This is a genomic window from Pantoea sp. UBA5923, assembly GCF_002431095.1.
Taxonomy (GTDB): domain Bacteria; phylum Pseudomonadota; class Gammaproteobacteria; order Enterobacterales; family Enterobacteriaceae; genus Pantoea; species Pantoea piersonii.
On sequence record NZ_DJDN01000004.1, the window covers coordinates 1 to 56,824 of the forward strand.

General features: G+C 58.7%; 51 protein-coding genes. 22 read left to right on the plus strand and 29 right to left on the minus strand.

All coding sequences use genetic code 11. The annotated features are described in order from the left end of the window. Together B3797_RS00125 and B3797_RS00130 are read right to left on the minus strand one after the other, a co-directional pair. The coding region (locus B3797_RS00125; protein WP_414693018.1) for a YncE family protein at positions 1-446 on the minus strand (446 nt) is incomplete at its 3' end. A 126-nt stretch (positions 447-572) separates the two neighbouring features. Further along, positions 573-1,490 (minus strand): LysR family transcriptional regulator, encoded by a 918-nt coding sequence (locus tag B3797_RS00130; RefSeq protein ID WP_311790036.1) that lies wholly within the window; start codon positions 1,488-1,490, stop codon positions 573-575. Between the two features lie 86 nt (positions 1,491-1,576). Here B3797_RS00130 and B3797_RS00135 point away from each other — a divergent pair, with 86 nt between their 5' ends. Beyond that, complete coding sequence (locus B3797_RS00135; RefSeq protein WP_311790037.1) at positions 1,577-2,653, plus strand: tartrate dehydrogenase; 1,077 nt, start codon at positions 1,577-1,579, stop codon at positions 2,651-2,653. Here B3797_RS00135 and B3797_RS00140 read toward each other — a convergent pair. From B3797_RS00140 to B3797_RS00150, 3 genes are all read right to left on the minus strand, one after another. After that, positions 2,650-3,978 (minus strand): glycoside hydrolase family 28 protein, encoded by a 1,329-nt coding sequence (locus tag B3797_RS00140; RefSeq protein ID WP_311790038.1) that lies wholly within the window; start codon positions 3,976-3,978, stop codon positions 2,650-2,652. The genes B3797_RS00135 and B3797_RS00140 overlap by 4 nt on opposite strands. A gap of 97 nt (positions 3,979-4,075) precedes the next feature. After that, complete coding sequence (locus B3797_RS00145) at positions 4,076-4,936, minus strand: BadF/BadG/BcrA/BcrD ATPase family protein (RefSeq protein ID WP_311790039.1); 861 nt, start codon at positions 4,934-4,936, stop codon at positions 4,076-4,078. 2 nt (positions 4,937-4,938) lie between these two features. Then, the gene (locus B3797_RS00150) at positions 4,939-6,192 is read right to left on the minus strand and encodes an MFS transporter (RefSeq protein ID WP_311790040.1); all 1,254 of its coding nucleotides are present in this window, start codon (positions 6,190-6,192) and stop codon (positions 4,939-4,941) included. 388 nt (positions 6,193-6,580) lie between these two features. Here B3797_RS00150 and B3797_RS00155 point away from each other — a divergent pair, with 388 nt between their 5' ends. After that, positions 6,581-7,171: a hypothetical protein gene (locus B3797_RS00155; protein WP_311790041.1), complete on the plus strand. Its 591-nt coding sequence runs from the start codon at positions 6,581-6,583 to the stop codon at positions 7,169-7,171. Positions 7,172-7,453: 282 nt separating this feature from the next. After that, positions 7,454-9,844 carry a glucose/quinate/shikimate family membrane-bound PQQ-dependent dehydrogenase gene (locus tag B3797_RS00160; RefSeq protein WP_311790042.1) on the plus strand — a complete coding sequence of 797 codons (2,391 nt, stop codon included), beginning with the start codon at positions 7,454-7,456 and terminating at the stop codon, positions 9,842-9,844. Positions 9,845-9,888: 44 nt separating this feature from the next. Here B3797_RS00160 and B3797_RS00165 read toward each other — a convergent pair whose 3' ends face one another. The 3 genes from B3797_RS00165 to B3797_RS00175 all read right to left on the minus strand — a co-directional run bounded on the left by B3797_RS00165 (position 9,889) and on the right by B3797_RS00175 (position 12,527). Further along, positions 9,889-11,091, minus strand: a complete 1,203-nt coding sequence (locus tag B3797_RS00165) for an MFS transporter (protein WP_311790043.1) — start codon at positions 11,089-11,091, stop codon at positions 9,889-9,891. A gap of 107 nt (positions 11,092-11,198) precedes the next feature. Further along, entirely contained in the window at positions 11,199-12,089 is an 891-nt protein-coding gene (locus B3797_RS00170) for a LysR family transcriptional regulator (protein WP_311790044.1), read from the minus strand. A gap of 69 nt (positions 12,090-12,158) precedes the next feature. Next, the gene (locus B3797_RS00175) at positions 12,159-12,527 is read right to left on the minus strand and encodes a helix-turn-helix domain-containing protein (protein WP_103793698.1); all 369 of its coding nucleotides are present in this window, start codon (positions 12,525-12,527) and stop codon (positions 12,159-12,161) included. Positions 12,528-12,713: 186 nt separating this feature from the next. Between B3797_RS00175 and B3797_RS00180 the strand changes: the two genes are divergently transcribed. From B3797_RS00180 to B3797_RS00190, 3 genes are all read left to right on the plus strand, one after another. Then, complete coding sequence (locus B3797_RS00180; protein WP_120455248.1) at positions 12,714-13,373, plus strand: response regulator; 660 nt, start codon at positions 12,714-12,716, stop codon at positions 13,371-13,373. Further along, on the plus strand, positions 13,370-14,725 hold the full coding sequence (locus B3797_RS00185; protein WP_311790045.1) for a sensor histidine kinase: 1,356 nt from the start codon (positions 13,370-13,372) through the stop codon (positions 14,723-14,725). Before B3797_RS00180 ends, B3797_RS00185 begins: the two co-directional genes overlap by 4 nt. Before the next feature lie 275 nt (positions 14,726-15,000). Then, complete coding sequence (locus tag B3797_RS00190) at positions 15,001-15,867, plus strand: nucleoside-specific channel-forming protein Tsx (RefSeq protein ID WP_311783290.1); 867 nt, start codon at positions 15,001-15,003, stop codon at positions 15,865-15,867. Positions 15,868-16,071: 204 nt separating this feature from the next. Here the strand turns inward: B3797_RS00190 and yjdN are convergent, their stop codons facing one another. Continuing rightward, positions 16,072-16,509, minus strand: coding sequence for a VOC family metalloprotein YjdN (yjdN, locus tag B3797_RS00195; protein WP_311783291.1), 438 nt, complete (start codon positions 16,507-16,509; stop codon positions 16,072-16,074). A 72-nt stretch (positions 16,510-16,581) separates the two neighbouring features. Continuing rightward, positions 16,582-17,478 (minus strand): LysR family transcriptional regulator, encoded by an 897-nt coding sequence (locus B3797_RS00200; protein ID WP_311783292.1) that lies wholly within the window; start codon positions 17,476-17,478, stop codon positions 16,582-16,584. A 104-nt stretch (positions 17,479-17,582) separates the two neighbouring features. Between B3797_RS00200 and B3797_RS00205 the strand changes: the two genes are divergently transcribed. The 4 genes from B3797_RS00205 (at position 17,583) to B3797_RS00220 (ending at position 23,536) form a co-directional block, all read left to right on the plus strand. Next, complete coding sequence (locus tag B3797_RS00205; RefSeq protein ID WP_311783293.1) at positions 17,583-18,896, plus strand: M20 family metallo-hydrolase; 1,314 nt, start codon at positions 17,583-17,585, stop codon at positions 18,894-18,896. Next, on the plus strand, positions 18,893-20,335 hold the full coding sequence (locus B3797_RS00210; RefSeq protein WP_311790046.1) for a M20 family metallopeptidase: 1,443 nt from the start codon (positions 18,893-18,895) through the stop codon (positions 20,333-20,335). Before B3797_RS00205 ends, B3797_RS00210 begins: the two co-directional genes overlap by 4 nt. A gap of 77 nt (positions 20,336-20,412) precedes the next feature. Beyond that, entirely contained in the window at positions 20,413-21,933 is a 1,521-nt protein-coding gene (abgT, locus tag B3797_RS00215; RefSeq protein WP_311783295.1) for a p-aminobenzoyl-glutamate transporter, read from the plus strand. Positions 21,934-22,120: 187 nt separating this feature from the next. Further along, positions 22,121-23,536, plus strand: coding sequence for an MFS transporter (locus tag B3797_RS00220; RefSeq protein ID WP_311790047.1), 1,416 nt, complete (start codon positions 22,121-22,123; stop codon positions 23,534-23,536). A 70-nt stretch (positions 23,537-23,606) separates the two neighbouring features. Here B3797_RS00220 and B3797_RS00225 read toward each other — a convergent pair whose 3' ends face one another. From B3797_RS00225 to B3797_RS00235, 3 genes are read right to left on the minus strand one after another with little or no spacing between them, the layout of a single operon-like run. Continuing rightward, positions 23,607-24,923 carry a cytochrome c gene (locus B3797_RS00225; protein ID WP_311790048.1) on the minus strand — a complete coding sequence of 439 codons (1,317 nt, stop codon included), beginning with the start codon at positions 24,921-24,923 and terminating at the stop codon, positions 23,607-23,609. Between the two features lie 10 nt (positions 24,924-24,933). After that, positions 24,934-26,718, minus strand: coding sequence for a GMC family oxidoreductase (locus tag B3797_RS00230; protein WP_311783298.1), 1,785 nt, complete (start codon positions 26,716-26,718; stop codon positions 24,934-24,936). A 2-nt stretch (positions 26,719-26,720) separates the two neighbouring features. Beyond that, positions 26,721-27,452, minus strand: coding sequence for a gluconate 2-dehydrogenase subunit 3 family protein (locus tag B3797_RS00235; protein WP_120455229.1), 732 nt, complete (start codon positions 27,450-27,452; stop codon positions 26,721-26,723). A gap of 297 nt (positions 27,453-27,749) precedes the next feature. On the opposite strand from B3797_RS00235, the gene sbmA reads away from it, so the two are divergent. Next, positions 27,750-28,991, plus strand: coding sequence for a peptide antibiotic transporter SbmA (sbmA, locus tag B3797_RS00240; RefSeq protein WP_311790049.1), 1,242 nt, complete (start codon positions 27,750-27,752; stop codon positions 28,989-28,991). Between the two features lie 61 nt (positions 28,992-29,052). Here the strand turns inward: sbmA and B3797_RS00245 are convergent, their stop codons facing one another. From B3797_RS00245 to B3797_RS00260, 4 genes are all read right to left on the minus strand, one after another. Further along, complete coding sequence (locus B3797_RS00245) at positions 29,053-30,690, minus strand: dihydroxyacetone kinase subunit DhaK (protein WP_311790050.1); 1,638 nt, start codon at positions 30,688-30,690, stop codon at positions 29,053-29,055. Between the two features lie 108 nt (positions 30,691-30,798). After that, the gene (locus B3797_RS00250; RefSeq protein WP_311790051.1) at positions 30,799-31,827 is read right to left on the minus strand and encodes a YncE family protein; all 1,029 of its coding nucleotides are present in this window, start codon (positions 31,825-31,827) and stop codon (positions 30,799-30,801) included. 209 nt (positions 31,828-32,036) lie between these two features. Continuing rightward, a complete protein-coding gene (locus B3797_RS00255; RefSeq protein ID WP_120455222.1) occupies positions 32,037-32,246 on the minus strand; it encodes a DUF1471 domain-containing protein in 210 nt (69 codons plus the stop codon). A 215-nt stretch (positions 32,247-32,461) separates the two neighbouring features. Beyond that, positions 32,462-33,649: an MFS transporter gene (locus B3797_RS00260; protein WP_311790052.1), complete on the minus strand. Its 1,188-nt coding sequence runs from the start codon at positions 33,647-33,649 to the stop codon at positions 32,462-32,464. Between the two features lie 105 nt (positions 33,650-33,754). On the opposite strand from B3797_RS00260, the gene B3797_RS00265 reads away from it, so the two are divergent. Beyond that, on the plus strand, positions 33,755-34,717 hold the full coding sequence (locus tag B3797_RS00265; RefSeq protein WP_311790053.1) for an AraC family transcriptional regulator: 963 nt from the start codon (positions 33,755-33,757) through the stop codon (positions 34,715-34,717). On the opposite strand, the gene B3797_RS00270 is transcribed toward B3797_RS00265, so the two are convergent. The 3 genes from B3797_RS00270 to gltP form a co-directional block, all read right to left on the minus strand. Continuing rightward, positions 34,714-36,258 (minus strand): methyl-accepting chemotaxis protein, encoded by a 1,545-nt coding sequence (locus B3797_RS00270; RefSeq protein WP_311790054.1) that lies wholly within the window; start codon positions 36,256-36,258, stop codon positions 34,714-34,716. The two genes, B3797_RS00265 and B3797_RS00270, sit on opposite strands and share 4 nt — an antisense overlap. 187 nt (positions 36,259-36,445) lie before the next feature. After that, on the minus strand, positions 36,446-37,345 hold the full coding sequence (gene murQ / locus B3797_RS00275) for an N-acetylmuramic acid 6-phosphate etherase (RefSeq protein WP_126689146.1): 900 nt from the start codon (positions 37,343-37,345) through the stop codon (positions 36,446-36,448). A 224-nt stretch (positions 37,346-37,569) separates the two neighbouring features. After that, on the minus strand, positions 37,570-38,871 hold the full coding sequence (gene gltP, locus B3797_RS00280) for a glutamate/aspartate:proton symporter GltP (protein ID WP_311790055.1): 1,302 nt from the start codon (positions 38,869-38,871) through the stop codon (positions 37,570-37,572). 549 nt (positions 38,872-39,420) lie between these two features. On the opposite strand from gltP, the gene acs reads away from it, so the two are divergent. The 5 genes from acs (at position 39,421) to B3797_RS00305 (ending at position 44,159) form a co-directional block, all read left to right on the plus strand. Beyond that, positions 39,421-41,376 (plus strand): acetate--CoA ligase, encoded by a 1,956-nt coding sequence (gene acs, locus B3797_RS00285; protein WP_311790056.1) that lies wholly within the window; start codon positions 39,421-39,423, stop codon positions 41,374-41,376. A gap of 148 nt (positions 41,377-41,524) precedes the next feature. Further along, entirely contained in the window at positions 41,525-41,854 is a 330-nt protein-coding gene (locus tag B3797_RS00290) for a DUF485 domain-containing protein (RefSeq protein ID WP_120455209.1), read from the plus strand. Then, complete coding sequence (gene actP, locus B3797_RS00295) at positions 41,851-43,500, plus strand: cation/acetate symporter ActP (RefSeq protein WP_311790057.1); 1,650 nt, start codon at positions 41,851-41,853, stop codon at positions 43,498-43,500. Before B3797_RS00290 ends, actP begins: the two co-directional genes overlap by 4 nt. A 102-nt stretch (positions 43,501-43,602) precedes the next feature. After that, complete coding sequence (locus B3797_RS00300; RefSeq protein WP_311783308.1) at positions 43,603-43,857, plus strand: type II toxin-antitoxin system Phd/YefM family antitoxin; 255 nt, start codon at positions 43,603-43,605, stop codon at positions 43,855-43,857. Then, on the plus strand, positions 43,857-44,159 hold the full coding sequence (locus B3797_RS00305) for a type II toxin-antitoxin system RelE/ParE family toxin (RefSeq protein WP_311783309.1): 303 nt from the start codon (positions 43,857-43,859) through the stop codon (positions 44,157-44,159). Before B3797_RS00300 ends, B3797_RS00305 begins: the two co-directional genes overlap by 1 nt. Positions 44,160-44,228: 69 nt before the next feature. On the opposite strand, the gene B3797_RS00310 is transcribed toward B3797_RS00305, so the two are convergent. The 3 genes from B3797_RS00310 to B3797_RS00320 form a co-directional block, all read right to left on the minus strand. Further along, positions 44,229-44,774 (minus strand): YfaZ family outer membrane protein, encoded by a 546-nt coding sequence (locus B3797_RS00310; RefSeq protein WP_311783310.1) that lies wholly within the window; start codon positions 44,772-44,774, stop codon positions 44,229-44,231. 119 nt (positions 44,775-44,893) lie between these two features. Next, positions 44,894-45,589: an LrgB family protein gene (locus tag B3797_RS00315; protein ID WP_311790058.1), complete on the minus strand. Its 696-nt coding sequence runs from the start codon at positions 45,587-45,589 to the stop codon at positions 44,894-44,896. Then, positions 45,582-46,007, minus strand: a complete 426-nt coding sequence (locus B3797_RS00320; protein WP_120455201.1) for a CidA/LrgA family protein — start codon at positions 46,005-46,007, stop codon at positions 45,582-45,584. Before B3797_RS00320 ends, B3797_RS00315 begins: the two co-directional genes overlap by 8 nt. A 103-nt stretch (positions 46,008-46,110) precedes the next feature. On the opposite strand from B3797_RS00320, the gene B3797_RS00325 reads away from it, so the two are divergent. Next, complete coding sequence (locus B3797_RS00325) at positions 46,111-47,013, plus strand: LysR family transcriptional regulator (protein ID WP_311783312.1); 903 nt, start codon at positions 46,111-46,113, stop codon at positions 47,011-47,013. A 14-nt stretch (positions 47,014-47,027) separates the two neighbouring features. Here the strand turns inward: B3797_RS00325 and B3797_RS00330 are convergent, their stop codons facing one another. The 4 genes from B3797_RS00330 to soxR all read right to left on the minus strand — a co-directional run bounded on the left by B3797_RS00330 (position 47,028) and on the right by soxR (position 51,687). Next, positions 47,028-48,677, minus strand: a complete 1,650-nt coding sequence (locus tag B3797_RS00330; protein WP_311783313.1) for a Na+/H+ antiporter — start codon at positions 48,675-48,677, stop codon at positions 47,028-47,030. Between the two features lie 150 nt (positions 48,678-48,827). Next, a complete protein-coding gene (locus B3797_RS00335) occupies positions 48,828-50,177 on the minus strand; it encodes an NCS2 family permease (RefSeq protein WP_311783314.1) in 1,350 nt (449 codons plus the stop codon). 311 nt (positions 50,178-50,488) lie between these two features. Next, complete coding sequence (locus tag B3797_RS00340) at positions 50,489-51,154, minus strand: glutathione S-transferase (protein WP_311790059.1); 666 nt, start codon at positions 51,152-51,154, stop codon at positions 50,489-50,491. Positions 51,155-51,201: 47 nt separating this feature from the next. Beyond that, complete coding sequence (gene soxR, locus B3797_RS00345; RefSeq protein WP_311783316.1) at positions 51,202-51,687, minus strand: redox-sensitive transcriptional activator SoxR; 486 nt, start codon at positions 51,685-51,687, stop codon at positions 51,202-51,204. Between the two features lie 83 nt (positions 51,688-51,770). On the opposite strand from soxR, the gene soxS reads away from it, so the two are divergent. Both soxS and B3797_RS00355 read left to right on the plus strand, forming a co-directional pair. Next, a complete protein-coding gene (gene soxS, locus B3797_RS00350) occupies positions 51,771-52,193 on the plus strand; it encodes a superoxide response transcriptional regulator SoxS (protein ID WP_311783317.1) in 423 nt (140 codons plus the stop codon). 263 nt (positions 52,194-52,456) lie between these two features. Next, positions 52,457-52,738: a YjcB family protein gene (locus B3797_RS00355; protein WP_311783318.1), complete on the plus strand. Its 282-nt coding sequence runs from the start codon at positions 52,457-52,459 to the stop codon at positions 52,736-52,738. Positions 52,739-52,792: 54 nt separating this feature from the next. Here B3797_RS00355 and B3797_RS00360 read toward each other — a convergent pair whose 3' ends face one another. Continuing rightward, positions 52,793-53,743: an ATP-grasp fold amidoligase family protein gene (locus B3797_RS00360; protein ID WP_311783319.1), complete on the minus strand. Its 951-nt coding sequence runs from the start codon at positions 53,741-53,743 to the stop codon at positions 52,793-52,795. Between the two features lie 8 nt (positions 53,744-53,751). Continuing rightward, a complete protein-coding gene (locus B3797_RS00365; protein ID WP_120455184.1) occupies positions 53,752-55,008 on the minus strand; it encodes a polysaccharide biosynthesis C-terminal domain-containing protein in 1,257 nt (418 codons plus the stop codon). 525 nt (positions 55,009-55,533) lie between these two features. Between B3797_RS00365 and B3797_RS00370 the strand changes: the two genes are divergently transcribed. Continuing rightward, positions 55,534-55,929, plus strand: a complete 396-nt coding sequence (locus tag B3797_RS00370; RefSeq protein ID WP_033749162.1) for a transposase — start codon at positions 55,534-55,536, stop codon at positions 55,927-55,929. A 570-nt stretch (positions 55,930-56,499) separates the two neighbouring features. Beyond that, a complete protein-coding gene (locus B3797_RS00375; protein ID WP_311790060.1) occupies positions 56,500-56,748 on the plus strand; it encodes a hypothetical protein in 249 nt (82 codons plus the stop codon). Positions 56,749-56,824: the final 76 nt, after the last annotated feature.

Genomic DNA, 56,824 nt, shown 5'->3' on the forward strand with positions numbered 1-56,824 from the left:
GATCCCTTCTCGTTGCGCTCGCTGAACAGCGTGCGTGCCAGCACCTTGCCCTTCACCGGATCGATCTTCGAGACGCCACCATCCAGCGTGTTGGTCACGTAGAGCAGACTGCCGTCATCGTTCATGGTCATACCGAAGTTCTTCAGATCGGTATAGCCTTTGCCGGTGGTCTCCAGCGTGGCGGGATCGAGGCGATAGATGACGCCGCCGCTGACATCCTTAAAGGCGTCGGCGCTGGCGACGTAAAGCGCTTTAGCGCCTGGCGCGTAGGCCATCTCGTACAGACCAAAGGCGAGTTCGCGCTGTTTCACCTGTGAGGCGGCGGTCTGCGCGGCGGCGGTCGGGGCTTCGGCTTTTTTCGCCGGCGCCTGACAGGCTGTCAGGCCAAAAGCGGCGGCAATCGCCAGAGCAAGCGCGGCGTTGCGCGGACTGAACAGAGGTTTCATGCATGACTCCCTTAGCGAATGAGTCGCCTCCACCCGGTTAATCCGCAGCGGCCAGCGCTCAAAAAGAATGAGAATCATACTCATTAACAATCAATGTGTAAATATTAACCCGCCGCGACGACAGCGTTACGCCTCCTGCTGTAAACGCGCCTGTAAAAAATCGACGAAGGCGGTAATACGCGCCGGAAGCTGACGCTGCGCCTGCCATACCGCGAAAATATCACCGTCAGGCGCCTGCCATTCCGGCAGAACGTGCAGCAGCTCGCCCCGTTCAATGGCGTGCTGCGCATCCCACCACGAGCGCAGCAGGATGCCGTGACCGTCCAGCGCCATGCGCATCGCCACCTCGCCGTCATTAGTGAGCAGACTGCCACGCACCTTCTGGCTGCTGCTCTCACCCCCCTTAACAAAGCGCCACAGGGTAAAGTCCCCTTCATGCTGGCGCAGCAGAATGCAGTTGTGCTGCGCCAGCCCATGAATATCGGCGGGCAGTCCGCAGCGGGCCGCGTAAGCGGGTGAACAGCAAAGGATGCGCGGATTAGTGCGCAGCCGACGCGCCACCAACCTTGAATCGGGCGGTTCGCCGACGCGCACATCGATATCCACGTTAGCGTCGAGAAAATTGAGCGGCTGGCTGCTGAGCTGCAGCGAAAGCGACAGGTCGGGATGCAGAGCCGCGAATGCCGAGACGCAGGGAGCGACGTGGCGGCGTCCAAAGCCGAACGAGGCGTTGATATTCAGCGTGCCGCGCAGCGTCTGCGTCTGGCCGCTTACCGCCTCCTCCAGCGCCGCCAGCTGATCGAGCAGCGGACGCGCGCCGTCCAGATAGCGGCGTCCTTCTGCCGTCAGCTCCAGACGCCGCGTGGTGCGCCTGAGCAGCTGCACGCCGAGCCGTCGCTCAAGCTGGCTGAGGCGCTTGCTGACCGCCGCCAGCGATAAACCGAGATCGCGCGCCGCCGCCGTCAGGCTGCCAAGGGTAGCGATACGCACAAAGAAGGCGAGATCGTCGGTCGAAGTGCGGGATTCTTTACTTTGATTCAACATTGGCTTGCGTTTCAGGCTAATTATTTCCCGGTGATGCAAAGTTATACTGCGCAGACAATTCGAACATCAACCCTGTGAGGTGCCCTGTGACTGAAAAAATCCATCGTATTGCCGTGATCCCCGGCGACGGTATCGGTAAAGAGGTGATGCCGGAAGGCATCCGCGTGATGAATGCGGCGGCTGAAAAATTTGGTATCGCGCTGCGCTGGGAGTGGTTCGATTTCGCCAGCGCCGAATACTGGCAGCAACACGGCAAGATGCTGCCCGATGACTGGTTTGCGCAGCTGAAAACCTTCGATGCGATCTACTTCGGCGCGGTGGGATGGCCTGAGATCGTGCCGGATCACGTCTCGCTGTGGGGATCGCTGCTCCAGTTCCGCCGCGAGTTCGACCAGTACGTTAATTTACGACCGGTGCGCCTGATGCCCGGCGTTAAGGCACCGCTGGCGAACCGCAAACCGGGTGATATCGACTTTTACGTGGTGCGTGAAAATACCGAAGGCGAATACTCCAGCGTCGGCGGCACGATGTTCCCCGGCACCGAGCGTGAAGTGGTGATCCAGGAGACCGTGATGACGCGCACCGGCGTCGATCGCATCCTGAAATTTGCCTACGAGCTGGCAAACAGCCGCCCGAAAAAGCACCTGACCTCCGCCACGAAATCCAACGGCATCGCCATCACTATGCCCTACTGGGACAAGCGGGTTGAGGCGATGGGCGAGCACTATCCGCAGGTCAAAGTCGATAAGTATCATATCGATATTCTTACCGCCAATTTCGTGCTGCATCCTGACTGGTTCGACGTGGTGGTCGCCAGCAACCTGTTCGGCGATATCCTCTCCGATCTCGGCCCGGCCTGTACCGGCACCATCGGCATTGCGCCCTCCGCTAACATCAACCCTGACCGCACCTTCCCTAGCCTGTTCGAACCGGTACACGGCTCCGCGCCCGATATCGCCGGTAAAGGCGTGGCGAATCCCATCGGCCAGATCTGGTGCGGCGCGATGATGCTGGAACACCTGGGTTATAAAGAGGCGGGCGACGCGGTGCTTGACGCTATCGAACGCACGCTGGCGCAGGGCGAATGCCTGACGCGCGATCTTGGCGGCGACGCAGACACCGAAGCGCTTGGCGCAGCGATCGCCGCCGCGCTCAACGCTTAATCCACATCAAACAGCTCTGTATGCCAGCCTGGCGGTAGCGGCTCAGGCCGCTCAACCGCCAGGTGATGCCAGCGCAGGTTCTCAACGCCGCGTGCGAACAGCGCGGGCAGGCCGTCGGGATAACGCTCTACGCCGTACGCTTCGCCGGTTCTGGGGTCGAGCTTATAGGCATTATCCAGTCCCATGCCGGTTGGCGCGTCCGGGTTGCACGGCGGCCGAATATCATACTGTCCCTGCGCGCTATCATGGCTCAGCGTCTGGCGCAGCTGCACACTGGCGATCAGCACGTCGCGGATATCGCCCGGCCGCGCCGCATGCAGGTTGATCGCCCCTTCCGCCACGCCGACAACATTGCTGAACTGCACCTGCTCAACCCTGCCGGGCATAATGTCAGGACTGCGGCTGCGTACTGAAATAAACAGCGGGTCGGCCTTTCCCCAGTGGCAAGGCGGCGCATGATGACAGACAAAGGTCAGCTGGCTGAACAGCAAACGCCGCAGGGCGCCGCCGTCGCGAGACAGAATGCCTACGGCGCGATTGGAGTCAAATATGGTGCAGCCGGTGACCGTCACATCTTCCACATCATCCCAGGTTTCGGTGCCGATTTTAAAGGCGCAGCTGTAGCTGCGTAGCTGGCAGTTGCTAATCATAATCTGCCGCGCCGGACGCCGCAGAGCCGCTGGTTTGTGGGTGGTTTTAATGCAGATAGCGTCATCGGCAGCGCTGAGGTAGCAGTTACTGACAAACACCGCCTCGCAGCTGTCGATATCCAGCGCGTCGGTATTCGGCATGGTCATGGCGTTGTCGATGGTGAGATGGTCGATATGCACATGTCGGCAGCTTACCAGATGCACAGTCCACATCGGGGCCTGCACAATGGTAAAGTCCTCCAGCCGCACCTGTTCGCAATCTTCAAACACAATAATGCGTGGCCTGTCGGCGCGCGGCAGTCGGTAGCCCTGCTCGTCACGCCCGGTGGCGAACCAGGCTTCGCCGTCGCCGTCAATGCGGCCAGTGCCGCTGATGGTGAGATTGCGCTGACCAAGGGCGTAGAGCAGCACATTGTGCGACTTCTCGGCGCTGCTCAGCGCCTGGAACGGCTGGTAATCGGCCAGCCGCTGACTGGCGATCAGCACTGCGCCCGCTTCAAGGTGCAGTTCAAAATCTGAAGGCAGATTCAGGCAGCCGCTGCGGTAACGCCCGGCAGGCACCGTCAGGCGCCCGCCGCCCGCGGCAGCGATCTGATCGATGGCGTATTGCAGCACCGCCGTATCCAGGGTTTCGCCATCGGCGGCAGGATGAAAATCAGCAAGGGAAAGGTTCATAGTGCGGCTCCTGTTAAGAAAGAAGCCGCTATTTCAACGCGGAGAGCGTGAGGAAACCTTTCTCTGGCCGCCACCTCGCTGCTTTGTGAAATATCTCTCAAAAACAGGCGCGGCGGGCCAGCTCCAGTGCGCCGCTCAGCGCGTCGCCCTGCGGAGAGACCAGCAAGCGCCGCAGCGTTTCCGGCAGATAAGGTGCAATGGGTTGCGCCAGACCGCCCATCAGCGCCAGTTTACCGCTCTGGCGCGCCAGCAGAGGTTGTGTCATCAGAGCAATCTCCTCTGCGCTCTGCCGCACCAGTGTCAGGCCATGAATATCATCCTGCTGAGCGGCGGCGAAAATTTCCGGCACTACGCTACCCCAGTCGGCGGTCGTCGCCCGCTGCGACCAAAGCAGCAGTGTTTCAGCATCTTCCGCGAACCGGGACATCAGACACTGCGTCAGCGGCGAGGCGGGTACAACTCCTTCATGCGCCAGCAGCGCCAGCCGTAGCGCGCGCTGCCCCAACACCGCGCCGGAACCGAGATCGGAAAGCGCAAAACCCCATCCGCCGAGCAGCGTAAAGTTTTCGCCATCCCAGCAGGCCCCCTGGCTTCCTGTACCGACAATAAACACTGCGCCTGGCGCGCCACCATGCGCGCCAGTACAGGCGATTTCTACATCAGTGACTACGCGTAGCGAGGCGCAGAGCGGCCGCCAGTCAGCAAGACGCCGCTGGACAGAGGGCACGTTAGCCCCTGCCAGACCGGCAACGATATGAAACTGCGCGGCGGAGAGCTGCGCCTTATCGGCAACCTGAGCTATCAGCGCGTCAAGCTCGCCGATAGCGGCATTATAAGCGGAGAAGACATTCGCCGGGCCGCCTTCAGCCTGCGCCAGGATCTTACCGTGTTCATCAGTCAGTCGGGCGCGGCAGCGAGTACCGCCGCCATCAATGCCAAGATAGTAGTGAGAAACCATATTCAATTCCGCGTAGCTTCATGTTGAGGATCATTCTCCAGCTTCTGGCGCTTGCGTAAATGCGGAAACAGCGCCATCCACAGCCCCACCACCACCAGCGTGCCGATGCCGCCAATCGCCGCGGCGGGCACTGCGCCGAACCAGGCGGCCAGCATCCCCGACTCGAACTCGCCGAGCTGGTTCGAGGTATTGATAAAAATGGCATTAACCGCGTTAACGCGGCCGCGCATATCATCCGGCGTATCGAGCTGCACCAGCGCGCCGCGGATCACCATGCTCACCATATCGAATCCGCCGAGCGCGGCCAGCGCCAGCAGCGACAGCCAGAGCTGGGTGGAGAGCGCAAACACCAGCGTGGCGATGCCGAATCCTGCCACCGAGCCGAACATGATCATACCGACATGTTTCTCCAGCTTATTGCGGCTCAGCCACAATCCCACCAGCAGGGCGCCCACCGAAGGCGCGCCGCGCAGCAGACCAAGCCCCCAGGGGCCAGTGTGGAGAATATCCTGGGCAAATATCGGCAGCAGCGCCGTCGCGCCGCCGAGCAACACGGCGAAAAGATCCAGCGAAATCACGCCGAGCACATCTTTACGATCGCGGATAAAGCGCACGCCGGCAAAAAGGTTCGGCAGATTCATCGGCAGACGCGTCTGCGGTGGACGCTCATAGCGCAGGCGGGCCACCAGGAAAAGCGACAGCAGATAAAAGGCGGCAGAGACGCCATAAACCACGTCTGGTCCGGCGACATAGAGCAGACCGCCCAGCGTGGGGCCGACAATAACCGCCGCCTGGCTGCCAACCGACGTCGAGGCCATGGCGCGCGCAAGAATAGCGGGCGGCACCAGCGCAGGCAGCATCGAGGTAATTGCGGGCCACTCCAGCGCTTTCGCCACCGAGATAAGGAACACCAGCCCCCAGATTTCGATTTTGCCTGCCCACTGAAACAGGGTTAACAGCACCAGCGCCCCTAGCGCGACAAACTCTATCAGCTGGCCCAGCAGGACGATGCGGCGTCGGTCGAACTGATCGGCCAGATGACCGGCAGGCAGCGCCAGCAGCACCGACGGCAGAAACTGCATCAGGCCAATAATCCCCAGCGCCATAGCGCTGCCGGTAAGGGCGTAGATCTGCCAGCTAATGGCGACGGAGAACATCTGAAAGCCAAACGATGAGCAGGTGCGCGCCAGCCAGAAAGCGACGAACGCCCGGTGTTTTAACAGCGAATCATCCGCTGTCGATGCCATAGAATCCATAATATATCCCGTTGATCACTCTGCCGGCTCACGTCATAGCGTGAGCCTCTCTTTTTTATCCGCGCAGGCGAATGCGTAGCACAGCGTGCTTGATTTCACGCCCCCTGGCAATGTCGGGATGTGCTTTGTCAGGCGGGTAAAATGGCACGTCTGGCATTGGGTTAATTACTGACTATTATCAGACTATTTATTTCCAGAAACCCAAAATTAGTACCAGAAAATTATTAAAGGTTTCATTATAATGTCTGCTAATTGCCGCGCGGCAAGGCGCATAAAAAGGGTGACGCCTTTAATAATTCCGTTTTATATTGAGTCCAGCAGTAACCTGAGCGTTACCTTGAAAAACAATTTTCAATTTTGTCCGACTTTTTCTTTTAACCAGAGATGCATGGAAAATAGCTTGTACAATCCATATGTTACTGAAAATATTCTCTGCCCGGCAGGTACGCTGCTGGGTTTTTGTTATTCAAAACCTTACTTACTGGATGATGTTAAAGAAACCAATAATAATACCGACATAGTTGCGTGGACGAATCATTCTGCAAATGAAGCAGCCTTAATGATTATTCCCGTCGCGGTAAAGCAGCTTAAACAAATCATTGCCGCGCCGGAACAATATTGTAACTGGCAAAATTCACGGATCCGTCTTGCCATTAACTATGAGGCGCTGAAAGAGTGCCGCCTCGCTTTGCCTGAAATAACAAATATTTTTCACTTCTGGCTACTCGACTTTGCCCCGCCCGGCGCTGACTGGCGGCTGATAGAATCTTTTCCTTTTTCCGGCATCGTGTTAAGCGAAGATTTCTTTAACGCTAATTATCAAAAATTCACCTTTCCCTTTTTATTATCTTCATTTGCTGAAAGAGACATTAAGGTTATTGTCCGCAGCGCTCAGCCCGCGCCGCCCGCCGAGGTGATGAAGGCGTTGAATATATCTGGCTGGCAGCAGCAGCGACGCGCAGGCTCCCTGCTTAGCTGAATTACCGAGGAAAAACCCAACCGCTAGCGTTATGGGCGCAGGCTTCGCGCCATAACGCAGCGTAAAACCCCATAAAATGTCGTCCTAATTACGCGCTCAAGCGCAAAGCGCTAAAAAAATCAAACCTCTTAACGTTTTTGCTATAAAATTTAACTCACATGGATTGCGTTGCTCACGGAAAGAGCAGCATTGAACACCTGCTTTCTTACGTACTTTATGACGTGAAAACAGCCTAATGCGTTGTTTTCTGTGTTTTTATGGCAAAAAAACGAGGTCGACATTATGGGGAAAAGTTCCTCATCTTTTGGCGTAATTCGTTTCCTGACGGTACTGTTCGCATTCCTGACGGGCGCGTTTATGCTGATTGGCGGTGGTTGGTTAGCCGCTATCGGAGGTTCCTGGTATTACGTTATCGGCGGTGTGGTTATGCTTATCACCGCTTATCTGCTGTCACGTCGCAAAAGCACCGCGCTGGTTCTCTATGCGCTGCTGCTGATCGGCACCCTGATTTGGGGCGTGTGGGAAGTCGGTACTGACTTCTGGGCCCTGGCGCCGCGCACCGACGTGCTGGTGATCTTCGGCGTCTGGCTGATCCTGCCCTTTGTTTACCGTAGCGTAAACGCCGGCAGCAAAGCCGCGCTGGGCAGCATGGCTGTGGCGCTGATTGCCAGCGCTCTCGTGCTGGCCTATGCGGTGTTTAACGATCCGCAGACGGTGAACGGCAAGCTGCCGGAAACCGCGCAGAACGCCACGCCAGCACAGCCGCTGAGCAATATCGACGACGCCGACTGGCCCGCCTATGCGCGTGACCAGCAGGGCACCCGCTTCTCCCCGCTGAAGCAGATCAACGAAGGGAACGTGAAGAACCTGCAGGTTGCCTGGCAGTTCCAGACCGGCGATCTGAAAACCCCGAACGATCCGGGTGAAATCACCGACGAAGTGACGCCGATTAAGGTTCGCGACACCCTTTATCTCTGCTCGCCACACCAGATCCTGTTCGCGCTCGACGCGACCACCGGCAAGCAGAAGTGGAAATTCGATCCGGGCCTGAAACCGAACCCGACCTTCCAGCATGTCACCTGTCGCGGCGTCTCTTACCACGAAGTGCCTGCTGCGGCCGATGCTGCTAACAACCAGCCTGCGCTCTGCTCGCGCCGTATTTACCTGCCGGTAAACGATGGTCGCCTGTTCGCGCTGGATGCGGAAACTGGCGCGCGCTGCCCTGCCTTCGGCAACAACGGCGAGCTGGATCTGCAGCACAAGCAGCCGGTTACTACCTCCGGTCAGTATGAGCCGACCTCACCGCCGGTTATCACCGATACCACTATCGTGATTGCGGGCGCGGTAACCGATAACTACTCGACCCGCGAGCCGTCAGGCGTGATCCGCGGCTTCGACGTTAACACCGGCAAACTGCTGTGGGTCTTCGATCCGGGCGCGAAAGATCCTAACGCTATCCCGGCTGACGAACACACCTTCACCATGAACTCGCCGAACTCCTGGGCGCCGGCGGTTTACGATCCGAAACTGGATACCGTTTACCTGCCGATGGGCGTTTCTACCCCGGATATCTGGGGCGGCAACCGTACGCCGGAGCAGGAGCGTTATGCGAGCAGCGTGCTGGCGTTGAACGCCACCACCGGTAAGCTGGTATGGTCCTATCAGACCGTACACCACGACCTGTGGGACATGGACCTGCCGTCGCAGCCGACGCTGGCCGATATCACCGATAAAGACGGCAATACCGTTCCGGTGATCTACGCCCCGGCGAAAACCGGTAACATCTTTGTGCTGGATCGCCGTACCGGCAAGCCGGTTGTACCTGCGCCGGAAACCCCGGTTCCACAGGGTGCAGCGAAAGGTGACCACGTTTCGCCGACGCAGCCTTACTCCGAGCTTACCTTCCGTCCGAAGCAGAATCTGACGGACAAGGATATGTGGGGCGCAACCCTGTATGACCAGCTGGTGTGCCGCGTGATCTTCAAGCGTCTGCGCTACGAAGGTCCGTTCACTCCGCCGTCCGAGCAGGGCACGCTGGTGTTCCCGGGCAACCTGGGCATGTTCGAATGGGGCGGTATTGCGGTCGATCCGCATCGCCAGATCGCTATTGCCAACCCGATGGCGCTGCCGTTTGTTTCTAAACTGGTGCCGCGCGGTCCGGGCAACCCGATCGAGCCGCCAGAAGGCGCGAACGGTGGTTCAGGCACCGAAACCGGTATCCAGCCGCAGTACGGCGTGCCGTACGGCGTTGAGCTGAACCCGTTTCTGTCGCCGTTTGGTCTGCCGTGTAAACAGCCGGCCTGGGGCTACGTTTCTGCTGTCGACCTGAAAACCAATGAAGTCGTCTGGAAGAAACGTATCGGCACCACGCGCGACAGCGCGCCGGTTCCGCTGCCGTTCAAGATGGGTATGCCGATGCTGGGTGGCCCAATCGCCACTGCCGGTAAGGTGTTCTTTATCGGTGCGACCGCAGATAACTATCTGCGCGCTTTCAGCACCGAAACCGGTGAGCAGCTGTGGCAGGCGCGTCTGCCGGCTGGCGGCCAGGCGACCCCGATGACCTATGAAGCGAACGGCAAGCAGTACATTGTCATCGCAGCAGGCGGTCATGGCTCCTTCGGCACCAAGCTGGGCGACTATGTTATTGCCTATGCGCTGCCTGATGAGAAATAAGCCTCATTGAGGTGATTAAAAAAGCGGACTTCGGTCCGCTTTTTTTATTGCTGCTCCTTCTGGCTTTGCCACCAGTTTACCGCCCCGCACAGCACCATCACCGCCGCCGTCAGCAAAAATACCGGCCGCATACCGAACGCCCCGCCAATAAAGCCGCCGAACAGCGGGCCGCTTACCTGGCCGATATACTGCGCCGAGGTAGAGTAGCCAAGCATACGGCCGACCTGCCCTTCCGGCACGCTGTGCCGAATAATCGCCGTGATACAGGGCAACAGGCCGCCCAGCGCCATCCCCATTAAAAGGCGCAGTACCACCAGCTGCCACGCGGCGGTAATAAACGCCTGAGGAATAAGCAGCATCGCGCAGACCAGCAGCCCGGCGCTCAGCACGCGCCAGTGGCCGATACGGTCAGCCAGTTTGCCCAGCCGCGGCGCAGAAAGAATGCTGCCCAGCGCGGCTGCGGCCATCACCAGCCCGGCGGTAACGGTGACGGCGTGATCCCCCTGAACAAACTGCCCGACATAGAGGGTGATAATCGGCTCAATCGACATATTGGCGAAAATCAGCAGCATCCCCGACAGCCACATCAGCCTTACTACGCCGTGATTGAGGTGGCCGGACGCGCTGTCGGCGCGACGCGTCGCCGCAGGCTGGCGCGGCAGCTCTTTAAGCAGAAAAGTGGTCGCCAGAAAGGCGAGAAAGATCACGCCGCCGGTCAGCCAAAAGGTATGGCGAATGCCAATCAGCGGCGGCAGCACGCCGCCTAACAGCGGGCCGACGACATTGCCCGCCATAATCCCGGATGAGAGCACGCCGAGCGCCCAGCCCGTCTGCGCCTTCGGCGTCTGGGACGCCACCAGAATGGTTGAGCCGGAGGCGTAGCCGCCAAGCAGCCCCGCCAGCAGGCGCAGCGCCACCAGCTGCCAGGGCGCGCTTGCCATGCCGATCAGTGCCATCGCGATCGCCATGCCGAGGCTGGCGCGGATCAGCATCAGCTTGCGGCCATAGCGATCCGCCAGCCTGCCCCAGAGCGGCGCGGTCAGCGCGGCGCTGAAGAAGGTCGCGCCATAGGCCAGCCCGGACCAGCGCGCGATGGCCGCCGGTTCCGTCACGCCAAGCTGACGCACATAGAGCGGCAGAAACGGCAGCAGTAGCGTCATCGCCACGATAGTGCTGAACGAGCCCAGCACGCATACCCATAAGTTACGCTTCCAGATTTGCGCGTCTGGCGCGGCGATCGCTTCCATAAAGCCCTCCGTCTTATTTGACCTTCAGGCTAGCGATGTTGATGCGCGAACAACAGTCCCGCCGCGATAATTACTCAGCGCCGCCCGCTGTTGCCAGACAGCAACAATCAGCCGCTCAGCGCGGCGATAAGCGCGTCGCACAGCAGGCTGATCGGCGCGGCGGGCTGCGCCTCTTTCAGCAGCAGATAGCTCTGCAGGCGATCCATCTGCCACTCCGTCAGCAGCTGGGTGATTTCGCCGCGCGCCAGTGCCGCCTGCGCCATATAGGAAGGCAGATAGGCGATGCCGCTGCCCGCCTGCGCGGCGTTGAGCAACGCCATGCTGTTGTTGGCGCGAAAGCGGCTGCGCACGTCGATCGCCAGTCGTTGCTTATCGCGGCGAAAAGGGAGCGCGGCGGTATGCGCCGGGCCGTGAAACATCAGCAAATCGTGGCGCGGCAGCATATCGGGATGAGTAACGGGCGGGCGCTGCGCCAGATAGTCCGGCGCGGCGTAGAGTCCCCAGTCGATATTACCTAACACCCGAACGTGCGCCCCCTGCGGCGCGCGGGCGCGAATAACGATGGCGATATCGACCTGCTCTTCCAGCCGATCGCTGCCGCGATCGGTCAGGTCGAGATCGACGTTGATATGGATATGGCGACGCAGAAAAGGATTGAGCGCTGGTACCACGCACTGGCAGCCGTAGGTGACCGGCGCCTGCAGCCGCACGTTGCCTGCAACGTTCTGATGCAGCTGCTGGACAAAGGCGTCGGCGCGATGCATCTCCGCCAGCATGCGGGTGCAGAAAGGATAGTAAGCCTGGCCCAGCTCGGTCAGCGCCAGTTTGCGCGTGGTGCGCTGCAGCAGCTTAAATCCCAGCCGCACCTCAAGCCGGGCGATCTCCCGGCTGACGTGGGATTTCGACAGGCCGAGCGCGCGCGCGGCTTCGCTGAAGCTCCTGCACTCCACCACGCGGGCGAACATCATCATCGCCGTTAAGTTTTCGCTGTTATCCATGATTGTCTTTGTCCGCCGGAAAAAAGCAGACTAAACAATTCAGCGATCCGTTACACCTGTTTGCTGACCTTAGCTCGCCATCGCCAGCGGGAACAGCAGCCGGTCCGGCTCGACGCGCCGTTGGCGTCGCAGCTGCCCTGGAGTCACGCGGAAATAATTTTTAAAGGTGCGCGTATAGGCCTGCTGGGTATCGAAACCGTAGTTCATCGCCACCTGCAGAATCGCCTCGTTGCTGTTCAGCAGCAGCAGAGCGGATTCGGTCAGACGGCGCTGGCGAATATACTCCGCCAGCGAAAAGCCGGTATGCTGACGAAACAGACGCTGCAGGTGCCAGCGGGAATAGCCCGAGCGGCGCGAGACCTCATCCAGATGCAGATCCTGACCTAAGTTGTTTTCAATCCACTGCAGCAAACTACGAATAAATTCGCGCTGATTCATGAGTTCCTCCTGATACGGCATGATCTTCAGTGAACCCACTTTAACGCAGGAAATTTATCCCTTAATTAGCGGAAAATTAGCGCAGAATTAGCATCGCGCGCCGCAGGGCGCGCTGTGCGGCAGCTTTAATTCTGTGCTAATAATCCCGGCGTAAACTGCGGCTACTTATCAACGAGGAGATTTTTCATGCGCGTGCTACTGGTGGAGGATGATGAAATGATCGGCGCCAACCTGCAGCAGGCGCTGGAAGCCACAGGCTGGTCGGTTGACTGGGTGCGCGACGGCGTTTTCGCGCATCACGCCTGGAGCGAAGGTGACTATACCTGTGTGCTGCTCGATCTCGGCCTGCCGCGCGACGACGGCCTGCAGGTGCTGAAGCGCGCACGCGGACGCGGCGATACCACGCCGGTGCTGATTTTAACGGCGCGCGATACCGTGGCGCAGCGCGTGCAGGGACTCGACAGCGGCGCCGATGACTACCTTCTGAAGCCTTTCGATCTGCAAGAAGTGCTGGCGCGCATGCGCGCAATTACCCGGCGTCGCCACGGCGCGGCGGACTCGCTGCTCGGCAGCGGCGACGTACAGCTGGATATGATGACGCGCGAAGTGCTCTACAAGGGGCAGCGCGAGCAGCTTACCGCGCGCGAATATGCGCTGCTTTACGCTCTGCTGGAGCGTCCCGGCGCGATCCTGTCGCGGGAACAGCTGGAGAACCGCATCTACGGCTGGGGCGAAGAGGTAACCAGCAACGCGGTCGACGTGCTGATCCACGGCATGCGCCGCAAACTCGACAATGACGCCATCCGCAACGTGCGCGGACTCGGCTGGCGCGTGCCTGCATTATGAAACCTTTTACCTTTATGCGCTCCCTGCGTAATAAATTGCTGAGTACGCTGCTGATTATCCATCTGCTGATGATTGGCGGCGTAACCTGGTACTTCTTCAGCTGCTACGGCGAGATGATTGGCACCATGAAGGATGACCAGCTGTCGAAAATCGCCGACGCCTGGGCGACCAATAAAGAGATCCCGGCGCTGATGCCGCTGATGCTGCACGCCGACAAGGTCAAAAGCGCCTATGTGGTGCAGCTGTGGGACAGCAACGGCAAGCTGCGCGCCAGCTCCTGGCCGGAGCTGCATGCGCCGCTGCAGGCGGAAAAAGGGTGGCACGATATCGACGTCGGCGACTGCAACGAGTGCGCCTGGCGTATCTATACGCGCCCCGGCGAGCCGGGCAGCGAGATCAAGACCATTCAGGTTATGCATAACCTGAGCTATATGCGTTCCGTAATGGTACAGCGCGCGCTGTCGGCCATTATCCCTATGATTTTAATGATGCCGCTCTCGCTGCTGGTGATCTGGCTGGTGGTGCGCAAAATCACCCGCGATCTGCGCGTCGCGTCGCGTGAAATCGCGGCGCAGGAGACGCTGCATCCTCATCTCGTCTCGCCGGAAGGGCTGCCGGACGAGATCCTGCCGCTGGTGGAGGCGTACAACTCGCTGCTCAATAAGCTGCGCGCCGCCTGGTCGTCGCAGCGCCAGTTTCTTGAGGACGCCGCGCACGAACTGCGCACGCCGGTGACCGCGGTAACGCTGCAGCTGGAGAACCTGCGTCAGCATATTCAGCCCGGCGAAGCGAGCCGCCAGTTCGATCAGCTGGAGGCAGGCGTCACGCGCACGCGCCATCTGGTGACGCAGCTGCTTAATATCTCTCGCCAGGAGGATAAAACCGTCGTTGCCTCGGTTGAGCATATTGAGCTGGAAGATCTGCTGAAAGAGAGCATTGAGCAGCTGATGGTGGTGGCCGATAAGCGCGGCATCGATATCGGCTTTAACGGCTCGACCCACTATCGTCTGCAGGCGAGCCGCTCCGAGCTGCGCAGCCTGTTCGATAACCTGATCGGCAACGCCATGCTGCACACGCCGGAAGGCAGTCTGGTGGACGTGCTGCTGCACCGCGTTGGCGATCGTACCGTGGTCGATATCGTTGACAACGGGCTTGGCATGCCGGAAGCCTTTATCGATCGCGCCTTTGATCGCTTTACTCGTGCCCCCACGGTGAAGGCGCAGGGCAGCGGTTTAGGGTTATCAATAGTGCGCAGCGTGGCGCAGAAACACCATATCCAGGTTGCCCTCTCCAACTGTCTCAACCCACAAGGCGCTATCTGCGGTTTGCAGGTTCGCGTCACCCTGCCCTGAATTTCACGTTCGCGCGCGATGCCGACAACGTAAACGGTTGCGGCGTTCCGTTCGCTGCTGCTTATTTTCGTGATGCACTTCACAATTTCACGTAAATGCAATGCAACACATTTTGACAAACGTGAGCAAAATCTATTTTCTATCGCCCTGTAACGGTCAGGCTACGCAGGCTAGAAACCGGCAGTAAAAAACGGTTACATTTCCGCCGCCCTACTCTGGGATTGATTTCACCTTGACTGCGTTCAGGCGTGGTCGAAAGCATGTGGTTAATGAGAATGACATTTAAAACCTTGATAGCAGGAGCCTTGCTGGCGACTTCTCTGGCTGGCAGCGCGCACGCCGCCGAAAGCGATCCGCAATATCTTTCCGACTGGTGGCACCAGAGCGTTAACGTGGTAGGCAGCTATCACACCCGCTTCGGGCCGCAGTTCAATAATGATGTCTATCTGGAATATGAGGCTTTTGCCAAAAAAGACTGGTTCGATTTTTACGGCTACCTCGACCTGACCAACTTCTTCGGCATGGGCAACAGTAACGCCAACGGTATTTTCGACCACGGTTCGCCGATGTTCATGGAAATTGAGCCGCGTTTCTCTATTGATAAGCTGACCGGCACCAGCCTGGCTTTCGGTCCGTTCAAAGAGTGGTATTTCGCCAACAACTATATCTACGATATGGGCCGCAACAGCGATAACCGCCAGAACACCTGGTATATGGGTCTCGGCACCGATATCGATACGCACAGCGACGTTGGTCTGTCGCTTAACGTTTACGCCAAATACCAGTGGGAAAACTACGGCGCGGCGAATGAGAACAGCTGGGATGGCTATCGCTTCAAGGTGAAATATATGGTGCCGATCACCACGCTGTGGGGCGGCAACCTGAGCTATATCGGCTTTACCAACTTTGACTGGGGTTCTGACCTGCGCGACAAGTCAGACGCTTCGCGTACCAGCAACTCCATCGCCTCCAGCCATATTCTGTCGCTGGGTTACGATCACTGGCATATCTCTGCCGTGGCGCGTTATTTCCATAACGGCGGACAGTGGGCGGACGGTCAGGAGCTGAACTTTGGCCGCGGGCCGTTTGAAGTGAAATCGACCGGCTGGGGTTACTACCTGGTGGCGGGCTATAACTTCTGATAGACACGGGCGGCACAGAATGTCGCCGGTTGTGAAAGCGAGCGAGCGCGGGAGAGCTGGCCCGATCGCAAAGACGCAAAAAGCGGCATCCCTGCCAGCTCGGCCCGCCCCTTCCCTGGGGCGGGACGCTTTGCTCCTCGGTCCAGCTCTCCCGCCTGCAGACTTTGATCGCTCTCTGACAGAAACGACCGTACAAACGCCCGCTTAGTGCTGCGGCTTCACCACGTTAATACGCCACGGGATGCCGAATTTATCAATAAACATGGCGAATCCGTTTGACCAGAAGGTCTCCTGCCACGGCGTCGTCACTTTCCCGCCAGCCGACAGTTTCTCAAACCAGGCTTTGCCCTGCTCCACATCGGTAGTCGAAAGGCTTACTGCATAACCGGCATGCTCCGATGCCGGAGGCTGATCGGTATTGCCATCGCTCAGCATCAGCTCGCCCTGACCGATACGCAGATGGGCATGCATAATCTTCTCCGGCGGCAGCGGCGGCGCAGACTGATCGCCAACCTGTTCGCCCTGATCCGGCATATCGCCGAACGTCATTTTATAGAGCAGCTCTCCCTCGGTGGCCTTCAGGTAAAAGTCGATAGCCTCTTCACAACGGCCGTAGAGAAACAGATAAGGACTGACTTGCATCTTCACCTCCATTTGTCGGTTGGATTTTTACAGCACCTTAACAGTGTAGACGATAGAGTTTACCCTTTGTTTTTACTGACAATAACGGCGGAACAGCTGCGCCATGTAGGCGCTCATCGGCGTCAGCGCGGTATCCTTTCGCTGAATCAAATAGAAGGTCGCTTTCGGCAGCGGATCGTCCAGCTCCAGCGCCACCAGCTGATGGCCCAGCACCGGGTCGTTGATCACGTCCACCGACAAAATGCTGACGAAATCGCTCTGCGCCACCAGGCTGGTACAGGCCATAAACGTCTCGCAGGAGACCACGATTTTCGGTGCCATGCCGCGCTCGCTAAAGAGATCGTGCAGCAGGCGATAGTAGCTGCCTTTCGGCGTCGGCATGGTCCAGTTGCACTGCTGTAGCGCCGCCAGCGAACGCGCCTTCTCCATGGGATGCCCTTTACGCATCACCACCCGGTATTCGCGCTGCATCATTTTCTCAAAGCTCAGTTCCTGATCGAGATGGCTCTGATCGTAGGTGTTGATGGTGAAATCAAGCTCGCCCTGGCGCAGCTCTGGGATCATCGACACCAGCTGCCCCTCCACGATACGCACTTTAACCAGCGGGTATTCGCGGTGAAACTGGGTGATCACCTGCGGCATGATGGTGCGCGCCACGCTGCCGCCCACGCCGATATTGACCCGTCCACCCGCCAGCCCAAGCCGCTGCTGAATATCCTCCTGCGCCACACGTAATTCTTCTAAAACCAGGCTGGCATGGCGAAAAAAGTTATCACCCACGTCGGTCATCACCACGCCCTGCTGGCGGCGGATAAAGAGCCGCGCGCCTAAAACCTGCTCAAGTTCCTGAATCGATTTAGTCAATGCAGGCTGGGAAAGCCCGGAGAGACGGCTTGCGGCGCGGATGCTGCCCTGGCGCGCAACCTCAACGAAGGCGCGCAGCTGATGCAGCTTAAGCTGTGACGGCATGATAACCACTGTTTATCAGGAGAAAGATATTTGCATCTTATGCGGCCAGAGAGGCTTGTGTAAATTCGGGACTGTGCATAAAAAACCAACAATAAGGATTTCCTATGACAACCCTCTCTGAGCAGGTCCAGGCGCTGGCGCCGCAAATGCAAAACTGGCGGCGCGATCTTCATCAGTTCGCCGAATCCGGCTGGCTGGAATTCCGCACCGCAACGCGAGTAGCCGACGCGCTGCATACGCTGGGTTATCAGCTGCAGCTCGGCCGCGAGGTAATCAATGCCGAGGCGCGTATGGGGCTGCCCGACGCCGACACCCTCAAGCAGCAGGAGGCGCGCGCGCTGCAGCAGGGAGCGCTGGCGCAGTGGCTGCCCGCTTTCTCCGGCGGCTTTTGCGGCATTGTCGCCACGCTGGAGACCGGTCGACCCGGCCCGGTAATGGGTTTCCGCGTCGATATGGACGCGCTGGATCTCAATGAGAGCCAGGCGGCTGACCATCTGCCGCAACGCGAAGGCTTCGCCTCCTGCAACGCTGGCATGATGCACGCCTGCGGCCACGACGGCCATACCACCATCGGGCTCGGCCTTGCCAGCGTGCTGATGGCGATGAAGTCGCAGCTGAGCGGCACCATTAAGCTGATCTTTCAGCCTGCCGAAGAGGGCGTGCGCGGCGCGAAGGCGATGGTGGAAGCAGGCGTGGTGGACGATGTCGATCTCTTTACCGCCATCCATCTTGGCACCGGCGTGCCCGCCGGCGAGCTGGTGTGCGGCAGCGACAGCTTCCTCGCCACCACCAAGCTGGACGTGCATTTTACCGGCGTCGGCGCGCACGCGGGCGGCAAGCCTGAAGAAGGCCGCAACGCTTTACTGGCGGCGGCGCAGGCCACGCTGGGTCTGCATGGCCTGCCGCAGCACAGCGGTGGCGTAGCGCGCGTCAACGTCGGCGTACTGCAGGCGGGAACGGGCCGCAACGTGGTGGCCGATACGGCGCTGATGAAGGTGGAGACGCGCGGCGTCAGCAATGAGGTCAACGACGATATCTACCAGCAGGCGCTGCGTATTATCGCTGGCGCGGCGGCGATGTACGGCGTGGAGTATGAGGTCAAACTGATGGGCGCGGCGCGCAGCTGCACGCCAACGCAGCCCTGGGTCGATTTCCTTCATCAGCAGGCGGAGGCGCTGGGCATCTTCGACTCGGTGGTGGATAGTAAAGCGCAGGCCGCCGGATCGGAAGACGCCACCTATATGATGGAGCGGGTAAAACAGCGCGGTGGTCAGGCGACCTACGCGATTTTCGGCTGCGAGCTGGCGGCGGGCCACCATAACGCGAAGTTCGATTTTGACGAAAGCGTAATGGGTAAAGCGGTGCAGATGCTGGCGACGCTGGCACTCAATCAGTCGCAGTTTGGAGGCGGGCGATGAACGCTGATTTCCTCGGCGACTATATCGACGCTAACCAGGCGCGCTTTACCGCTCTCAGCGACGCTATCTGGGACACGCCGGAAACCCGCTTCGCCGAAACCCGCTCCAGCGCGCTGCTGGCCGATGCGCTGGAGCAGGAGGGCTTCGCCGTGACGCGCGGCGTCGGCAACATTGAAACCGCCTTTATCGCCAGCGTGGGCGAAGGCAAACCGGTTATCGCCATTCTTGGCGAGTTCGACGCGCTGGCGGGGCTGAGCCAGCGAGCGGGCTGCGCGCGGCCTGAACCGCTGGAGGAGAATGGCAACGGCCACGGCTGCGGCCATAACCTGCTCGGCACCGCAGGGCTGGCGGGGGCGTTCGCGCTTAAGGCGTGGAGGGAGCAACACGGCGGGCGCGGTACGATTCGCTTTTACGGCTGCCCCGGCGAAGAGGGCGGTTCCGGCAAAACCTTTATGGTGCGCGAGGGGCTGTTCGATGATGTCGACGCCGCCGTAACCTGGCATCCCGAAGGCTTCAGCGGCCTGTTTAACCTCAGCACGCTGGCGAATATCCAGGCGGCGTTTCACTTTAAAGGGGTGGCGGCGCACGCCGCTAATTCGCCGCACCTCGGACGCAGCGCGCTGGACGCCGTGACGCTGATGAACACCGGCGCGAACTTTCTGCGCGAGCATATCGTGCAGGAGGCGCGGCTGCACTATGCAGTCACCAACAGCGGCGGCGTCTCGCCTAACGTCGTGCAGGCTGATGCTGAGGTGCTTTACCTGATCCGCGCGCCGGAGCTGCCGCAGGCGCAGGAGATCTACCAGCGCGTTATCAATATCGCCCAGGGCGCGGCGCTGATGACCGACACGCACCTCACCGTTCGCTTCGACAAGGCGTGCTCCAACTACGTGCCGAATCGCGCGCTGGAGGCGGTAATGGAGCGTTATTTGCATCACTTCGGTCTGCCGCACTACAGCGACGAAGAGCGCGCCTTCGCCGCCGAGATCCGCGCCACGCTCAGCGAGGACGATCTGCGCAATGCCCGGCTCAATGCGGCGCGCACCGGCGGCGAGGCGGGCGCGGCCTGGATCGAGGCGAACGGCGACAAGCTGCTGATGGACGAGGTAGCGCCCTGCGCGGCGACGCGCGAGCTGCTCTACGGCTCTACCGACGTCGGCGATGTCAGCTGGGTCACGCCTGTCGCGCAGTGCTTCGCGCCCTGCTTTACCTTCGGCACCCCGCTGCATACATGGCAGCTGGTAGCGCAGGGACGCACCTCTATCGCGCATAAAGGCATGTTGCTGGCGGCCAAAGTGATGGCCGCCACCGTACTGGAGCTGCTGAACGATGACCAGGCGCTGGCGCGCTGTCGCGCCGAATTTGAGCGCGCGCGCCGCGCGCAGCCCTATCGCTGTCCGATACCTGAAGGCGTCACGCCTTCAAAACTGGCCAACTGAGCCACGGCCGCGCCTCAGGCGCGGACCGATAACACAATAAAAAAACGCAAACACGACCATACAAGACGAGGAATAACATGACCGTAATGTCGGAGAATCGCAGCCCTGGGAAAGTGTTCGGCTGGATTGAGCGGGTCGGTAATAAAGTCCCCAATCCCTTCCTGCTGTTTGTTTATCTGATCCTGGTGCTGATGGTGGCGACCGCCATTATCAGCAGCCTCGATCTGGCGGTAAAAAATCCTGTCAGCGGCGAGCTGGTGCGCGTCAATAATTTGCTGAGCGTCGCGGGCCTGCAGTGGATCCTGCCCAACATCATCAAAAATTTCAGCGGCTTTACGCCGCTCGGTTCGATTCTGGCGCTGGTGCTCGGCGCGGGCCTGGCGGAAAAGGTCGGCCTGCTGCAGTCGCTGATGGTGAAGATGGCGTCGCGCGTCAGCCGCCGCTACGCCAGCTATATGGTGCTGTTTATCGCCTTTTTCAGCCATATCTCCTCTGATGCCGCGCTGGTGGTGATGCCGCCGCTCGGCGCGCTGATTTTTCTCGCCGTGGGCCGCCATCCGGTCGCGGGCCTGCTGGCGGCGATTGCGGGCGTCGCGTCCGGCTTTACCGCCAACCTGCTGATTGTCACCACCGACGTGCTGCTTTCCGGCATCAGCACCGAGGCGGCGAAAGCGGTGAGCGATACGGTGCACGTGAGCGTGATCGACAACTGGTTCTTTATGGCCACCTCCGTGATCGTGCTGACCGTGGCGGGCGCCATTCTGACCGACAAGTTTATCGAGCCGCGCCTGCCGCAGTGGAAAGAAGGCAGCAGCGAGCGGCTGGCGGCCCTGACGCCGCTGGAGAATCGCGGCCTGCGCGCGGCAGGCATCGCGGCGCTGCTGTTTATCGGCGTGATGGCGCTGCTGGTCGTGCCGGAACACGCGCCGCTGCGCGATCCGAAAAGCGGCGGTATCGTGCCGTCGCCCTTTATCAAAGGCATCGTGCCGATCATCATCCTGTTCTTCTTTGTCGTGGCAATCGTCTATGGCGCGGTCACGAAGCAGATCCGCCGTCCGGATGATATTCCGCAGCTGCTGGTGGAGCCGATGAAAAGCATGGCGGGCTTTATTGTGATGGTGTTTCCGCTGTCGCAGTTCGTGGCTTTTTTTAACTGGAGCAATATGGGCAAATTTATGGCCATCGGTCTGACCGATGTGCTGGAGAGCGCGGGCATCAGCGGCGCGCCAGCCTTCCTCGGCCTGATGTTCCTGTCGGCGTTTCTCTGTATGTTTATCGCCAGCGGTTCGGCGATCTGGTCTATTCTTGCGCCGGTATTCGTGCCGATGTTTATGCTGCTCGGCTTCCATCCCGCCTTCGCCCAGATGATCTTCCGCATCGCCGATTCGGCAGTGCTGCCGCTGGCGCCGATGTCGCCCTTTCTGCCGCTGTTCCTCTCCTTCCTGCAGCGATACCAGAAAGATGCGCAGCTCGGCACCTATTACGTGCTGATTTTCCCCTATCCGGTGCTCTTCTTTATCACCTGGATTGCGCTGCTGCTCGCCTGGTATGCGCTGGGATTGCCTATCGGTCCAGGGGTCTATCCGCAGATGCCGTAACGGGCTTGCCAGGGACGGCTAAAACTGCAACGTACGTTGCTAAAAACTCACCAACAACCCTCTCGGCAAGGATCGCCGAATTGATTATTCTGCTATCTCTTCGCTTGCTAACGGTTAATTATTTTTACAACGTCGCCACGCCGTTAGCAGGACAGGCAAACACCGTCACACCGAGGTTCATAAAATAATGACAACAACCTGCCCTTCAGGGATAGCGCCGGCGTTCGCTGCGCCGACGCCGCATAACAGCAGCTTAGCGGGGCGCATCGACGCCCTGCCGTCATCGCGAGGCCTGTGGCGTTTTATTACGCTGCTCGCGCTCGGCGGCTTCTTTGAACTCTACGACCTGTTCGAGACCGGCTATATCAGCTCTGGTCTGCTGGCTGCTGGCGTTTTCCATACCGGTAGCGCAGGCGTGTTCGGCATCGCCGATCAGGCCGCCTTCGCTTCCGCGACCTTTCTCGGCTTGTTTGTTGGTGCCAGCCTGCTGGCACCCTATGCTGACCGCTTCGGCCGCCGCCTGACCTTTATGTGCGCGCTGGCGTGGTATGGCATTTTCTCCCTGCTGATGGCTTTTCAGCAGAGCGCGGAGATGATTATTCTGTTCCGTTTTCTGGTGGGCATCGGCCTCGGCATCGAACTGGTCACTATCGATACCTATCTCTCGGAATGGGTGCCGACGCATCTGCGCAGCCGAGCCTTCGCCTTCTCTTTCTTTGTGCAGTTCCTTTCTGTGCCTGCGGTGGCGCTGATGTCATGGTGGCTGGTGCCGCAAACAGTGCTGAGTCTTGAGGGCTGGCGCTGGGTGGTGATCGCGGGCGCGATCTGTTCGCTGGCGATCTGGTTTATCCGTAAGGATCTGCCGGAGTCGGCGCGCTGGCTGGCGCAGCAGGGACGCCATCAGGAGGCGCATCAGGTGTTGAGCGCCATGGAAAAACGCTGTGGCGTCGCTCCCGGCGCGGATTTCCCGCCGGATGACGCGGCGGCGCAGCTGCCAAAACGCGGCCGGTTCAGCGAAATCTGGGCGCCAGCTTACCGCAAGCGCACCCTGATGCTGGTGGTGATGAACCTCTTTCAGGCGATCGGCTTTTTCGGCTTTGGCAACTGGCTGCCAGCGCTGCTGTCGGGCAAAGGGGCCACCGTCACCCACAGCCTGCTCTACGCCTTTTTCATTACCCTTGCCTACCCGCTCGGCTCGCTGATCTCCAGCCGCTACGCTGATAAGCTGGAGAACAAATGGCAGATCGTTTTGTCCTGTCTGATGACCGTGGTGTTCGGCACGCTGTTCGCCTTTCAGACCAGCCCGGCGCTGCTGATTGTCTGCGGCTTCCTGATCACCTGGTCCAACGCCTGGCTGACCTTTAGCTATCACGCCTACCAGACAGAGATTTTCCCGACTCATATCCGCGCCCGCGCGGTCGGCTTTTGCTACTCCTTCAGCCGCCTCTCGACGGTGTTCAGCAGTATCCTGATCGGCCTGATCTTGCAGTATGCGGGCAGTCAGGGCGTTATCGCCTTTATTGTGGCAAGTATGCTGATTGTGATGCTCTCGGTAGGGATTTACGGGCCGAAGACGCGCGGCATCGATCTGGAAAATATTTAAGCGTCAGCGCGCGATGAAAGGCTAAAGAGGCGGGAAAAGGCACCCGGCGTCAGCCGGGTGCCTTTGAGCACTACGGGTTTTCGAGCTGATGAATATCCGCGCTCCCCTGATAAGGTTTTATCGTCTTATCTTCACGCAGCTTCGCCACATCCTTCGCCGTGACCTTCGACTGGCTGCCGTTGCCCCAGCTGGTACGGATAAAGTTCACCACGTCCGCGACCTGCTGATCGTTGAGCCGCCAGCCGAACGCCGGCATAGTGATGGTCGACGGCGCGCCTTTTACGCCAGGCAAGGTACCGCCCGCCAGCACGATATGGATCAGCGAGGTGGGATCGTCAGTCATCACCACCGGATTGCCGCGCAGCGCCGGGAAAAAGCGCTGATAGCCGCTGCCGTCGGTTTTATGGCAGGCCGCGCAGCTATCGACATAGACCGATGCGCCGGTCGCGCTGTCGTCGCCTTTCCATAACGCTTTCGCCGTGGCGTCGTCCTGGCTAAAGGCCGCCTGGCTCGGATCTTTCGCGCCGAGCGACTTCAGGTAGCGCGCAATCGCGGCGATATCCTCATCGCTGAGATGCTGCAGGCTATGCTCCACCACCTCGGTCATGCCGCCAAACGCGGCGGTATGATCGTTACGGCCATAGCGCAGGAACTGGCGCAAGTCGTTCTCGCTCCAGCGCCCCAGCCCGTCGCGGTTGTCGCCGCGCAGGTTGCTGGCGGTCCAGCCGTCAATCGGCGCGCTGCTGCCCGCCAGATAGTCGCTGCCTTCGCCGTTGTTCAGCGCTTTTTCCTGCATGGTAATGCTACGCGGCGTATGGCAGGCGCCGCAGTGGCCCAGCCCCTCTACCAGATAGCGACCGCGCGCCAGCTCAGGATCCTCCTGCGCCGCAGGCTGGAACGCTTTTACGTCCGGCGCGAACATTGAACGCCAGATCGCCAGCGGCCAGCGCATCGACAGCGGCCAGGGAATCGCGCTCTCTTTATTAGCCTGCTCAACGGGCGCGACGCCATGCATAAAGTAGGCGTAAAGCGCCTGCATATCGTCGTCGCTCACCACCGCATAGGAAGGGTAAGGCATCGCCGGATAGAGGGTATCGCCATTTTTCGCCACGCCGTGACGCACCGCCTTCTGGAAGTCGTCGTAGCTGTAGTCGCCAATGCCGGTCGCCTTATCGGGCGTGATATTGGTGGAGTAGATGGTGCCGATCGGCGTCGCCATCGGCAGGCCACCCGCAAAAGGTTTGCCATCCTTGCTGGTGTGACAGGCGACGCAATCGCCCGCGCGCGCCAGATACTCGCCGCGTTTTACCCGATCGCCGCCGTTATCGTCCGCCAGCGCGGCAAAGGTCATCGTGCCCAGAATCAGGGCCAGTAAGCCGTTTTTCATCGCCATTTCCTTATGCCTGCACCAGTGGACCCGGGTTTTTCAGATACTGCTCGCGGATCGCTTTCGCCGACCAGTAGGTCAGGGCCGCTACCATCCCCGTCGGGTTATAGCCGAGCCCCTGCGGGAACGCGGATGCGCCCGGCACAAAGACGTTTGGCACGTCCCAGCTTTGCAGATAACGGTTCACCGCGCTGGTGGCGGGATTGTCGCCCATAATGGCGCCGCCGCTGATATGCGTGGTCTGGTACACCGTGGTGTCGAAGTGGGTACCCGGCCCTTTCGCGCCGCCGATAATCATCTTCGGGCTCATCGCTTCGGCGATTTTGCGCATCTTGCCGACCATAAACTGCGCCATTTTGATGTCGTTATCCTGCCAGTCAAAGGTCATGCGCAGCAGCGGCTGGCCGTAGGCATCTTTGTAGTTAGGATCGAGGTCGAGATAGTTGACGCGGTAAGACTGATGCGCGCCGTGGGCGTCCATGGAGATATGGTGCGTATAGGTATCCGCGACCGCTGCTTTCCACTTGCTGCCCCAGTTCGGCGTGCCTGTCGGGGTCGGCAGGCCAGAGATGGGCTTGGTGCCCGCCTGGTTGACCCAGAACGGCGAACCGCCGACGAAGCCGTATGGCCCGTGGTCGAAGTTGTCGGCGTTGAAATCATCTACGCCAACGCCCGCGCCACCCGCGCCAATAAACGGGTTGGTGGTGGTGTTTTTGTCGAACAGCGCCTTCAGGGTCGAAATATTCTGGTAGGCGAAGTTGCGGCCGATGGTGCCTTCGTTGGTAATCGGGTTGTAAGGCTTGCCGATGCCGGAGAGCAGCATCAGGTGCACATTGTGGAACTGGAACGCTGAGAGGATCACCAGATCCGCCGGCTGCACCACTTCACGCCCCTGCGCATCGACGTAGGTCACGCCGGTGGCGCGCTTTTTATCCTCAGTCAGGTTAACGCGCAGCACATAGGCGTTGTTGCGCAGTTCGAACTTCGGCTCCTGGCGCAGCGCAGGCAGAATGTTTACGTTCGGCGACGCCTTCGAGTACATGTAGCAGGCGTAGCCGCTGCAGTAGCCGCAGAAGTTGCATGGCCCCATCTGCGCGCCGTAGGTGTTAGTGTACGGGCCGGAGGTGTTGGCCGATGGCAGATCGTAGGGGTGATAGCCCACCGATTTCGCCGCCTCGGCAAACAGCTGCGCCGACCAGGTGCGCTTCTGCGCAGGCAGCGGGAATTTATCAGAGCGATCCGGCGCGAACGGGTTGCCGCCGCTATCCTTGCCGATCACCTGACCTTTGATGCTCCAGGGGGTACCGGAGGTGCCGAAGACCTTCTCCGCCTTGTCGAAGAACGGCTCCAGTTCGTCATAGGTGACGCCGAAGTCCTGAATTGTCATCCCTTCCGGAATAAAGTTTTTGCCGTAGCGCTCTTCGTAATGGCTGCGCTGACGCAGCTCGGTGGGATCGACGCGGAAGTGTACGCCGGACCAGTGCAGGCCCGCGCCCCCGGTGCCGGTGCCCGGCAGAAACGCCGCCAGCTGACGATAAGGAACCGCCGTCTGTGAAGCGTCGTGACGGATAGTCACGGTGCTTTTCGACAGATCCTGGAACAGCTTTTTGCGGATGTTATAGGTCAGCTCGTCAATCGACTGCGGATAGGAACCGTCAGGATAGGTATCGCGATGCGGGCCGCGCTCCAGCGCCACCACGTTAAGTCCGGCTTCGGTCAGCTCTTTCGCCATGATCGCGCCGGCCCAGCCGAAACCTACGATCACCGCATCTGCTTTTTTCATTTCGTTTGCCATGGTTACGCGCGCTCCCCGCGAATAGAAACTGACGGGAAGGGATAACGCTCGCCGCGTTCAACCCAGTCCATAAAGTCGGCACGCGCGCCGGGGAAGCCGATCAGCTTCCAGCCCACCATATTCTGGTTGCCACCGTGAATCGGGTCGCTAAAGAAGCCTTCGCGGGTGTTCTGGATCAGAAAGGCGAAAAAGGTTTTCGCCGGCAGCTGGCGGAAATCGGCCTGGCCGCTCTCCATCGCCTGCAGCAGCGCATCCTGCTGCTCGCCGCTGAGATCGGCGAACACCTTGCCGTGTTGACGCTTGCTGTAGTCGTCGGCGTCTGCCAGGCCCAGACGGTAGATCTGCTGCGGCACCAGCGGCAGCTGATAGCCCAGCTCTTTAGGCAGATCCGGATTGAATGGCCCCTGCATATACCAGTTAGCGCCGGTAGCGTAAGGGGTATTCATCTGGCGGTCGATAAACTCCGGCACGCCCGCTTCCAGCGCGCCAGGGCCGCGCTCGTCGTTAGGGATCAGGCGTGCGACGGCTGCTTTGATAAAGGCGAACTCTTCTGCGGTAAACCAGCTCGGCTGATAGTCGCGCGCGGGTTGCGCAGCAGCGGGATCGGCAGCCTGCACAGCAGGCGCGACGCTGAAGCCGCCGACGACGGCGCTGCCCGCCGCCATAGCGGGTGCCAGCGCAATGGTTTTTAACAGAAAATCCCTGCGTGTCTGCCCACGTTTTTGTTCTGACATGACATTGCCTCAGTACCGCTTATAATGCGGCATGAAAGTTAAACAGTTGCGTTGTAATGATTTTTTTATGCGGATTAAGGGTTACAGCAGCACTGTTACCGGTAACAGCGGGCGCTAGTGTAACACCGTTGTGGCGAAACATTTAGTTCGTCAAAACAAATTCGCACAAATTCATTAACATCTCGTCGGAATGCTTTACCTGACGCGGGCGAAAGCTGTCACCTTCAGAAACAACACTCAACAGACAAATAACGCTAAAAAACGTTATAAAAGGGTGCATACAACAGCGGAGAGCCTATGTTTAAGTCCTTTTTCCCCCGGCCAGCGCTGTTTTTCAGCACGGCGGCGATCTGGAGTCTGATCGCGATTTTTGCCTGGTTCGGCTTTGCCGACGATCTGCCGTCACGCTGGTCAGCGCTACATGCCGCGATGCAGCAGGAGCTGCCGACTACAGCCGCGCGCTTTATCGCGCCCAGCCAGCTCTGGTTCTACAGCTATTACTGGATTGTCGTGGCGATATTCGCCCTGGCCTGGCGCGTTATTGATAATCATCCGTGGCAGCGCTGGTCGGTCTGGGGCTCGGCGCTGATTATTTTCGTCACCTGGTTCGGCGTGCAGGTCGGCGTTGCGATTAACGCCTGGTACGGCCCGTTCTACGATCTGATTCAGCAGGCGCTGACTAAAGCGGGCTCGGTGCAGATAAACCGTTTTTACGCCGAAGTGGTGGCCTTTCTTGGCATCGCGCTTATTGCCGTGGTCATTGGCGTGATGAACTCATTCTTTATCAGTCACTGGGTGTTCCGCTGGCGCACCGCGATGAACAACTACTACATGCATAACTGGCAGCGCCTGCGTCAGGTGGAAGGCGCGGCGCAGCGTGTGCAGGAAGACACCATGCGCTTCGCCAGTACGCTGGAGAGCTGGGGCGTGAGTTTTATTCAGGCAATTATGACGCTGGTGGCCTTTTTGCCGGTATTGATTGGCCTGTCGCACCACGTTAAAGACGTGCCGATTCTCGGCAATATTCCCTACGCGCTGGTGATTGCAGCGCTGCTCTGGTCGCTCTTCGGCACAGCGCTGCTGGCGCTGGTGGGCATTAAGCTGCCGGGCCTGGAGTTCCGCAATCAGCGGGTTGAGGCGGCCTACCGTAAAGAGCTGGTCTATGGCGAGGACGATCCCGAGCGCGCGACGCCGCCGACGGTGCAGGCGCTGTTTAGCCGCGTGCGGGTTAACTACTTCCGCCTCTACTTTCACTATCTCTACTTTAATATCACCCGCATTCTCTATCTGCAGGTCGATAACGTCTTCGGTCTGTTTGTGCTGTTTCCGTCAATCGTGGCGGGCACCATTACGCTCGGTTTGCTGAACCAGATCACTAACGTATTCGACCAGGTGCGCTCCTCGTTCCAGTATCTAATCACCTCCTGGTCGACGCTGGTGGAGCTGATGTCGATCTACAAACGTCTGCGCAGCTTTGAGCAAATCCTGCAGGATATTCCGCATGAGGAGATGATGCGCGAAGCGGCGGAAAACGAGTAGCGCGGCAGGATCCAGCAGTAAAAGGTCCCGCGCAGCCGGTGCGCGGGACAGCGATCAGATGTTAAACCAGCGCGGCGAAAACCCGCTCCACGGCGTACGCGCCGGGATCTTTCACCCCATCCAGCGTCTGCTGATTCAGGTAAGAGGAGCGCCCCGCTCTGGCGCTCTGCATCTGCGCCGTCGATTCAGCCCCCTGCGCCGCGGCCTCTGCCGCCTCCGCCAGAGTTTTACCCGCGACCAGCGCCTCCAGCGCCGGTTCCAGCGCATCGATCAGCGTACGATGGCCAATCTGCGCGCCGCCGTAGTGCTTCATCTGCGCCAGCCCCTGCTGTAACGCCTCTGGCAGCGTGCCGCCCTGCGCCAGCTGCTGGCCCGCCGCGGTAAAGAGGATCGACATCAGTACGCCGCTCGACCCGCCCATCACCGTCGCCAGCTGTTCGCCCACCAGCGCGAACAGCGACGGCAGATCCGCCAGCGGCAGCTGCTGCGCCTCCAGCGCGCTTTTCACCTTGCGCGCGCCCGCGGCAAAGGTCGAGCCGGTATCGCCATCGCCAACTTTAGCGTCCAGCGCGTTCAACTCGGCTTCAAGGTCAATCAGCGTCTGCGCAACGCGGCTCACCACCCGCGCCGTCTGCTCATCCTGCGAAGGCGTAAATTCCAGCTTGCTGACCACGCGCTGGCTGCTCAGCGTCGTCACCGGCTCTACCGCATGGATCGGCACCCAGCCCAGCACCTCGACCGGCGCCTTCAGCGCTTCAAGAAATGCCGCCTCGATCTGCAGCACCGTCAGCGAGAACCCTTTCATATCCAGCGCGCTCACCAGCGTCGCCGGGCCGATCAGATGGCTGATTTGCGCCGCCAGCGGGCTTTTCAGTACCTCGCGCGTTACCAGTGCCAGCTTCAGCATAGAGAAGCCGCCAAGATTGTTGACCAGCAGCACCGCTCTGGTGCCGGAAGAGAGGCTGTTAGCCAGTTTCTCCGTCATGATGCTGACCAGCTTTTCGCTGTTCTGCGTGTCCAGCGTAATAACGCCCGGCTCGCCGTGGATGCCCATGCCCAGCTCGCTCTCTCCCTCTTTAACGCGGTTGTCGCGCTTTTCGCCGGGAATATGACAGGTCGAAAAGGCGACGCCGATACTTGCCGTACCCTTGATGGCGCGCTGCGCCAGCGTTTTTACCTGCGCCAGCGACTGCCCCTGCTCTGCGGCATAACCGGCGATTTTATGGATCAGCGCGGTGCCTGCGATGCCGCGCGGCTGCGGGTTGTCCGGCAGGGCGATATCGTCCTGCACCATTACCATCTCGACCTTATAGCCTTGCGCCCGCGCCTTCTCCGCCGCCAGGCCGAAATTGAGCCGGTCACCGGTGTAGTTTTTCACGATAAGCAGGCAGCCCGCGTCGCCGGTGACGTTAATGATGGCGCTCAGCACCGCGTCAACGCTGGGGGAGGCGAAAATATCGCCGCAGACTGCGGCGGTCAGCATCCCTTTGCCGACGAAACCGGCATGGGCCGGTTCATGCCCTGAACCGCCGCCCGAAATCAGCGCCACCTTGCTTTTGTCCCAGTCGTTGCGCACCACGACCCGAATGTCGTCGCCTAAATCCAGGCGGCTGAGGTTGTGCCAGGGCGTGCTCAGCAGTACGCCCTCTATCGCTTCGTTGACCAGATTATTTTTTTCATTCATCAGGAACTGGCTCATTGCATCCTCTCCAATGGTGTTGATGCCGCCAGGCAGCGGCACGCTTTTAAAGGTAGCCGAAGAAATGCAAAGGGCGGCCCGCAGCCGCCCCTGAAACTAACAGTGAAATCAAAGCGCGATGCGCATCACGCTGTCTGGATCTTTCGGCGGCTCTTTGCGCGAGCCTGGCTGTTTGACGCTGACGAACAGCGTCCTGCCGTCGGCGGAAAGCGCCAGGCTGTTAGGCAGGCCTGGCGTTTTAACCCTGCGTTTTACCTTATAGCTGGCAGCGTCAATGATGCTTACTTCGCCCGCTTTGCGGTGCGTAACGTAAAGCTCATTACTGTGCGGATTAAACAGCACCGCCAGCGACTCTGGAACGGCGATCGACTGGATCACCTTTTGATCGCGCAGATCGATGACCAGCACCTGCGGCTGCTTCGAGTCGCTGAGGAAAGCGCGCTGGCCCTGGGTATCAAGCGCGATATTCAGGAAGAAATGCGCGTTATCGCCGTCGATTTTCTGGCGCTTTTCAATGGCGTTGGTGCGGGTGTTGATGGTGACCAGCTCGCCATCGCTGTTAGTGATGTAGAGTTTCTGCCGCTCGCTGTCGACCGCCAGGCCAGTGCCCATTTTGCCGGTATTCGGCACCACGCTAATCAGCCGCAGCGTTTTGCCATCCACCACCCAGACCACGCTCTGCGGGCCAAGCCCGGTAACGTACACGCGGTCGGTTTTCACGTCGACGGCGATCTCGCGCGGCTGCAGCGGACGCACGTTTTCGCTGCGCTTGCGGCCGTCCAGCACCAGCGTGTTGATAACCCTGCCGCTGGCGGCGTCAATGGCGGTGAGCGCGCCGTTCACGGTATTGCCGACGTAAAGCACGTTGGTTTGCGGATTAATGGCCGCGCCAAAGCTTTTCAGCTCGGTAGAAACGGTTTGCTTAACGGCCAGCGTCTGCGGATCGAGGCGGAACACCGCGCCGCCCGGCGCATCATTGCCCAGGGACGCGGCGAGGAACAGCGCATTGTCGCTGGGGCTGAAGGCGAGTTCATAAGCGCCCTTGCTGACGGGCTGGCTGAGTTCGTCTGCATGCGCCAGCATGCCGGAGGCGGAAAAGAGCGCGGTAGCGAGCAGCGCAAAGGATAAGGATTTCATGATCTCTCCATAGTAAAGATTCACCGCCGTCAGGCAGTGCTGGAAAGCTCACATTGCAAACCCTGCAAAAAGAGAAGCGGCCCTGAAGCCGTCAAAGATATGTTTTTTAGCAAATGATAAGGATTTAACGCCGAAAGGGAAGCGGTTTCCCGCGCTTACAACGCCGCCAGGACGCCCGAAGGCGTCCTGTCAGCAACAGCCGGTCAGACTTATTTCAGCAGTTCAGCGGTCATATGCACGCCGTTGTTGGTGTAGGCTTCGGTCACTTTATATGATGCACCCGCGTCTTTCGCCTGCGCCGCGATTTTTGCTTCCGCGCCGTCCAGCGTCGAGTCGGTAGCGGTTACGCTCTGCGCGAAGCTGGTCAGCGGAAGAACAGAGAGAGCGATAACAGCAGCAAAAGTTTTGATGGTTTTCATGGTCAATTCCTCGGTAGATGTTTAGTAATTTAAGGCGTGTCGCCTTGTTGATATGAATAATAGACCGAGGATGATGCAGCGGATAGCGGAGATAATTGCCGTTCTTTATCAAATTTACTGACGATGAAAGCGCACAATTGGTGTAGCCGCACCGCAAAAGGTTAACTCGCTGGAATAATAAAAAATGGCAGCATATTTCGCTGCCCTTAAGCTTTTTATCCGTGATGACGCACTCGGGTAAAGATGGTGATGGCTGCCAGCAGCATCAGTACGCCACTGGCGAGAAAGACGCCGCCTGCGCCCTGTAAGTCGAACATCCAGCCGCCCGCCGCCGCGCCTGCGGTAATCGCCAGCTGAATAGTCGCCACCAGCAGACCGCCGCCCGATTCGGCATCGTCCGGCACCGCGCGCGAGATCCAGGTGGACCAGCCGGTCGGCATCGAACCAAAAGCGAGTCCCCACAGCGCCACGCCCGCGGCGACCAGCCAGGAGACATCGGCGAAGCTCACCAGCAGCAGCGCGGTCGCGCTCATCACCAGCGCCATCACGCTCAGCGTCAGCGATACGCTGCGCGTCACCAGATAGCCCGCCAGCGAGGTGCCGAAAAAGTTAGCCACGCCAAACGCCAGCAGCACCAGCGACAGCTGATTCAGGCTCAGCTGCGCGCTGTTCTCCAGGAAGGGACGCAGATAGGTAAAGAAGGCGAAGTGGCCGGTAAACATCATAATTACCGCCAGCATGCCCCAGCGCATCAGGCCGCTGCGCAGCAGATCGAGTACGCCGCCGCTGCGCGCTTTATTCTCCGGCGGCATGGCAGGCAGCGTAAAGCATTGCCAGATCAGCGCCAGCACGCCCAGGCCTGCGGTGAGCATAAAGATATTGCGCCAGCCGATCAGGCTGCCGAGGTAGCTGCCGAGCGGCGCGGCGATGATGGTCGCCAGCGAAATGCCGCTGAAAACGATCGACAGCGCGCGCGGCACCTGAGCGCTCGGCACCAGACGCATGGTAATCGCGGTCGAGAGCGTCCAGAAACCGCCAATCGCCATACCGAGCAGCACGCGCGCCAGCAGGATCAACGTCAGGTTACTCGCCAGCGCCACCAGCAGCGCCGAGGCGACCAGCAGCAGCGTAAAGGCCAGCATCACTACCCGGCGATCCAGCCGCCGCGTTACGCTGCCCACCACCAGGCTGGTCAGCAGCGCCACCAGCGCAGTCACCGTCACCGTCTGGCCCGCCTGCCCTTCCGATACCTGCAGCGAAGCCGCGATCGGCGTCAGCAGGCTAACCGGCAGAAACTCGGCGGTGATCAACCCGAATACGCCAAACGCCATTGAAAATACCGCGCCCCAGGCGGGACGAACGGGTACGGAAACCTCATCAGCCACTTCTGTACTCAGACTCATGTAGCTTCTCCAGAGAAAAAATGATTAAGGCTGGAGCATAGAGAGTGCGGGCAAGACGATCTATGATGGCAACACCTTCATTATTGATAATTCGTCTGGAATGCCATGAGCCATTATGAAGATCTGACCAGCGAGCTGCTGATGGGAATGCGGCTTCACGGCGTGACCTATCAGCGTATTCAGCTCTCTGCGCCCTTCGGGCTGCGCTATGAGCAGGCGTCGGGCCGCGCGCAGTTTCACTTTGTCGGGCGCGGGCCGCTGCTGGTGCGTGGCGCGTCGGGTGCGATTTTCACCCTGAATACCGGCGACGCGCTGCTGATCCCGCATGGCAAACCGCACAGCCTGCTCTCGTCGCCTGACGCCGCCAGCGAAAACATCGCCGCCTTCGTCAGCAAGCCGATCTGCGACAGCGTGTGCGCCATCGGCGCGCCCGCCGACGCCTGCGACGATGAGGAGAGCGTGATTTTATTCAGCGCCTGTATGAAATTCGAGCTGGGCGGCATGCAGCCGTTGATCAACACCATGCCGGATATCATGCTGGTCAGTACGCTGCTGTCGAAGTACCCGGAGATCCAGCCCATTCTCGACGCGATGGAGCGCGAGTCACGCACGCGGCACGCCGGGTTCGCCGGTATCCTGTCGCGGCTGGCGGACGTGGTGGCGGCGCTGATCGTGCGCGGCTGGGTAGAGAACGGCTGCGGTCAGGGCAGCGGGCTGGTACAGGCGATGCGCGATCCGCGTCTGAGCAAAGCGATCGCCGCGATGCACCGTGAGCCGGGAGAGAGCTGGACGGTTGAAAGACTGGCGCGGGTGGCGGGCTGCTCGCGGTCGGTATTTGCCGAGCGCTTTCAGAACGCCACGACCATGACGCCGCTGCGCTACCTGACCGAACTGCGTATGCGGCTGGCGGTGCAGCGCATCGTCAATAACGGCGAGGCGGTGGAGGTGGTGGCGTTCCAGCTTGGCTACGGCTCGCTGGCGGCCTTTAGCCGCGCCTTTAAGCGTATTGTCGGTCAGCCGCCCGGCGCGCTGCGCGCCGGGCGGGATGAGAGCCGCATCGCCTCTTAGCGGAAGACGCTGATGGCTTCCACCAGTCGGTTAGCCTGATGCGTCATACGCCCCGACGCCTCCGCGCTCTCCTGCACGCGCGCCGCGTTGCGGTGGGTAATATCGTCGAGATCTTCTACCGCCGTAGAGATTTCACTCAGCGCGGTGGACTGCTCGGCGGTGGCGGCACTGATCTGCGCGATCAGTGAAGAGACGTTCTGCACCTGCGCGACAATATCCTGCATGGTGCGACCCGCCGCGTCGGCGTGATTGCTGCCAAGCTGGACGCGGCTGGCGCTGGTTTCCACCAGGCTTTTAATTTCGCTGGCGGCCTTCGCGCTGCGCTGCGCCAGGCTGCGCACTTCTCCCGCCACCACCGCAAAGCCTTTGCCCTGTTCGCCCGCGCGCGCCGCTTCCACCGCGGCATTAAGCGCGAGGATATTCGTCTGGAAGGCGATGCTGTCAATTACGCTGGTAATATTGGCGATGCGCTGCGAGCTTTCGGCGATTTCCGCCATCATGCTCACCATCTCCTGTATGACTTCACCGCCCTTGCTCGCCGCCTGGCTGGTGTGCGCCGAAAGCGTATTAACCTCGCCCGCCGTTTCGGTATTGCTCTTCACCGTGGCGGTCATTTCATTCATGGTGGCGGCGGTCTGCTGCACGTTGGCAGCCGCCTGCTCGGTACGACGGCTCAGCTCGTTGTTGCTGTTGGCGATAGAGTCGCTGGCGCTGAGGACGTTAATCGCCTGACCGCTAACGTCATCCACCAGCCAGCGAAACATCAGGCCGAGCTGGCCGACGGCGCGCAGCGTCATCCCGACCTCATCGACGCGCTCCATCTCTTCAACCTTATGGCTGGCGCCGGTCGCCACGCTCAACGCCTGCTGGCAAATACGTTCAACAGGCCGCGAGATTTGCTGTTCCATCCACAGGCTGGTCAGCAGCAGCAGGATCGCCATCCCGCCGGTAAAGCAACCGAGCGACGCGGGCGTCATCCCGAGCAGCGCAGCGCTGAGCGCCGCCAGCGGCAGCAGCGTCATCAGCGGCAGCCGGATACGCCAGCGCAGCGGCATTGTTTTCAGTAGCGAGCCGACGCGTCGCCAGCCGGTACGCACAATCAGCCCTTTATGGAAGCGGCGTCCCTTGGCTCGCCCTTCGCGGAAATCACGATAGAGCGCCTCGGTGGCGCGAATTTCCGCCGCGTCGGGCTTGGTGCGCACCGACATAAAACCCTGCACTTTGCCGTCGCGCACGACCGGCACCGCATTGGCGCGCACCCAGTAGTGATCGCCGTTTTTACGGCGGTTTTTGACCAGCGCGGACCAGGGCTCACCCTGCTTCAGCGTCGCCCACATATCGGCAAACGCCTCTGGCGGCATATCGGGGTGGCGCACCATATTGTGCGGCTGTCCGTTGACCTCTTCCGGCGTAAAACCGCTGACCTCAATAAAAGCGTCGTTGGCGTAGGTGATATAGCTGTTGATATCGGTGGTCGACATTAATGTCGCCTGGTCGTCAAACACGAATTCGCGCTGAGTGACTGGCTGGTTGTTACGCATGGTGGGTCCTTGAAAGAGCTGCTGAGAGTAAGGTGATTATCAGTTATGTTTTTTTATCTTTTCGGCAGCAAAAGACCCTGGCTTTAGTGGCGGCAATTAATTTTCCCCGCTAAAAAAGCGGACTGGCGAGCAATTAACCCGCCAGCAGCGCACATTTAATCGTTTAGCTCTTTTTAATAATCGATCCTCATCCCTGTAAGGCGCGACGGATAAAACCCTGGTGCCTGGCGAGCAGCGTGCGGGCTTCGGCGGCGTCGATACCGGCCAGCAACATCAGAATGGCGGTTTTGCAGTGGCCGCCGCAGGCCGCCAGCGCGTGACTGGCGCTCGCCTCGTCGCAGTCGGTGGCCTGCATAACGATATTGATCTGGCGCTGCACCAGCTTCTGGTTGGTGGCTTCCACGTCGACCATCAAGTTGCCGTAAACTTTGCCGCTGCGGATCATCGCGCCGGTAGTGAGCATATTGAGCACCAGCTTCTGGGCGGTGCCCGCTTTCATACGCGAGGAGCCGGTAACCACCTCCGGGCCGACCACCGGCGTGAGCGCGATCTCCGCCGCCTGCGCCATGGCGCTGTTGGGGTTGCAGGTCAGCGCCGCCGTGGTGGCGCCAAGCGAACGGGCATACTCCAGCGCGCCCAGCACATAGGGGGTGCGGCCGCTGGCGGCGATACCCACCAGCACATCTTTCGCGCTGAACTGGATGTCGCGCAGATCCTGCGCGCCCTGCTCGCGATTATCCTCTGCGTTTTCCACCGCCTGGAGTATCGCCTTGTGGCCGCCCGCGATCAATCCCACCACCTGGCCGCGCGGCGTGCCGAAGGTAGGCGGACATTCGCTGGCGTCGAGAATGCCAAGACGGCCAGAGGTGCCCGCCCCGCTGTAGATCAGCCGACCGCCCTGCGCGAAAGCGGCAACGATGGCGTCAACCGCCTGCGCAATCTGCGGCACTATCGCCTCGACCGCCAGCGCCACTTTTTTGTCTTCATTATTAATAACGCGCAGCATCGCGTCGGTAGAGAGTTCGTCGATGTTCTGACTGGCCGGGTTGCGGCCTTCGGTAATGAGCTGGCTGAGGTCGATAGTCATGGGGCATGCTCCGGGAAAGAGTTGATTCAGGCCCGTTTTTATCATACTTGCAGGATAAAAAAAGGGTTCAGACGTTGTCTGAACCCTACGTTTGTTAGCAAGGAGCCAACGCGAGAGAGAGGGGCCGATTGCAAAGACGCAAAAAGCGCCACCCCTGGCAGCTCGGCCCCTCTCTCCCGCTTGCCGGCATTAGATGCCGCCTGATGGTCAGGTCAAAAGAAGGGTTAGTTCACCGTTTGCGTACGCAGCGTCAGCTCGTACGCTTTCGCCTGCTCGGCGTCGAACTGATTCTCCCAGCGGGCGATAACCAGCACCGCCAGCGCATTGCCAATAACGTTGAGCGCGGTGCGCGCCATATCCATGATGCGGTCGACGCCCGCGATAAAGGCCAGCCCTTCCAGCGGAATGCCGACGCTGCCCAGCGTCGCCAGCAGCACCACAAAGGATACGCCCGGCACGCCTGCGATGCCTTTTGAGGTCACCATCAGCGTCAGTACCAGGATAATCTCATCGGTCAGCGACAGGTCTATGCCGTAAAGCTGCGCGATAAAGATGGCGGCGATACTCTGATAGAGCGTTGAACCATCCAGGTTAAACGAGTAGCCGGTCGGCACCACAAAGCTGGTGATCGCCTTCGGCGCGCCGTAGGCCTCCATCTTCTGCATAATGCGCGGCAGGACGGTTTCCGAACTGGAGGTCGAGTAGGAGAGGATCAGCTCATCTTTCAGAATGCGCATCAGGGTGGTGATGCGCAGCTTGCAGAAGCGCGCCACGCCGCCGAGAACCACAAAAGCGAAGAAGAGAATCGCGGCATACACCAGCAGCACCAGCTTCGCCAGCGGCCACAGCGAGGCGAAACCAAAGTTGGCGATAGTCACAGCGATCAGCGCAAAGACCCCTACCGGCGCGTAACGCATGATCATATGCGTCACCTTAAACATGGTTTCCGACACGCTGCGGAAAATGTTTACCAGCGGATCGCGCTGCTCCGACGGCAGCGCCGAGAGGCCCATGCCGAACAGCACCGAGAAGAAGATAATCGGCAGCATGTCGCCCTTCACCAGCGAGGCGAAAATATTCTGCGGGATCAGCGACAGAATAGTGGCGACCAGGCTGTGCGGCCCGTTCTGCACCGCTTCGGTCGTGGCTTCATACTTAGAGATGTCCACCGTTGCCAGCGTTGACATATCAATGCCGGTGCCGGGTTGAAACACGTTAGCCAGCGTAATGCCGACCACAATGGCAAGGGTGGTGATCACTTCAAAATAGACGATGGTTTTGACGCCAATACGTCCCAGTTTCTTCGCATCGCCTACGCCAGCGATGCCGACAATCAACGATGAGATCACGATAGGCACAACGATCATCTTGATCAGGTGAATAAAGATGTCGCCCGCCGGGCTGAGAATGTTGGTGATTAACCATTCACGATCGTCTGGCTGATTATGCAGCACTGAACCAGCAATGATGCCGAGCACCAGTGCAATCAGAATCTGCCAGGCCAGGCTTATTTTAAAACCTTTCATAACGCGTTATTTCCTCAGTCAAAACCCCTATTGCTACGCTGCGAAGGTGCAGAGAAGGATACACACAGGGAAGTGAGCAAAAGCCCGGTAAATTAGAGGGTTATTGAGGACAGCGTCCTCTACGAAAATGCGAAAATTCCCGTACTTTTTTCAGACGCCGTCTGGTTGAGTCCTGCTGAGCAGGGGCGAGATAAGTACCATTTTCACTGTGGTAAATGCAACCCCTGGCGTCTTCGGTTAAAGATTAGCCACTCTTATAGCATAAAATGCTGTTTAGTTATCAAAACCCTAACTTGCTGTTCTGAAAAGTAATAGTTCTTACACTGTGCGCATAGCTATGCAGCGTTGTGCAAAATAGCGGCGGGTTTGTTTGCTGTATTTTTAGCCAGCCGGAGGGGGCAGAACGGGGAATGTTCACGCGATTTTGCAAAGGATTACACGCTTGTGTCTGCTCTCGTGATCTGTGGCGCAAAAAAGAAACAAAGCGATGGCGTAGTCTTCACTTAACCTTTGATTGACATATTATTAACATCTTCAAGGAGATCCGCCATGAGCCAACAACATAAACACCCGATACCCGCCAGCATCGCTGCGAATGCGCTGATTACCGCCGAGCAGTATCAGACAATGTATCAGCAATCCGTCAGCGACCCGGATGCGTTCTGGGGCGAGCAGGGAAAAATTCTCGACTGGATCAAGCCCTACAGCAAAGTGAAAAACAGCTCCTTCGCGCCGGGCAATATTTCTATTCGCTGGTATGAAGACGGCACGCTTAATCTGGCGGCCAACTGCCTCGATCGTCATCTGGAAAAGCGCGGCGATCATCCCGCCATTATCTGGGAAGGTGACGACGCCAGCGAAAGCAAGACCCTGACCTTCCGCCAGCTGCATAACCAGGTGTGCCGTTTCGCCAACGTGCTGCTGTCGCTGGGGGTGAAAAAAGGCGACGTGGTGGCGATCTATATGCCGATGGTGCCGGAAGCGGCGGTCGCGATGCTGGCCTGCGCGCGTATTGGCGCGGTGCACTCGGTGATTTTTGGTGGCTTCTCGCCGGAAGCGGTCGCAGGACGCGTGGTGGACTCCAGCGCCAGGCTGGTGATTACCGCTGATGAAGGGGTACGCGCCGGACGCCCCATTCCGCTGAAGAAAAATGTCGATGAAGCGCTGAAAAACCCCAGCGTGAACAGCGTGAAAAACGTGGTGGTGCTGAAACGTACCGGCCAGCAGATCGACTGGCAGGATGGCCGCGATCTCTGGTGGGCTGACTTAATGGATAAAGCGAGCGAGCAGCACGCGCCCGCCGAGATGCAGGCTGAAGATCCGCTCTTTATCCTCTATACCTCCGGCTCGACCGGCAAACCGAAAGGGGTGCTGCACACCACCGGCGGCTATCTGGTTTATGCGGCGACCACTTTCAAATACGTTTTCGATTACCACCCGGAAGATGTCTACTGGTGTACCGCAGATGTCGGCTGGGTAACGGGCCACAGCTATCTGCTCTACGGGCCGCTGGCGTGCGGCGCGACGACGCTGATGTTTGAGGGCGTGCCGAACTGGCCGAAGCCGAGCCGCATGGCGGAAGTGGTGGACAAGCATAAGGTCACGCTGCTCTATACCGCGCCGACAGCGATCCGCGCTCTGATGGCGGAAGGCGATAAAGCGATTGCCGGCACCAGTCGTAAAAGTCTGCGCATTATGGGCTCAGTGGGCGAACCGATAAACCCGGAAGCCTGGGAGTGGTACTACAACAAGATTGGCGACGGCCGCTGTCCCATTGTCGATACCTGGTGGCAGACAGAAACCGGCGGCTTTATGATCACGCCGCTGCCGGGCGCTACCGAGCTAAAAGCGGGCTCTGCGACCAAACCTTTCTTCGGCGTACAGCCTGCGCTGATGGATAACGAAGGCAACCCTCAGGAGGGCGCGGCCGAGGGCAACCTGGTGATCACCGACTCCTGGCCGGGCCAGGCGCGTACCCTGTTCGGCGATCATGAGCGCTTTGAGCAGACCTATTTCTCTACCTTTAAAAACTGCTATTTCAGCGGCGACGGCGCGCGCCGCGACGAAGATGGCTACTACTGGATCACCGGCCGCGTCGATGACGTGCTTAACGTCTCCGGCCACCGCCTCGGCACCGCTGAGATCGAGTCCGCGCTGGTTTCCCATCCGAAAATCGCCGAAGCGGCGGTGGTGGGCATCCCGCACAGCATTAAAGGCCAGGCGATCTACGCCTATATCACGCTGAACCACGGCGAAGAACCCTCGCCGGAGCTCTACAGCGAGGTGCGCAGCTGGGTACGTAAAGAGATTGGGCCGATCGCTACGCCCGATATTCTGCACTGGACCGATTCGCTGCCGAAAACCCGCTCCGGCAAAATTATGCGCCGTATTCTGCGCAAGATCGCTGCGGGCGATACCAGCAATCTGGGCGATACCTCAACGCTGGCCGATCCGGGCGTAGTGGACAAACTGCTGGAGGAGAAGCAGTCGATTCGAATGCCTTAAATACCTTTACTTCCCGGCGGGAACTCTCTTCTTCCCGCCCCCCTTTCCTTACGCTGTGTGTTTCTGAAGTCACATAAAAATAATTGACCGGGCCTTTCTCGCGCATCGACGTGAGGCTGCCGCCTGCATAACCTCTGGAGAAACTGTGATGAACGACGCCCTTTCTACTCAGGAGGCGCTCAATCAAAGGATTGAACGTCATCCACGCTTTCAGGAGCTGGTACATAAACGCCAGCGGTTTGCCCTGATTCTGTCGCTAATTATGCTGGTGCTTTACGTCGGCTTTATTCTGCTGATCGCTTTTGCGCCCGGCTGGCTTGGCACGCCGCTGCACGCAGGCACCAGCGTCACGCGCGGCATTCCCATTGGCGTGGGACTGATTGTTATTTCCTTCGTGCTGACCGGCGTTTATGTCTGGCGCGCCAACGGCGAGTTCGATCGCCTGACGAAGCAGATCCTCAGCGAGGTGACCCCATGAAACGTCTTTCTCTCTGGCTGCTGGCATTGCTGCCCACCTCCGCGCTGGCGGATGCCCTGACCGGCGCGGTACAGAAGCAGCCTACTAACTATCAGGCGATTATCATGTTTGTGGTTTTCGTCGCCGCTACGCTGGGTATTACCTGGTGGGCATCGAAGCGCACCCGCTCGCGCAGCGACTACTATACGGCGGGCGGCAATATTACCGGCTTCCAGAACGGGCTGGCGATGGCGGGCGACTTTATGTCCGCCGCCTCCTTTTTGGGCATCTCCGCGCTGGTGTACACCTCCGGCTACGACGGCCTGATCTACTCGCTGGGCTTCCTGGTGGGCTGGCCGATGATCCTGTTTCTTATCGCCGAGCGCCTGCGCAACCTTGGCCGCTACACTTTCGCCGACGTCGCCTCCTACCGCCTTCAGCAGAAGCCGATCCGTACCCTCTCCGCCTGCGGCTCGCTGGTGGTGGTGGCGCTCTACCTGATTGCGCAGATGGTGGGCGCAGGCAAGCTGATCCAGCTGCTGTTCGGCCTCGACTATCATGTCGCTGTGGTGCTGGTCGGCATTCTGATGGTGCTCTACGTGCTGTTCGGCGGCATGCTGGCGACCACCTGGGTGCAGATCATCAAAGCGGTGCTGCTGCTGTTCGGCGCTACTTTTATGGCGGTTATGGTGATGAAGGCCGTCGGCTTTAGCTTCAATAACCTTTTTACTCAGGCGATGGCGGTTCATCCGAAAGGCGCAGCCATTATGCAGCCGGGCGGGCTGGTGAAGGACCCTGTTTCCGCGCTCTCGCTCGGGCTGGGGCTGATGTTCGGCACCGCCGGATTGCCGCATATTCTGATGCGCTTCTTTACCGTGGCGGATGCGCGCGAGGCGCGTAAAAGCGTCTTCTGGGCCACCGGCTTTATGGGCTACTTCTACTTCCTGACCTTTATTATCGGCTTCGGCGCGATTCTGCTGGTGGGCGCGAACCCTGCCTTTAAGGATGCCAGCGGCGCGCTGATCGGCGGCACCAATATGGCGGCGGTGCATCTGGCGAACGCGGTCGGCGGCAGCACCTTCCTCGGCTTTATCTCCGCCGTGGCCTTCGCCACTATCCTGGCGGTGGTGGCTGGTCTGACGCTGGCGGGCGCGTCGGCGGTGTCGCACGATCTCTACGCCAGCGTGATCCGCAAAGGCCAGGCGACCGAGCGCGAAGAGCTGCGCGTGTCGAAGATTACCGTACTGATATTAGGAGTAGTGGCGATTGCGCTGGGTATTCTGTTTGAGAAGCAGAATATCGCCTTTATGGTCGGCCTCGCCTTCTCTATCGCCGCCAGCTGTAACTTCCCGATTATCCTGCTGTCGATGTACTGGTCGAAGCTGACCACGCGCGGCGCAATGATCGGCGGCTGGCTCGGGCTGATCACCGCCGTGGTGCTGATGATCCTTGGCCCGACGGTCTGGGTACAGGTGCTGGGCCACGCGTCGCCGGTTTATCCTTATGAGTATCCGGCGCTTTTCTCAATGATCGTCGCCTTTGTCGGCACCTGGCTCTTCTCCGTGACTGACCATTCGCCGCAGGGCGCGCAGGAGCGCGGCCGCTTCCGGGCGCAGTTTATCCGCTCGCAGACCGGCATCGGGATTTCGCAGGGCAAATCGCACTGAGATGGACTGTTCCCCGCCAGCGTTAAAGGACGCTGGCGTTTTTCTCTGCGGGAAGGTTAAAATAAGTACGAATCGCACGATTCGCACGACTAAGGAATCACCATGCTGAGTTTTACCGCTAACCAGGCTAAAACGCGTTTTGGCGAACTCATGAACAAAGCGCAGCACGAGGCCGTTACCATCACTAAAAATGGCCGTACCGCCTTTGTCTGCCTGCCTGCTGAAGATTACGAAGCCTTTGAGCAATTCAAGCTGGAAAGCCTGCGGGCTAAACTGGCGCACGCTATCGCTCAGGCGGAAAAAGGTCAATTGCACGACGGAGAAAGTGCCTTTGATGAGCTGATGAAGGATTTGTAATGGGGCAGTTCAGGCTCACGGATGAAGCGAAAGAAGATTTAAAAGAGGTCAAAGCCCATTCATTAACGCAATGGGGGCCCGTCATCACTAAAGCGTATCTGCATGGCATGCGCATTGCGATGCAAATGCTGGCAAATCATCAGGTCGGCATAGACGTCAGCGATGAAACCTGGCCAGGCGTCTGTTACTGGCCCTACGAAAGTCATTATCTCTATTTTCTTCGCGTGCCTGAAGGTATTCAGGTTATCGCGGTTATTCACCAGTCGCGTCTGCCAAAAGCGGTGAAAAAGCGCCAACCCTGACCGCATCAGGAGGGCAAAAAAAACCGGTCGCACAGGCAACCGGCTTACACTTCTTTTTTCTGAACCCAATCAGAAGCGCAGTGAAGCGCCGACGTACGGGCCATCGACCAGCACGTTATCTTTACGGCCGCCTTTATTGTTCAGCTCGATATACTGATAACCCACGCGCAGGTTAACCAGGGAGATTGGGGTGAAGCTCAGGCCGCCAGCGGCTTCCTGATAGCTGTCGAGATGGTCGGTCAGACCTTCCGGCGCGTAGTAGTATTCGCCGTACAGGCCCCACATATTGTTGAAGCTGTACTGCGCGCCGCCGCCCAGCGCCACGGCAAAGCCATCTTTACCATCTTCCGGATGGGTGAAAATGGTCTTAGCGGTCGGTGCCAGACGCAGCCCGCCGATATCGACGTTGTAACCCAGTCCCAGACCGTAAGTGCTGCCGTCGTGATCGCTGCGCAGCCAGTTGCCTTTAAGGAACAGGCCCGGCGAAGTGGTGCCCAGACCAACGTTCAGATTAGTGTTGTGCTCGCCTACATCTACGCTGCCTTCGATAGCCTGCGCCGCGCCGCTCAGCAGCACCAGACCCAATGCGCTCCCGGTAACAAGTTGCTTAAACATGATTCCACTCCGTGAAAGGACAATAATTTCGGCGCAAAGGTTAACAGCCTGAAATCCTCTGACAACTCTATTTGGCAACCTTTACGTAAACAGACATGTCGTCAGCGCGCGATTGCTCTTCAGACTCCCCACATCAGCTGGCCGATAAGCGGTGCCAGCACCACCGTCACTACGCCGGAAAGCATCATTACCAGACTGGCGACGACGCCCTCCTGCTCGCCGAGCTGATAAGCGCGCGCCGTCCCCGCGCCGTGTGACGCCGCGCCGAGACCCGCCCCTTTCGCCACGCCCTGGCGGATGGCGATACGCAGGAACAGGACGTCTCCTACCGCCATGCCGAACACGCCGGTAATAACGACAAACAGCGCCACCAGATCCGGCTGGCCGCCGATGGGCTTCGCGGCCGCCAGCGCGAACGGCGTGGTAATGGAGCGCACTGCCAGGCTGCGCTGGATCGACTCAGGCAGCGTCAGCAGCCGCGCCAGCCATACCGAGCTGCACACCGCGACCAGCGTAGCGGTCAGCACTCCCGCGCTCAGCGAGAGCCAGTGGCGTCGAATAATTGCCATGTTTTCATACACCGGCACAGCAAAGGCCAGCGTCGCCGGGCCAAGCAGCCAGAGCAGCCAGTGGCTTTCGGCAATATAGTCCTGCCAGGAGACGTGCGTAATAAGCAGCAGCCCGACCAGCAGCAAGGGCGTCGCCACCAGCGGCATCAGCAGCAGCGTGCGCCAGCGGCGATAGAGGCGTTTATTGAGAAAGTAGATCAGCAGCGTGACCGCCAGGCAAAGCAGGCTGAGGATAACATCACGCATCGCGTTGCTGCCTGCGCGCCGCGCGCGCCACTTCATAGCGATAGAGACGATCGACCACCAGCGCGGTGGAAGCCAGCACCAGCAGAGTGCTCAGCGCAATTACCACGCAGATGCGCCAGCCATCGACGCGCAGCAGATCGCCGTAGTTCACTACCGCCACTACCGCCGGAATAAAAAACAGCAGCATCTCCGCCAGCAGCCAGCGCGAACCCGCTTTCACCCAGCGCAGCGGCAGCACGCGCGTGACGATCAGCGCCAGCAGCAGCAGCATGCCGACGATATTGGCGGGCAGCGGCAGGTGCAGCCAGCTCACCAGGCGATCGCAGGCGATAAACATGCCCACATACAGCAGCAGCTGTAGCGGCAACCAGAGTCGTTGCAGCCTGCCCGTTCTTTGCGGGCTGAGCGCTAACGCCATTTTCTTCTCTCCTCTAATGCAATCCGGCGCTTAGTATAAATCCGCAACAGAAGGTGAAAAAAATGAATTAAAATCATTCCAGCCATGCCAAAAGGGAATAGTTATGGACGTTCGCGCTTTACGCTACTTCACCGAGGTGGTGCGCCAGCAGAGCTTTACCCGCGCCGCCGAGAAGCTCTACGTTACGCAGCCCACCATCAGCAAAATGCTGCGCCAGCTGGAGGAGGAGCTGGGCTGCACGCTGCTGCTGCGCGACGGCCGCAAGCTGCACCTTACCGACAGCGGTCAGGCGGTCTACCAGCGCGGCCTGGCGATTTTGCAGGAGTTCCATCAGCTGGAGGCGGAGATCGGCGATATTAACCAGCTAAAAACCGGCGAGCTGCGCCTCGGCATTCCGCCGATGGTCGGTATGCAGATCGCCGGGTCGATCTCGGCGTTTCGCCGCCGCTATCCCGGCGTAGAGCTGAAAATTTCTGAGTTTGGTGGCCTGACGGTGCAGCAGGCGGTGCTGGCGGGCAGTCTGGATATCGCGCTTACCGCCCTGCCGGTCGATCCCGATTTGCCGCTTAATACGCTACCGCTGATGCATCATCCCCTCTGCGTGCTGGTGCCGCGCCAGCCCGCCTGGCTCAACCGCAGCCATATCGGGCTGGCGGAGCTGGCGGCGCATCCGCTGCTGATCTTCAACGAAGAGTTTTCCCTGAACCGTCAGCTGATGAAGGCGTTTCAGCGGCTGGGCGTCACGCCGCATATCGCGGTGCGCAGCGGACAGTGGGATTTTCTTGCGGCGATGGTGCAGGCGGAGATGGGACTGGCGATTCTGCCGGAGCCGATCTGTCAGCGGCTGGATAAGCAGTCGCTGCTGTGGCTGCCGCTGGAGTCGGATCTGAAGTGGAGTCTGGGATTGATCTGGCGGGAGGGAAGCTATTTGTCGCGCAGCGCGCAGGCCTGGATCGCCTGCTGTCGCGAACACTGGCCGGATGAAGCGCCGCGCCTGTCAGTTTAGGCGCGGCGCGCGGCTTACTCTTCTTTTTCGATCAGCAGCGCTTCCAGCAGGTCGAGATCGCGCAGCAGCCGCTGCATGCTCTCACTGGAAATCTGCTGCGTCGCGCGCAGATGATAGACCTCGGCGCGTTCGGCGCGCAGCGCGGTCAGACGGAAGCGACGCTCCAGATTTTCGGCGAACAGCGCCTGCTCCAGATCGCTCTTGCCGTCAGCGCGGCGGCGCAGGTTGCCGATCACGCGCAGGCTTACCTCTTTAAGCAGCTCGGGATCGATGTTCTCTTCGGTGTCGTTCTCCAGCCGCGCTTCCATTTTATGCAGGCTTTCGATCGCCACGCTCGCCATTACCGCGCGGGCGTTTTGCAGCTCGCGACGATGCCCGGATTTATCGATGCCGTCCACGCCGCGCAGCAGCAGCGGCAGCACCACCACGCCTACCAGCAGCGAGAACAGGATCACGCCGGTGGCGATAAACACCAGCTCATAGCGCGCCGGAAATGGCTGGCCGTTAGTGAGAAACAGCGGAATAGAGAGCACGCCCGCCAGCGTAATCGCGCCGCGCACGCCGGCGAAAGAGGCGATAAGCAGCTCGCGCAGCGAGTAGTTGGCGAACTCCATCGGCTTTTTCTTCAGCACGCGCTTGCTGAGACGCTGCATAATCCAGAGCCAGCCGAAACGCACCACCATCAGCGCGCCGTAGACCAGGATAATGTCGGTAAACAGCATCCAGAGTTCGACGTTGGGATCGGCGTTAGCAGCGTCAATAGAGGTGCCGATAATGTCCGGCAGCTGCAGGCCGAGCATCAGGAACACCATGCCGTTAAAGACGAACTCCAGCATCTGCCAGACGCTGTTGGCGCGCAGGCGCATCGCCAGCGGTGCCTGACGGATAATGCCGGAGCGGGTGATCGTCATGCCCGCCGCGACCGCCGCCAGAATGCCGGAGACGCCGAGGTGTTCGGCAATAAGATAAGAGGCGAACGGTAGCAGCAGCAGCAACACGGTTTGCGTCGCCGGATCGTCGCCGCTCCAGCGGCTCAGCAGACGTAGCGATTTCCCATAGAGCCAGCACACCGCAACGCCCGCAATCAGGCCGCCCACCGCCACCTTGAGAAACTCAATACTCGCGCCGCCCCAGGTAAACACCATGGTGCCCATCGCGACCGCAACGGCAAACTTCAGCGAAACCAGGCCGGAGGCGTCGTTCATCAGCGCTTCGCCCTGCACGATCGACATGATTTTTTTCGGGATGCGCCCCTCGCCGACAATGCCGGAGAGCGCCACGGCGTCTGTGGGTGACAGGACGGCTGCCAGCGCGAAGGCGGGGATCAGCGGGATACCCGGCACCGTCCAGTAGATCAGGTAGCCGATGCCGACCACGGTAATCAGCACCAGCACCAGCGCCAGACCGATAATTTCCCGGCCATGATGCAGAAATTCGCTGATCGGCGTCTTCCAGCCGTCGGCAAACAGCAGCGGCGGAATAAACAGCACAAGGAAAAGTTCAGGGTCGAAATCGACATGCAGGCCGAAGGTCGGCCAGGCAAGCAGTGCCCCGGCGAGAATTTGCACCAGCGGCAGCGGGATCTGGAACGGCAATATGCGCGCGGCCACCCCCGAAAGCGATACCACCAGCGTCATGATGAGAATAGTAAAAAAGATTTCCATGCTTTCCTTAGGCGAATCGTAAAGTCATAAAAAATGTTGTGAACGCTAAAGTGTAAAGCAAAGTGCGCAGAGAATAACAAGTCACGCGTGCGGCGCGGCAGAAATTCAGGAAAAAGTTCCGGACGAGACGGCGCTCGTCCGGTTTTACAGTCAGATCGCCCAGCCGCCAGCGTAAAAAATTACCAGCGCGGCGGCAATCACAACGGTGCCGAGGTTCAGCTTGCGCCACTCTCCGGCGAACAGACGGCCCACTACCAGCGTGGCGAAACCGAGCATGATGCCGGTGACGATATTGCAGGTCAGCACGATAAATACCGCGGTCAGCAGCCCGGCCATCGCATCAACGAAGTCGGCGAAGTCGATTTTCGCCACGTTGCTGAGCATCAGCAGGCCGACATACATCAGCGCAGGCGCGGTCGCATAGGCGGGTACCAGCCAGGCCAGCGGCGACATAAACAGAATCAGCAGAAACAGCAGACCCACCACAATCGCCGTCAGTCCGGTTTTGCCGCCTGCCGCGGTGCCGGCTGCGGATTCGATATAGACCGCCGCTGGCGATGCGCCGACCAGACCGGCAAAGAGGCTGCTGACAGAGTCTGTGGTCAGCGCGCGTCCGCCGTTAATGATCTGCCCCTTCTCATCCAGCAGGTTCGCCTGTCCGGCAACCGCGCGGATGGTGCCGGTGGCGTCAAACACCGCCGTCATAACCAGCGCCAGCACGCTCGGCAGCACCATTGGCTGTAGCGCGCCCATAATATCGAGGCTGAAGAGCAGCGACTGGCCCTGGCTGTCGCGCAGGCTGGGCAAGGCGAACAGACCCTGGAATTTTACCGCGGGATCGAAGATCAGGCCGAGAATCGAAATAGCGATAATGGTCAGCAGGATGCCACCCGGCACCCGACGCTTTTCTAGCCCGAAAATCGCCGCCAGACCCAGCAGTGACATCATCACCGGGAAGGAGGTGAAGTGGCCCAGCGCCACCGGCATGCCGGGCGCAGGATTCTTCACCACCAGCCCGATGCCGTCAGCGGCGATCAGCAGCAGAAACAGGCCGATCCCCACGCCGGTACCGTGGGCCACGCCCATCGGAAGATTACGCAGAATCCAGGCGCGGATGCCGGTTACAGAGATCAGGGTGAACAGCAGCCCCATCAGGAAGACCGCGCCGAGCGCCACCGGCACGCTGATGTGCTGGCCGAGCACCAGGCTGAATGCGGTAAAGGCGGTCAGCGAGATGGCGCAGCCAATCGCCAGTGGCAGGTTGGCCCACAGCCCCATGACGATAGAGCCGACGCTGGCGACCAGGCAGGTGGCGACAAAAACAGCGGTGGGTGAAAAGCCCGCCTTGCCCAGCATGCCCGGCACCACAATCACCGAGTAGACCATCGCCAGGAAGGTGGTGAGTCCCGCCAGGATTTCCTGCCGGATGCTGCTGCCGCGTGCAGAAACAGAGAACCAGGCGTCCAGCTTGCCAGCGGACGAGCGTGATTCGTATGACATAGTTGAGCCTCAAGAAATTTTTGGTGTGTAAAAAGCCCTGCGTCGTTGCCCGCAAAATCCCTGGTTGTCACCCTGGCGCAATAGCGTCAAAGGCGGCAGGCAAACGTTTACTTCGCGGCGAATAACTGTCCGCTATGCGGCCAGATAAAAAGGCAGGGGATTATCCGGCGTTTGGCAGCCGATTTTCAACCGCTTCCTTGTCTTAATTCAGGATAAAGCAGAGCGCTTGCGGCGGTTTCCGAAGGCGTGTGCGACAGCGGCATCCAGGCAGACGCCGCGCTACGTTTTGATATTTTGACGTTTTACACTGCTCAACTGCCTGGCAGCACCTCGCCGCCCTGCTGGATGGCGCGCTGCCAGGCGGCGCGCTGCTGAACGGTGGTCAGCCATGCTGCCGTGGCGGGCATATCGGCCAGGCCGCCGCGCGACTGCATCGCCAGCAGCGGAAAACTCATCTGGATATCAGCAATGCTGAAGCGCTTGCCGGCAAACCAGGGGTGAGCAGCCAGATGCTGCTCAATCATCTGGCGATGCGGCACCAGCTGCTTATCCAGCCAGGCTTTCTGCATGCCTTTGCCCAGCGCCGCGCCCGCCGGACGCAGCAGCCAGGGCACCGGCGCCTGCCCCAGGCGGCCGAATACCAGCTTCATCAGCAGCAGCGGCATCAGCGAGCCTTCGGCGTAGTGCAGCCAGTAGTTCGCCTGAAGACGCGCCGGCTCATCGGCGGGCGCCAGCCGCTGCTCGCTGTCATATTTGCCTTCCAGATAAGAGAGAATGGCGCCCGATTCGGCAATCACCTGATTACCGTCGGTAATCACCGGCGACTTGCCCAGCGGATGCACTTTTTTCAGGGCTTCCGGCGCCAGCATTGATGCCTCGCGCTGATAGCGTTTGATTTGGTAAGGCACTTCCAGCTCTTCCAGCAGCCACAGCACGCGGTGCGAGCGCGACCGCTCAAGATGATGGACGGTAATCATAGAGCACTCCTGTTATGCGTCTCAGGCAAGTATAGCTTCCCGCATCTTTAGCGCGGCGGCTCGCCTTTATCATCCTGTTCGGGGTCAAGCAGCACCGCGCCAGAGCCCTGCTGTGCCAGCCGGTCGCCGGGATTGCGAAGTGGGCAGTCGCGCATCGACAAACAGCCGCAACCGATACAGCCGTCGAGATCGTTGCGCAGGCGCGTCAGGGTTTCGATGCGCTTATCCAGCTCTTCACGCCAGTGCTGCGTCAGGGCGTCCCACTCCTGCGTCGACATACGCTTGTTGGCGGGAATATGCATCAGGCTGTCGCTGACCGTCGCGAGCGGTATGCCGATGCGTTGAGCAACCTTGATAATGGCGACGCGCCGCAGTACGTCACGGCTGTAACGCCGCTGGTTGCCGCCGTTGCGCGTGCTGGAAATCAGCCCTTTGCTCTCATAGAAATGCAGCGCGGAAACCGCCACGCCGCTACGGCGCGCGACTTCGCCCGGCGTTAAAACCGGTTTCGGGTAGTTGCGATCTTTTTTCATCTGGCTCTTTACCTCAAGTTAACTTGAGGAATTATACTCGCCTCCGTCAAATAACGAATCCCTCAGGACTAAAGGACGAGATTATGATGCAAGAAGAGATCATTCACTCCCTGACGCACTGGATCGATCAAAACCTGGATAAGACGCTGTCGATCGATGAAGTGGCGGCCAAATCAGGTTATTCAAAGTGGCACCTGCAGCGTATGTTCCGTACCGTGACGAAACAGACGCTGGGTGGCTACATCCGCGAACGTCGCCTGACGCTGGCGGCGGAAGCGCTGCGCCAGACGCAACGCCCGGTATTTGATATTGCGATGCAGTATGGCTATGACTCGCAGCAGACCTTTTCCCGCGTGTTCCGCCGTCAGTTTTCACAAACTCCGACCGCCTATCGCCACTTTATGCGTCGTCAGGCGCTCCAGCGTCCGCGCAGGTTGAGTTTTGACTGTAGCGAACCTGCAAGTTTTACCCAGCGCACCACCGGCGAATGCTGCCCGATTCGCTAAGTCACAGGCGCCCTTAACGGGCGCAACTTGCCGCTTTTCCCGCTTTACGCCCCCGGTTTTCTTTTCGACGTTTCGATAAAAAATTCTCTACCATACCAGGTACAAATTTTGTTCATAAATTCAAATGCAGTGGTATAATGTGACTCAGGTCACACATTACACTCTTTTTGACGACGGAAAGCCTTTCCCTGACCTCGCTTTTCGTCGCCGGTGATGTCCAGTAACTGTCAGGGATAATCACTTAGATTCAGAGGCTTAAGTCGATGGCGACGATAACCACCAGCTTGATTGTCATGCGTTGGGAACTGCTCAGCGCAGTTATGATGTTTTTTGCCAGCACCCTTAAAATCAAATTCCGCCAGAGCAGCCATCATGTGATGGCGTTTATGTGCGGCGGCATCGGTCTCGGTATGACCTGCTGGTTTGTTATGGGTCTGCTGGGCATCTCGCTGAGCATGGAAAACGTGCATCACATTATGCTGGTTACCAAAGACACCTTTATCCAGGTAATGAGCCAGACGCCGCCCGACTGGCCGATGCCTTAATGACCAGCCAATAAAAAACCCCGCGAAGCGGGGTTTTTTATTTTGCTGTGTGACTCAAACTTTCTTCAACAGCGCAGGAATATTAACGTCCTGCACCGAAACGCCCGGTCTCTGCGTGCCGCGGCGATCCTGAATCCACATATCTCCCATCATCTGATTAAGCCCGCGATCCAGCCCCGTCACCAGACCTGCGCCCGGCGTAAAGGTCAGTTCGCCGAAATAGATGCGGCCCTCATGGATATACCAGTCAACGCGCACATAGTCGAAATCGCTCGCCAGCTTCTTACTCAGATCGAGCGCGTGCTGCAGCGACTCGGCGATTTTCGTCACGTCGAGGCCGGTGTCGCGAATCTTGTGAAAGGCTTCGGTCAGATTGTTGACGTAGAAGTTCATCGACAGCTGCGGCTGGCAGCGGTTGTAGATTACCTGCAGCACATATTCAAAGCGGCCGTCGCGCTTGTTGAACATATGAAACTTGTAGTCGATAGGCGCCGTTTTGCCGTCGCCGATATACTGCTCGACCAGAATGCGCGGCTTGATATAGCGATAGTGGATCTCGCGCGCCTCGTTGGCGAAGTCGGTCTTCAGCCACTTATAGCAGCTGTTGATAATCTGCTGTTTGCGCAGCGCGTCTGGCTCTTCCAGCAGAATCTCTACCATGTTGGAGGCGTGATTCGGCTTGATCACCGTACCCTTCCAGCATTGCAGGCTATTCAGCGACGCCGGGTCAGTGGTCTCGTGCACCAGCGGAATCAGGTATTCGTTGCCAATCTTTTCGGCGATATAGTCGCGCACCGAATATTTGTCTGAGAGGCGGCCATAGATCTGATAGTCGCCGTAGACGAATTTGCGATACAGCACCTTTTCGTTAAAGACTTTGGGCTGGCGCAAATTAGGCAATTTTTTGAACTTATGGAAGTAGTAAATGCGGTCCTGGTAAGCCCAGGGCATCTTCTTAATGAAGTACTGCACACTTCTTCTGAGTTCATCTTTCAACTTAAACATATCTGACCTCATTTGTAGGTTTTGTAGTTGAGTGAGGAAACTTGAATTCTTTGAATGACGCCGTTTTTGAAGAAGTAATTCATTACGGTAAGGGACAAGAGTTCCGACACGAAGACGCTCCAGGCGGCGCCCATAATGCCGTAGCCCTGAATCAGCCACCACGAAAGCGGCAGGCTGATTACCATCAGGCAGATGATTTTCTTCAACAGATAGTTGAAACCACCCTCTTTCACCATGTAGCGATAGGCTACTGTGCCCATGGCGGAGAAGCAGGTCGCCATTGACAGCAACGTAATGAGACTTCCTGACTGTGTGTACTCTGAACCGTACAAAGCGATGATGATTTTTTCGCCGAACAGCGCGATAACCAGCAACATCATCAGTGAAACTCCCATGACATAGCCATTAAGCCGCGCTGCCAGCTTAATGGCCACTTCGCCGCGTTCCCTGAAAATTTCAGTGAAGCATGAAGTTATGAGCGCCACGGGGATAAAAATCCACGAAGCCGCGATAGTGTTGGCCGCCGCAAACAGCCCAAGATCGCTTGCCGAAGCGATGCCGGCTAAAAACATCTGCGCGGCTTTAACCTGTACTGAAATAAAAATGCTGGAGATCGCCAGCGGCAGACCGGCATACATCAGATAGCGCAAATAGGCGCTGCGTTTTTCCTGCGGCGGCGCGACATCCTGAGTTTCGCGGTAGAAGTTGTAGCGCTTGATAACGTAAGGCACCAGCGTTACGGCCACGATAGAGAGCGTCAGCCATGCCGGATTAAGGCGCAGCCAGGCGATAGTGAAGCTGATGCCGAAGCTCAACAGCATGCCGAGCGAGTTCGCCACGGTATTTAGTCGGGAAGCGAGACGCGCGTTGTTGTAAACGCTGAAGGTGTCCTGGGTAACGAATACGGAGGCGACGAACGACGCCAGCGTGAAAGCGAGGAAATTTTGCGGCATGGTGAACCACACCCAGGCCAGCACAGGTACTGCGGTGAGAAGCAGTAAAATCATGCGCAGAGTACGCGCCACGTTCATCAGACGCAGCCCTTTCGGCGCGCTTTTACTGATCCGCTTAAACAAGATAGTCTCGGTACCGAAGATGGCGACGGTCTGGACCATAGAAAATAAAGAGGTTGAAAACGCCATCTGGCCGAATACGGTTGGCCCGAATGATTTCGCCACGTAGGAGGTCACAAATATGACGCCAAAAACCGAGACGATCTTCTCAGACATCATCCAGGCGGCATTAGACATTACGCTTAATTTCATTGACTCATCCTTTGCATTACTTACTTCAACCGCTTCGGTACAACATCCCTGTAACGAATTAACAAGCGCTCAGTGGGCCTGGCGTTATTTAAAGATTTCAAACCAGGCTGGTCCGAAAAATGAGAATCAGAACACGATTCGGTGAATATTTTCAGGATAATTCTGATTAAATTTGGCTCAGAACGGTTAATCTGGAATCGATTTCACGCGGAAAACAGACCCCATTCTCAAGCCATTTCCCTGCGAATTTAGCAAGCACGTTATGCTAAATATCAAATGTACGTAGAAATTTTTCGTATTTGGGATGGGAAGAATCTATAACAAAAAACCCTGACCAGGAAGGTGCGCCCATCCGATAAGAATAAAATAAGATTTATCCCATGATGATATTTATTCTAAATATCTTAATTTAACCCACGCAATTCTAATCGCGCACTTTAATACTGCATTAATAGATTATTTACAGTGCCAGATATTAATACAGTACATCTCATCCATTAATCGATAAGAAAGGTAAGAGCATTTATGAGAAAGTCACGATATAGCGAAGAGCAAATCACAAATGCCATTAAAGCTTCTGAATCAGGGGTTAAAGTCAGGGAGATTTGTGACGAGCTGGGGATCTCTGAGGCCACCTTCTATAGCTGGAAAAAGAAATTTTCCGGCCTTTCCTCAGAGGAAGGAAGAAGAATCAAAGAGTTAGAAGACAAATTACAGACACTTACCCGTGAGCTGCAAACGCTCAACTCAGATAAGGAGATGCTGCAAAGCGTACTGAAGAACTTCTTTACCACTAATGAAAAGCGCCAGGCGGTCAACTTTTTGCAGAGCACTTTCGACATCGGCACGCGCCGCAGCTGCCGCCTGCTCGATATTAGCCGCAGCGTTTACCACTACCCGTCAGGATCGGAAAATCGATAAAACCAATAATACTGCCCTAAACTGACTTAGCGCTGAGATTGTTCTTACCAGAAGAGATGATGACACTTTAAGATACCATTCGTGGCTTTAATTTTCGTTCCATGCATTCCTGATGGGTTTGCCAACGGATCGATTTTCATTTTTTGCGGTAATATTGATAAGCACCAGCAAAAGTCTCGCGTTTCTCGCTACTTCTCCTCTCGCCCAATCTCATTTCGATGAGATTGGTGCTTCTCATTTTTCATCAGGCTCGTTAATGCCCGGCGCTAAAATTTTGTCGCTCCATTAAGCCGCGCTAAACAGCCCTACAAAATCACGCTTCGGTTACTACAAGAAATGGTGGCACTAAGTTTGCGTCCAGCGAAGAGTATGTTGTCATCCATAAATAAGCGAACCGGAAAAAAAGATGCCAGGAATTTTCCTGGCGGAATGGTTTATCAATGCTTATCGCTTTCCTTATTTCGGGTTAATCACATATAAGATAAATCACTTTAAAGATCGCCCCGGCTAAAGTTTCGTAATTTCCTTTACTGGGAATTATTCTTAATAGCCTGACCGTTTCTGGAAAAAATGGTGGTTTATCAGACGACATTCTCAGGGCCAAACGCCAATAAAAACGCAGCGGCAGGCAATAAATATGCAGTAAAGTGGCGAATTACTCGCCACTCACAATGCCTTAATGCTTCGTTAAGGTGGAATATAAGCCGTCAAAGAGAAGAATTGCCGCCGGGCAAAGCCGTTAAACGCTCACCTGCAGGCGAAAAAAATGAGATCTCGATCGCTTTTTATAGCGCTTCACCGTTCGGCTTTAGCCAATAAATAGCTAAAGAGCGGCAAAATTTGCCGCTCCGCTCTGCGCATTATTCCTAAAACTGTGTGAAATCAGCGGGTCAGC

What these genes read in the sequence shown, in the direction of transcription:
- B3797_RS00335 (WP_311783314.1), bottom strand. Translation starts at nt 50,177, where the DNA reads ATGTCATACGAATCACGCTCGTCCGCTGGCAAGCTGGACGCCTGGTTC.
- B3797_RS00270 (WP_311790054.1), bottom strand. Translation starts at nt 36,258, where the DNA reads ATGCGTAACAACCAGCCAGTCACTCAGCGCGAATTCGTGTTTGACGAC.
- B3797_RS00255 (WP_120455222.1), bottom strand. Translation starts at nt 32,246, where the DNA reads ATGAAAACCATCAAAACTTTTGCTGCTGTTATCGCTCTCTCTGTTCTT.
- B3797_RS00235 (WP_120455229.1), bottom strand. Translation starts at nt 27,452, where the DNA reads ATGTCAGAACAAAAACGTGGGCAGACACGCAGGGATTTTCTGTTAAAA.
- B3797_RS00320 (WP_120455201.1), bottom strand. Translation starts at nt 46,007, where the DNA reads ATGGCGTTAGCGCTCAGCCCGCAAAGAACGGGCAGGCTGCAACGACTC.
- soxR (WP_311783316.1), bottom strand. Translation starts at nt 51,687, where the DNA reads ATGAAAAAAGATCGCAACTACCCGAAACCGGTTTTAACGCCGGGCGAA.
- B3797_RS00210 (WP_311790046.1), top strand. Translation starts at nt 18,893, where the DNA reads ATGAACGCTGATTTCCTCGGCGACTATATCGACGCTAACCAGGCGCGC.
- B3797_RS00160 (WP_311790042.1), top strand. Translation starts at nt 7,454, where the DNA reads ATGGGGAAAAGTTCCTCATCTTTTGGCGTAATTCGTTTCCTGACGGTA.
- B3797_RS00310 (WP_311783310.1), bottom strand. Translation starts at nt 44,774, where the DNA reads ATGTTTAAGCAACTTGTTACCGGGAGCGCATTGGGTCTGGTGCTGCTG.
- B3797_RS00145 (WP_311790039.1), bottom strand. Translation starts at nt 4,936, where the DNA reads ATGGTTTCTCACTACTATCTTGGCATTGATGGCGGCGGTACTCGCTGC.
- murQ (WP_126689146.1), bottom strand. Translation starts at nt 37,345, where the DNA reads ATGACTATCGACCTCAGCCAGCTCATTACCGAAGGCCGCAACCCGGCC.
- B3797_RS00290 (WP_120455209.1), top strand. Translation starts at nt 41,525, where the DNA reads ATGAACGACGCCCTTTCTACTCAGGAGGCGCTCAATCAAAGGATTGAA.
- B3797_RS00305 (WP_311783309.1), top strand. Translation starts at nt 43,857, where the DNA reads ATGGGGCAGTTCAGGCTCACGGATGAAGCGAAAGAAGATTTAAAAGAG.
- B3797_RS00180 (WP_120455248.1), top strand. Translation starts at nt 12,714, where the DNA reads ATGCGCGTGCTACTGGTGGAGGATGATGAAATGATCGGCGCCAACCTG.
- acs (WP_311790056.1), top strand. Translation starts at nt 39,421, where the DNA reads ATGAGCCAACAACATAAACACCCGATACCCGCCAGCATCGCTGCGAAT.
- B3797_RS00365 (WP_120455184.1), bottom strand. Translation starts at nt 55,008, where the DNA reads ATGAAATTAAGCGTAATGTCTAATGCCGCCTGGATGATGTCTGAGAAG.
- B3797_RS00205 (WP_311783293.1), top strand. Translation starts at nt 17,583, where the DNA reads ATGACAACCCTCTCTGAGCAGGTCCAGGCGCTGGCGCCGCAAATGCAA.
- soxS (WP_311783317.1), top strand. Translation starts at nt 51,771, where the DNA reads ATGATGCAAGAAGAGATCATTCACTCCCTGACGCACTGGATCGATCAA.
- actP (WP_311790057.1), top strand. Translation starts at nt 41,851, where the DNA reads ATGAAACGTCTTTCTCTCTGGCTGCTGGCATTGCTGCCCACCTCCGCG.
- abgT (WP_311783295.1), top strand. Translation starts at nt 20,413, where the DNA reads ATGACCGTAATGTCGGAGAATCGCAGCCCTGGGAAAGTGTTCGGCTGG.
- B3797_RS00130 (WP_311790036.1), bottom strand. Translation starts at nt 1,490, where the DNA reads ATGTTGAATCAAAGTAAAGAATCCCGCACTTCGACCGACGATCTCGCC.
- B3797_RS00300 (WP_311783308.1), top strand. Translation starts at nt 43,603, where the DNA reads ATGCTGAGTTTTACCGCTAACCAGGCTAAAACGCGTTTTGGCGAACTC.
- B3797_RS00170 (WP_311790044.1), bottom strand. Translation starts at nt 12,089, where the DNA reads ATGGATAACAGCGAAAACTTAACGGCGATGATGATGTTCGCCCGCGTG.
- yjdN (WP_311783291.1), bottom strand. Translation starts at nt 16,509, where the DNA reads ATGCAAGTCAGTCCTTATCTGTTTCTCTACGGCCGTTGTGAAGAGGCT.
- B3797_RS00375 (WP_311790060.1), top strand. Translation starts at nt 56,500, where the DNA reads ATGGTGGTTTATCAGACGACATTCTCAGGGCCAAACGCCAATAAAAAC.
- B3797_RS00250 (WP_311790051.1), bottom strand. Translation starts at nt 31,827, where the DNA reads ATGAAATCCTTATCCTTTGCGCTGCTCGCTACCGCGCTCTTTTCCGCC.
- B3797_RS00325 (WP_311783312.1), top strand. Translation starts at nt 46,111, where the DNA reads ATGGACGTTCGCGCTTTACGCTACTTCACCGAGGTGGTGCGCCAGCAG.
- gltP (WP_311790055.1), bottom strand. Translation starts at nt 38,871, where the DNA reads ATGAAAGGTTTTAAAATAAGCCTGGCCTGGCAGATTCTGATTGCACTG.
- B3797_RS00225 (WP_311790048.1), bottom strand. Translation starts at nt 24,923, where the DNA reads ATGAAAAACGGCTTACTGGCCCTGATTCTGGGCACGATGACCTTTGCC.
- B3797_RS00175 (WP_103793698.1), bottom strand. Translation starts at nt 12,527, where the DNA reads ATGAATCAGCGCGAATTTATTCGTAGTTTGCTGCAGTGGATTGAAAAC.
- B3797_RS00150 (WP_311790040.1), bottom strand. Translation starts at nt 6,192, where the DNA reads ATGGATTCTATGGCATCGACAGCGGATGATTCGCTGTTAAAACACCGG.
- B3797_RS00265 (WP_311790053.1), top strand. Translation starts at nt 33,755, where the DNA reads ATGAGCCATTATGAAGATCTGACCAGCGAGCTGCTGATGGGAATGCGG.
- B3797_RS00315 (WP_311790058.1), bottom strand. Translation starts at nt 45,589, where the DNA reads ATGCGTGATGTTATCCTCAGCCTGCTTTGCCTGGCGGTCACGCTGCTG.
- B3797_RS00190 (WP_311783290.1), top strand. Translation starts at nt 15,001, where the DNA reads ATGACATTTAAAACCTTGATAGCAGGAGCCTTGCTGGCGACTTCTCTG.
- B3797_RS00245 (WP_311790050.1), bottom strand. Translation starts at nt 30,690, where the DNA reads ATGAGCCAGTTCCTGATGAATGAAAAAAATAATCTGGTCAACGAAGCG.
- B3797_RS00370 (WP_033749162.1), top strand. Translation starts at nt 55,534, where the DNA reads ATGAGAAAGTCACGATATAGCGAAGAGCAAATCACAAATGCCATTAAA.
- B3797_RS00355 (WP_311783318.1), top strand. Translation starts at nt 52,457, where the DNA reads ATGGCGACGATAACCACCAGCTTGATTGTCATGCGTTGGGAACTGCTC.
- B3797_RS00155 (WP_311790041.1), top strand. Translation starts at nt 6,581, where the DNA reads ATGGAAAATAGCTTGTACAATCCATATGTTACTGAAAATATTCTCTGC.
- B3797_RS00260 (WP_311790052.1), bottom strand. Translation starts at nt 33,649, where the DNA reads ATGAGTCTGAGTACAGAAGTGGCTGATGAGGTTTCCGTACCCGTTCGT.
- B3797_RS00230 (WP_311783298.1), bottom strand. Translation starts at nt 26,718, where the DNA reads ATGGCAAACGAAATGAAAAAAGCAGATGCGGTGATCGTAGGTTTCGGC.
- sbmA (WP_311790049.1), top strand. Translation starts at nt 27,750, where the DNA reads ATGTTTAAGTCCTTTTTCCCCCGGCCAGCGCTGTTTTTCAGCACGGCG.
- B3797_RS00220 (WP_311790047.1), top strand. Translation starts at nt 22,121, where the DNA reads ATGACAACAACCTGCCCTTCAGGGATAGCGCCGGCGTTCGCTGCGCCG.
- B3797_RS00200 (WP_311783292.1), bottom strand. Translation starts at nt 17,478, where the DNA reads ATGCCGTCACAGCTTAAGCTGCATCAGCTGCGCGCCTTCGTTGAGGTT.
- B3797_RS00140 (WP_311790038.1), bottom strand. Translation starts at nt 3,978, where the DNA reads ATGAACCTTTCCCTTGCTGATTTTCATCCTGCCGCCGATGGCGAAACC.
- B3797_RS00330 (WP_311783313.1), bottom strand. Translation starts at nt 48,677, where the DNA reads ATGGAAATCTTTTTTACTATTCTCATCATGACGCTGGTGGTATCGCTT.
- B3797_RS00165 (WP_311790043.1), bottom strand. Translation starts at nt 11,091, where the DNA reads ATGGAAGCGATCGCCGCGCCAGACGCGCAAATCTGGAAGCGTAACTTA.
- B3797_RS00340 (WP_311790059.1), bottom strand. Translation starts at nt 51,154, where the DNA reads ATGATTACCGTCCATCATCTTGAGCGGTCGCGCTCGCACCGCGTGCTG.
- B3797_RS00360 (WP_311783319.1), bottom strand. Translation starts at nt 53,743, where the DNA reads ATGTTTAAGTTGAAAGATGAACTCAGAAGAAGTGTGCAGTACTTCATT.
- B3797_RS00185 (WP_311790045.1), top strand. Translation starts at nt 13,370, where the DNA reads ATGAAACCTTTTACCTTTATGCGCTCCCTGCGTAATAAATTGCTGAGT.